Consider the following 57442-nt stretch of genomic DNA (forward strand, 5'->3'; position numbering starts at 1 on the left):
GTATTCGCTGGTGGAGATGTGGTAACAGGTCCTAAATTTGCTATTGATGCCATTGCTTTAGGCAAACAAGGTGCTATTTCAATTCATCGTTACGTTCATGGGGACAATTTGACAATAAGCCGTGAGAGGGAATACCATCCTCTTGATAAAGAAAATTTAAACCTTGATGGTTATGATCGTCTACCTAGACAAAGGGCACTTCATGTGGATGGAAACAAATCAAAACAAAGCTTTAAGGATTTGCGTTCTACATTTACAGAAGAACAAGTAAAGAAAGAAACAGAGCGCTGCCTTGGTTGTGGAGCTGTAGTTGTTGATGACTACCAATGTGTAGGCTGCGGAGTTTGTACTACAAAGTGTAAATTTGACGCAATTTCATTGGTAAGAAAATATGATAGTTCTGGTGTAGAATTGAAGGAAATGAAATCCAATATTATTAAATATGCCATCAAACGTAAGGGGAGAATTGCAGTGAAAAAGGTAAAAAAGTCCTTCAAATCGGTTTTCTCCAAAGAAAAAGGTAGAACAGAATAATTAACATATTATATGAAGAAAAAGATGAGGGAGAGCAGGTTCTCCCCTTCTTTATCCGATGACTATCCTTACTTTTTCAAGTTGGAGTAAAGAGCGGCTACGTTACTGGATAATCATAAGAAATCTGTTTACATTAATAAGGGAGGTGAGTTCTTTTGCATGAATTGGGAGTTTTAATTGAAGTCATTGAAACTGTTGAAAATTTCGCAAGAAAAAATGCATTATCAAAAATAGATACATTGGTTCTCCAAATTGGTGAGCTCTCATCCATGATTCCCAGATATATTGAAGTTTGCTATCCAGCTGCAGTACATGATACCTTATTGAAAGATGCAAAATTAAAAATTGAGATATTACCAGGCAATGCTATTTGCAAAAAGTGTAACAAAGTTTTTAATCTCATTGCCAATAATAATACATGTCCAAATTGCAAAAGCAGACACTGGGAGTTATTATGCGGGAAAGAGTTTGTGATTAAGGAAATCATTGCTTACTGAAATTATTTGTTTTACAATATAAGGTATATGAAAGAAAATAACAAGTCAAAGATGTTAGTATATTTTGCGATGGACAAGGAAACAGGTTCCGCTGATAGTTGTTCTATCAAAGGGTTCTGTTGACGCAGTATGACGCAAAATATACTAACATACTGACTTGTTATTTTTTTGAATATGCCTAAAGTCCAAGAACATGAGTTTTATTACTAGGAAATTCCGTTGAGAAATTTAAGTTTTTTAAAATATCATTATTAAAGCCAAGCCCAGTATATTTAATTTTAATTGAACAATTGTCATCCTTTTGTTCTGGTTGAATATAGATATCACAGCTAGTTATGTAATTTGAATTTTTGTGGTATACTTTACTAAGCCTAGAATATAGTGTAAATCAAAATATGAAAAATTTTGCACCACGATTAGAATAGAGGAGATAAAGAAATGGGAAACATATTGAAGTATTCAAAAAAACAGTTAGAGAAAACACTAAAAGATTTTATAAAGAAAGAAAATGTAGAGTCTAATGATATATCCGAATGGATAAGAATCATAAATGATTTTATATATGAATTTGAATTAAAATCTGAAGTGAATGAAGAGGATAAACTTTCTATAACAACTAACAAGGAAGAGCAGGCTGTAATTGAAAAAATGATGTTTGCGCTTGAAGGTTCAAAAGTTTCTTTGAATTATATTTTTGATGGTAATATTACTTATATAGAAGAAGTATAAAAATATATAAATAAGAAAAAATTCAAAGATATTATAAGTTCATATAAAAATAAGAGTAAGTATTTAGAGCAATGTGATAGCTGCTCTTTTTTCATGTTCCAAATTAAAAAAATAGGAATAAGATGTTATGAGCAAAAATTATCTATGTTGTTAGAAATTTAAATACAACGTTGCAAGTATTTTGCAATAGGGGGGGTATAGATGGTAGCGATGGGATAAAATTTTAAAGCTGTAAATATAGCATTGACAAACTTAAAATTAACTATACTAAAATAAAAGTATTAGTTTAAATTCAGTTTAAAATAAAATGCTATAATAAATTTACGAGGTGTTTGTTATGAGTAAAATATTAATAGCAGATGATGATAAAAATATAAATATGTTAATACAATCCCTACTTAAAAATGAGAATTATGAAGTAGTAACTGCCTTTGATGGTGAAGAAGCTTTAAATAAATTAAATAGCGAAAAAGTGGACATGGTTATTACAGATGTTATGATGCCTAATATAGATGGATGGGAACTTTGCAGGGAAATTAGATCATTTAGCAATATGCCTATTTTAATGTTAACTGTTTTAGGGGAAACAAGTCAGAAGGTAAAAGGGTTTGGAATTGGTGCTGATGACTATTTGACTAAACCTTTTGAGCCAATGGAACTTGTAGTTAGGGTAAGGGCACTTTTAAAGAGGTATCATATAAATGAATCTCAATTAATAAGTATTGGTAATTTGATTATTGATAAAAATCGTTTTATTGTTCAAATAGGTACAGAAAATATTACGCTTCCATTAAAGGAGTTTGAACTGCTATTTACCTTTGCAAGTACTCCTGGTAAGACATTTTCTAGAGATTCGTTAATAGAAAATATTTGGGGATATGATTTTGATGGGAATGAAAGAACCTTAGATGTGCATGTTGGAAGACTTCGGGATAAATTTACTGAAAATACTTCTGGAATAAAAATAACAACTATAAGAGGATTGGGTTATAGATTGGAGGAAGTAAATGGTGAAGATTGATAATGGTAGATTATCACATCATGTTAAAAATGTAATTGGGATGGTCATATCAATTGTTGTTGCATTTTTTGTAGTATATAAGGTTTTTAATATTAATGTTAATTTTTACATTATGGTATTAAATACAATAAGCTGTTTTTTAGGAATTTTAATATATTTAGCAGGTGCTTTTATTATTTATAAACATGATGGACATTCAAAGGATAATTTTAAAATTGTGTTTAATGCAATAGATAAAATATCTAATGGAGATTTTGGTGCTTTTATAGAAAGTGATAAGTATAAACATGATCCTCACAATGATTTAATGAAGGAATTAGCTGTAAAAGTAAATAATATGGCAGATAAGTTAGGCAATATGGAAATGATGCGTCAGGATTTTGTTTCCAATGTATCTCATGAGATACAATCTCCACTTACTTCTATACAGGGTTTTGCTGTATTATTACAAAATGAAAATTTATCACCTGAAGAAAAAAAATCTTATTTAGGAATTATTGAAATGGAGACTAAAAGATTATCCAAGCTAAGTGATAATTTACTAAAGTTATCTGCACTAGACTGTGGAACTAAGGAACTGCAAATTAAGACCTATGACTTAAGTAAACAGCTAAGAAATATTATTTTATCCTTAGAGCCCCAATGGTCAGAGAAGAATATTGAGTTTGAAATAGAATGTCCTCATATTAATATAAATGCTGATGAAGAACTTATGAGTGAGGTTTGGATTAATTTATTAAGTAATGGAATTAAGTTTACACCTTATGAAAGCAAAATGTATGTATCAATTAAAAGTGATGTTGCAAGTATTGAGGTAATAATTAAGGATAGTGGCATTGGTATAAGAGAAGAAGAGCAAAAATCTATATTTGAGCGTTTTTATATGGTGGATAAATCGAGAAAAAGGGAACTAGGTGGAAATGGATTGGGACTTGCTATTACTAAAAAAATAGTTGATCTTCATAAAGGAAATATTAGGGTTGAAAGTGAGATAAATAAAGGAGCATCATTTATTGTATCACTTCCTAAAGAAAATTAAGTTGGAACTATAGATATCCAACTTAATTTTGTTATAAAATCAAATTTTAGCATTTGTATAAAAAAATGTAAGATTTCATTATGATTTTGTATATCTAAAAACTGCGTTATAGCTTGCATATAATGCAGTTTTTATTTTGCAGTTTTTATGAAAATTTACCAGTGTAATTTAAATTCAGTTTAAATTAGGGTTGTAGAATAATTTTGTAGAAAGGAATTCAATAATTACTACAAAACAGGAGGAATATTCATGAAAACAAATAGTAAGAGTATAAAACTTATGAGTGAGGAAAAGGTATCTAAAGCATTATTGATGCTTAGTATACCAATTATTATAGGAATGCTTGTAAATGCTTCATATAATGTAATAGATGCATATTTTATTGGGGCATTAGGAATAAGTCAAATAGGTGCTATATCTATTACGTTTCCTCTTACCCAGGGGATTAATGGATTAGGTATAGGAATTGGGGCCGGTGCTGGATCATATATTTCACGTCTTTTAGGAAAGAAGGATATTGAAAAGGCTAATAGAACCGCATCTACAGCAGTGTTTAGCAGTATAATAACAGGAATAATTGTTACTGTTTTTACAATTATATTTTTGGATAAAGTGTTATTGGCATTAGGTGCTACAAAAACTATTATGCCCTTTGCAAAAGAATATGGAATGACTTGTATATCTTTTTGCATACTACCTCTTTTTAATGTAACCATGAATAATATAATGGTAGCTCAAGGAGAGGGCAAGATATCCATGGCAGCAATGATAATTGGAGCAATTGTAAATACAATATTGGCCCCAGTGTTAATTTTTAAATTAAATTTAGGAATAAAAGGAGCTGCAATGGCTACAGTAATTGCACAGGCAATAACTTCAAGTTTTTATATTTGGTATATAACTTCAAAATCCTATTTAAAAATATCTATCCACAATATAAGTTTTAAAAAGGATATATGTGTAGAAATATTAAAGGTTGGAATTCCAACAGTATTATTTAATTCATTATCAAGTGTTTCAATAGGATTAATAAATTTAAAAGCTAGTACTTACGGAACTTGTGAGGTGGCGGCCATGGGAATTGTAACTCGTGTATTTGCAATTGCAACCTATATAGTGTTTGGCTATTCAAAAGGACTTCAGCCAATTGCAGGATATAATTATGGTGCAAAAAACTTTAACCGATTAAAAGAAATAATGAAGGTATCTATAATTCAAACAACAGTATTTTGCATTATTGCGGCAATTTTAATGTCTGTAGGTTCTAATGAAATAATGTCAATATTCAGCAGTGATAATTCAGTAAAAGCTACAGGAAGTATGGTACTTAGGGTTAATAGTATTGCATTTATAACCTTTGGCATTCAAATGGTATATGCAACATTTTTCTTAGCTTTTGGTAAGGGCAGAGAAGGTGGAATCCTTAGTATTTGCAGACAGGGAATTATGTTTATACCTGTAATATTGATTTTACCAAATATAATTGGATTTAATGGAGTTATATATTCACAAGCTATTGCAGATTTATTAACTACTATATTAACAGTAATTTTAGCAGTAGGGTTGGTTAAAAAAATAGAAGTTAATCAGCATGAAGAAAATGTAAAACATGATGTTAGATTAAGTATTGAATAAAGAAAAAAATTATATATGTTTATTTTTTATAAAAATTTGATATAATATAAATAAGAAGAGCTTAGTGCGCTAACACTAAGCAGTCCTTAGAACGTTTTAAGTTTTAGGGCTATTGGATTGATTTATTTAAATAAAAATATAATCAGATGAAAAAGCACAACTATTCTTGGTCGGATGGAGTGCTTTTTTCATTTGTCTTAAAACTTAATTTAAAACATTTAATACCTATGTTAAGTTCAAATTCTAAAAGTTTAGATTTTGAATTTAAAGCTTTTGTTATAATTATTAATAAAACTAATAATATAATTAATAAAGCAAGTATCATATCCAATACTACCCCCTTAAGTAATGATGAAAATCACCAATAACCCAAGGTGGGAAAACGTACAACCACCGCAGCCATCCTCTACGGAATACAATAATTATACTTTAGAATTATACCATAATTATGTAGAATATATACACAAGGATAAAATGGTAAAACCTCATTTAGAAGTTAGCTGAGCTCATAAATATCTACGAAGGACGTAAACAAATTGTTAATAGCCTTACAAACAAGCGTAGCGAATTTGCCATTGGCTCTTATAGTTTTTATATAGAATTCTAACATATTCTCTGTAAAATATATTATTATTTTCATGACATATGGTAATAGAACAAATTAACATGTATAATTATTGTATAAATATATTTAATATGGAATAAGGTGGAATTTAGAAATGAAAGTTGATAGTTTTAAAATATTGAAGCTTGTACCATTATGGAAGAAAAAATCAAATTATAGTATTCCTAAAAATTACGAAAAAAAGCTTGCAGAAAATGTTTTAATTTCTAATAATACAAGAGAAACAATTATATGTGTTGTTTTTACATTCTTAACTTTATTTCGGATTATATTACATGGAACAAAACATCATCATTCCCATAACCTTTCTTTAGCCTATAGAAATATTGCTTTAATAAATATACTTATAGTACTTACATGTCTTCTATATTTAATTATAATTAATTCAGTAAGTCTGAAAGAACAAATTAAAAAGATAAAGCTTTATAAATTTTTTCTTATAATTTTTATATTTACTATTCAACTTTTAAATACACTTACTTCAGTAAATGCTCAACTATATAACGGAGATATTACAGCCTTTATTGCAACAATGCTTATATTCTCCATCATTTCAATATTAGAACCCTATAAAAATATATTGATTTCTTTTACTAATTTTGTTTTGTTAATTATTGGATTACACCTTTTAAATATCCCTCATCCCAAATTGCATCATCAAACTTTTAATGCATTTTTAGTAATGATATTTGCCATCTTATTATCTATAATGAATTATTATAACTTTGCAAAAAGTTTTATTCAAAAAAGTGAAATCTTAAATAAAGCAGAAGAACTTGAAATTTATAAAAATCACTTAGAAGAGCTTATTGAAGAAAGAACAGCAGATTTAGTACAAGCTAATGCAAATCTTTTAGCAGAAACACATATTCGTCATAAGGCAGAACTTGAAGCTATACAATTAAATATAAAATATGAGGAAAAGGAACGTCTATTAAATAAAGCTGTGGAATATGAAAAACTACGTACAGAGTTTTTTGCAAATATTTCTCATGAACTAAGGACACCCTTAAATGTAATTTTTTGTGCTGAGCAAATGCTAGATATTATTTTTAAAGGCACTGGACTTGATAATGATGGCCAATTTAAAACTGATAAATATTTACATACTATAAAACAAAACTCCTATAGATTACTTAGATTGATTAATAACTTAATTGATATAACAAAAATGGATGCTGGATATTTTGAAGTTACTTTATCTAATAATGACATTGTAAAAATCACTGAAGATATTACACTTTCGATTGTTGAATATGCTGAAAATAAAAATATAAGGCTAATTTTTGATACTGAAATAGAAGAAAAAATTATTGCCTGTGATCCTGATAAAATTGAAAGAATAATGCTTAATTTACTTTCCAATGCAGTTAAGTTTACCCCTAAAAATGGATCTATACATGTAAACATTTACGATATGACTGATAAAGTAATAATTTCTGTTAAAGATACAGGTATTGGAATAGATAAGAGTATGCAAAAGCTTATTTTTGATAAATTTGTTCAAGTGGATAAATCTATTTCAAGAAGAACTGAAGGCAGCGGTATAGGATTATCCCTTGTAAAGTCACTTGTTGAAATGCACAATGGACAAATATCTGTTGTAAGCGGACTAGGTGAAGGTAGTGAATTTATAATAGAACTCCCAAATGTACAAACTAAAATTGATAATACAAAAATAGAAGAATCTAGTGTCTACAAGAAAAGCAAAAATATTGAAAAGATAAATTTAGAGTTTTCAGATATATATTTTTAACCTGCATTAAAGGGCCTGAGCAGCATAACCCAAATTAGAAATCCCAAACTGCATATAGATATTAATACCCGATACTAGAAGAATACTTTATTAGTATCGGGCATCTTATAAAGAAGATACTTATCTGTTCATTATATTAGGAATTAAGTGAGAGAAAACTTCTTAAGAATTTAAATTTGTAAGCTCTTAAGAGTTTTTTTATTTTGGCAATATCATTATTAAAATTTTGCATGACAAATTAGTTTTGATATTAGTTACCATGTTTCTTCCTTAATTTTAGTTATATTAAGAACTCTTTTAGTATGGGGCAGATAATAAATTGTCACCTTTTGATTTTTCTTTAGTAAAGTTTCACTATCATTCCTATAATGAAAAGTAAAAGTATTTTTATCTGTAACAACTGTAGTCATAGGAATTCTCCTTGTACCAGACTTGCTGTGAGTGACTTTTATCCAGTTGGATTTGTCTTTAACAATTTCGTTATCTACAATTGGATTTCTATTAATAGCCCTAGGCAAATCTAATATCTTATTTGGAAAAGATGAAACAACAGATACTAAGACCCATAAAAAAAATCCTCCAATAACTAGGGACGTTACACAAGACAATAATTTCTTACAATTAAAGTTAGCTCTACACTTTTTTACTTCTGATACAAACCCCTTGCATATTAGTGATAAAGTAAAAATAAAAATAATTACACAAATAAAATCAATAAATAAATCAATAAAAAAACCAGTGTATAAAGAATAATCAGGACTTATGCTTTTTATAAATAAGAAATTAGCATATAAAATTATACTAAATAATATTATATAAGCAGCAATCTTTTTCATTTTTAAAGCCATTTCAATCACCTACAGTTAAATTTTCTTTCTTTTTTTATAGTTATTAAAATTCTTGTTTTCATCAATAAATTTTTGAGCCTTGTCCATTTTTGCTTTTAAAAATTGTGAATTAGCCTTTTTATATGTATATAAAGCCTTTTCATATTCTTCGGTGCATATATAATTGTCACCTAATGCCTCTAATACTTTCTCTCTATCAGATTTATTATTTTCGGGTAAATAATCTAAAGCCTTATTAAAATCTTCAATGGCTTTACTATAATTGCACAATTTATAATAACATAGTCCTCTGTAATAAAATGGTTCACAGCCTTCAGGAACAAAGCCTGCTACTGCTGTAGATAAACTTTTTATTCCAGCTTCATAAAGTTTTTCATTATACCAGCCTTTTCCTATAGTTAAATAATATTTATAATCTTTAGGTATATAGGTATATACCATGTTTTTTAGCTTTTCATATTTCTCTTTCTCTTTTTCTGTATTCTTTATTCCATACTGTGAATTTTTTTTAGAAGTTGACATACTTTTATACTGATTTATGGCTGAATCATAGTCTCCCAAAGCTTTATAGTTTTCTGCAATTTCAATTCTAAATGCATCTGCATATCCTTTATCAAGGCCCTTTGATAAAGCTAATTCTCTAACCTTCATCAAATCATCTATTGCCTTTTTATATTGCCCAAGTTCTCTATAACAAGCTGCTCTACTAGCATATATTGCCCAAGGATAAGGTGTGTTTTTATTCATTAATTCAATTGCTTTAGAATAATAACTCATTGCTGTATCATACTCATTATTTTTACAATATATAGAAGCTATTGTAGAATACTCATCATACATATTTTCTTTATTTGCTTCCATACTTAATTTACTTTCCTTAATTTTAGTTGCATTTTGCACTCCCACTGAGTAGTTAGTAGATACACATCCCAGCATAGTATTCGTATTAGGAAGATACTGTACCTTAACTACATAACCTAAATTTTTATTACAACCAGTGGAATAGTACTTATTATAGGGTATATTTAAGGACAAAGTTTCTGTTTCAAAAATAGGTTTACTAATATTTTTATTCAAAGATTGAAAATGACTTTTTTGTTTTTCTGTAATTACAGTGGTAAAAATACATATCTCTGTTTTTGATAAAGGTTTATTCTGAATAACATATTTTAAATCATTAAACCCTTGAACATAATTCTTCAATGTATCCTTAAACAAATTACTTAGAAAACATATAGGCATAATCATTAAGATTAAAAATACAAGCCCCTTAATAAATTTTTTAATTCTACTGCCTTTACCACATATAATTGTTTCTTTTAAAATAACCTCAACTGCCCATAATACACTGATTATTATTATCAAATTGTAGGTCTTTTTTATCATGGTATTATAAAAATCATCATATAAACCTTGATTATTAGCATGTTTCAGTATAATAAAAGTCACAGCTAATATAATTAGTATAATTAAAATTGAAATAGTTATTTTTTGTATTACATTTTTAGTAGTCTTATCTCTTACCAATACTATGCCTCCTATTAATGTTAATCTTATTTTTGAACTTTATTATATTATAGCAAATTTACTGCATCCACAAATATCCACGGGGGACGTAAACAGAATGTCAACGATTTGTTTTGCTAATACCTTCAAGTTTCTATATTTGGTATGTAACTTAAAAATCCTATTTAAAAATATCTATTCGTAATATAAGTTTTCAAAAAGATATATGCGTAGAAATATTAAAGGTTGGAATTCCAACAGTGCTATTTAATTCATTATCAAGTGTTTCAATAGGACTAATAAAATTGATATTAAATTGTCTAAGGCTATTTTTATGAGTAAAAGTACAGTATTATAAGTGAGAATGATAAATTAATATATTTTTAGTTGACTTTCGTCTAAGGCGAAGGTTTAGAATGATAGTATAATAAGAATATGAGGAGATTAGATATGAGAGAAGAGTATACTATTAGTCAAATAGCTGAAATGTTTAATATTACTACTAATAAGATTAGATTTTATGAGAAAAAAGGATTATTAGTGCCTATAAGACAAAATGATAATAAATATAGAAAATTCAATGAAGAAGATATTGTTAGGTTACAATCTATATTACTTTATAGATCAATTGGGCTGAGTATTGATGTTATAAAAAATATATTAAAAAATAATGAAAAAGAAAATTATTTAACTCATTTTAATAATCAATGGAAATTAGTTAATGATGAAATTCATAGACTTAATGTAATAAGAAAATCTTTAGAGGTAGTAATAGATAAAATTTATGAAGAAACAGAGGATTATAAAATAAAAGATGATTTATTAGAAATAATAAAAGAGAGTAATAAATTGAATAATATTAAGAATGAATGGAAAGATAAGTGGAATTTTAATGGTTGGGCAAAATCATATGATGATGATGTTAAGAAAGATAATGGAGAATTAAAAATATATAAAAATTATGAATTAATATTGCAAAGTGTATATGAATTAGTAGAAAAGTTAGATAGAAAGAATTCTAAGATACTTGAAATAGGTGTAGGAACAGGAAATTTAGCAAGTAAATTTTTAAATAACAATTATGAAATAATAGGAATAGACCAATCTAGAGAAATGCTGTCAGTTGCAAAAGAAAAATATCCTAAGTTAAAGGTTAGATTAGGCGAATTTTTAAAGATACCTTACGATAATAAGTCTTTTGATATTATTATTTCAACATATGCATTTCATCATTTAAATGAAAATGAAAAATGTATTGCAATACAAGAAATGATAAGAGTATTAAAAGATAATGGAGCAGTAATTATTGGAGATTTAATGTTTGAAAGTAAAGATTCAGAAGAAAAAATATTAAAGGATTTATCACAGGAACAGATAGATGAAATAAAAGATGAATACTATTCGTATATTAACTTATTAAGAGATGAATTTAGTAAATATAATAAAAAATTAGAGTATACTAGAATAGATAAGTTTAACTATATTATAAAAATACAGTAAATATATTTAATAAAGAAAAAATTATATATGTTTATTTTTATAAAAAATTTGATATAATATAAATAAGAAAAGCTTAGTGCTGGTAACACTAAGCAGTCCCTAGAATATTTGTTTTAGGGCTATTGGATTTAATTTATTTCGTATAAATTATTAGAAAAAGCACAACTATTCTTGTTGGGATGGAGTGCTTTTTTCTTTGCTTTTAATTTCTATATCAAGACCAAGAAACTTAATCTTAATCTTTAAATTATATACAAAAAGATTATGTTGTAAAACCAATCTAATAATATAAATTATTGAAACACATTTTATGAGTGTATCTAGCATATCCAATACCACCCCCTAACTATGATGAAATATTCACCAATAGTCCAAGGGGATAAAATATTCAAAACCCCCGCAGCCATCCACTACGGAATTCTAATTTCTACTTTAGAATTATACCATAATTATCTAGAACATATACACAAGAATAAAATGGAAAAACTTCATTTAGAAATTCGCTATGCGCATAAATATCTCTGAAAAATGTAAACAAATTGTTAATGATTTGTTTTGCTAAAGAAAAGAGGAAGGTCTAAACTCATTTAGCCACAGATTTACTGCTTCCGAATTAATTCGCTGTTTGTTTAGTAATACGTAGCTTTCCATTCTTGGCGGCTTGCTTTCAAGAAGCTTTACTTCTACTAGTGAACCTTCTTTCAGAAACCTTCTAGCGGCGGACTCCATAATGAAGCTAAAGCCAATCCCTGCCTTTAAAAATGTAATGATGTTATTACTAATATTGATATCCAGCGGATATACATAGTTTTTCGGAAAAACTGAGTAGAACCACTCTTGAAATGGTTCAGTAAGAATTGCGGAGGATAATAAAGGTAAATTTCTAAGCTCATGGTCTGTGATACCGCATGAAGTGTAACTATTCTGTGATCCTGTAACCAATATGATTTTGTCACTATAGAAAGGTTCACATATAAATTGGGAAGATTTAATATCCAAATATGTAAATGCAATATCTAATTGATTTTCATGAAGCATTTGTATCAGTTCTTCACTATGTTCTATAGTAACTCTTATTGCAATTCTTTTATTTTGTTGCATATATTTAAGAATCATGTCTTGAACATGACAATCGTAAATAGAGTGAACAGCACCTATATTAAGTGTATCTTTGAATAATTCCAGGGCTTTAAGTCGAGAAATAGCAGACTCATGTATGCTTAATAATTGTTTAGCGTATGGAAGAAAAATTTCTCCCGCATTTGTAAGTACTACATTTTTATTTGTACGAATAAATAAGGTTTCACCTATATTATCTTCCAAATGTTTTATTCTGCTGGTGATGGTAGATTGAACCACATGGAGATGTTCTGCTGTTTTAGTAAAGTTTTTCAACTTAGCTAAGCAAATGAAAGTTTTTAAAAGTTCATAGTCCATGCTGCAAATCACCCCTTTCTATAATCAATATTTTCGATAGATATAATTAGATATATTCGTTATACAAATAGAAAAACCTCTTTTATAATTTAATTGTAACAACTTGATGTAAAAATATTCTATAGGAAGGAGTATATATGCATGTATATGATGAATGAAGAAATTGAATCCTTCTTATAGCAACATCAGGTGGATTTAAGAACAAATCTTATATATTTCAGAAATAGAAAGTAATAAAATTAGGAGGAAATAGAAAATGAATAAATTATTTATGAAGCCCACATTGACTCTTGAAATTGCTAAAGTGATTTCTTCAGCTGCAGAAGCAGAAGCTGATAGAAACGGTTGGGCTGTAGCTATTGCAGTGACAGATGATAGAGGTGAATTAATACATTTTATAAGAAAGGATAATACTACAAATGCAGCGATAGGTATAGCCCAAAAGAAAGCTTTCCATGCAGCAAATTATAGACGAAATACAATGTTTCATCAGAAATTATTGTCAGAAGGAAATGAGAATATTGCTGTATTGAGTCTGCCAAACTGCATGCCTGTTGAAGGTGGCATACAATTGATTTACGAAGGCAACGTTGTAGGAGCAATAGGAGTAAGTGGTTTAGCATCATATAATGATGGACGAGTTGCACAAAAAGGTTGTGAAGCCTTTGAAAAATTAATGTCAGAGTAATTTTGTAAGTGATGCAGTAATTTTAGTCAATATTATCTTGTGGTAGTCAATTAAGACAAGCAATATAATATTGACTAATTTGAAATAATTAAGAAAAGATTATTTAAGAGCGAAAGGAAGAAAGTATATGAATAATGTTGTTTTGTTGGTTGTAGATGTGCAAAATACACTTATTAAGAAACATCCTTATAATGAACAGAAAGTAATTGAAAATATTAAGAAACTTATTTTAACTGCAAGAGGTACTAATAAGGAAGTTATATATGTACGTCATGATGATGGAAAGGGTACCGAATTTGAGAAAGGTACAGATGGCTGGCAGATTTATGATGAGGTAGCACCTAACAATAGTGAATATATCGTTGAAAAGGAGTATAATAGTGCTTTTCATAAAACTGGACTTAGAGAGTATTTAGAAAGTAAAGAGATAGATACTATTATACTTGTAGGACTTCAAATAGAATATTGTATGGACGCTACTTTAAAAAGTGCATTTGATTATGAATATAAAATAATTATTCCAGAAGAAACAAATACAACTTTCGATAACGAGCTTCTATCTGGTGAGAAACTTTATGAATTTTACAATTATAAGATTTGGAATAAACGTTTTGCAAGTGTCTTATCAATGGAAGATGTAATAAAAATTTTGCTAGACAATTAATGAATATAATATGGATTATCTCAAAGAAGATAAACCTGTATTTGTTTAAGTTTTGGAAAAAGTCTGTGCTATTAGCAAATTCGCTGCGCTTATAAATATCCCTGTGGGATGTAAACGCATTTAACAATTTGTTTTGCTATTAGAACTGTAGATATGTACCATTTAAACCCTTGACGAAAGTGTCAAGGGTTTTGTGACCTAGTGTACTACTTAAGAACCCGCCCTTTCAAAGCATTCATAAAGACTGTACCTGCTGCACTGTTAACAGATATATTACTATATACAGGTAAATCAGCCAGCTGCTTGATTATATAATTGTATACATTCTTCTTATTTGGTATCCATTCTACAGTACCTTTACCACAGCATCCATTTATAATACTAGTTGACTTCGGATAAAGTATAGGTTCGTTTAAAGCTGCGCCTGGACCATCTACCTTAGGAATGTAACGCCAGCCAAAGACATTATTAGGTATAGGACCTGCAGCTTTTGCTTTTTCTAACTTTCCTTTTTCCCAGAACTTGATATCAGACATTTCTAGACGTAGAAAGGTTTCTCCAAATATGCTAGCATTGGTAAAATACTTGTTATTATAAGAATGAAGATCTTGTATATCAGCAAAAATTTTAGGCTGACCGCTTTGTTCTCTCCCTCCAATTATTGGAATAGTATTATTCTCCCAGATAACTAATGGAAAAACGCCCTCTAATTGATTCCCATAACTATATTTTATTATTATAAATTACAAATCTTATTTTTTTTCACCAAATATATCACATAATAAATTCATACTAAAGTTTATAAAATCATCCTCATTAAGCGAAAAATGCTCTGTGAATGTTTTACCTGATATAGAAAACATATGAAAGAATCCTGTTATCATAAATTCAGCAGAATGAGTTAATAGCATTGTATCAAAATCTGTTCGTATACTTCCGTCTGCCTTTCCTTCATCAATTACTTTTGCAATTTCTTGAGCCAATTCCTCGCTAACTTTATTAAACTCAATACGTTTAGCTGAATTTTCTTTAGTAGGCTTAATATATCCAATATAATTCATTAAGTTCAATGTACTAGGGGTTTCTTTATAAAATTGGCAATAAGTATTTATTAAGTATTTAAGCTTTTCATATCCGTTATTTCCATTTGGAGCTACGTTTTTAAGCCTACATAAAAGTCTCTCAAATCCTCTAATTATGACTGTAAACAATAAATCTTCTTTATCAGTAAAATATTGATATATAGTCTTCCTAGTAAATTGAGCTTCCTTAGCTATTGCTTCCATTGAGGCTCCGTTATATCCCATTACAGTAAAGACTTTTTCAGCAGCATTTATGATATCTTCTTCTCTTGCAAGTTTTTCTTTTTCTTTTCTAGAAATTATGCACATAAAAAATTTCCTCCTATTGACAAGTAAGTACACAAAATGTATATTAAGGTTACATGATGTAACTTTGAATTACAACTTGTGTACTTAGAGTATATTATATTGTCTATAATTTGTAAAGAAATTGAAATATTAATGGAGGATGAGGAAGGTATGAAAAAAGATATTAAAATTGTTGCAGTGATAAGCAGTCCTAATTTTAACGGGAATACTGCATCATTAGTGAGAGCGGCACTTAATGGCGCAAAGAAGGAAGGAGCATCTGTAACAGAAATATTTCTTGCAAATTACAAGCTTGAATTTTGCAAAGGATGCTTAATGTGTAATGCAAAAGGGAAATGTCCCATTTCTGATGATTTTGAAGAAATTAGAAAACTTATTTATGAAGCAGATGGAATTATATTAGGCTCTCCAACCTACGCTTTAGAGTATAATGCAGCAATGAAATGTTTCTTTGAACGTTTAGGGACTTACACTTTATATGCTTCTTTACTTGGAGAAAAGTATGTTGTTGGAATATCTACATCATATAATAAAAATGGAGCAAAAAAAGTAGCGAAGAAACTTACTGACATATTTAAGTTTGGGATATTTGAGAGAAGTTATATTTCGGGAACTTTAGGTGTTCATACTATGGTTAATGGAGTGGAAAAGAAGGTTTGTGAAAGCACTGATGATTTAAAGAAAGCTGATGAGCTTGGAAGAAAAATTACAAAAGACATAAAATTTAATAATAGATATCCTTTCCAAAATGTAATTATGAGAGTGGTGATTTTATTATATTTAAAACCTATTTTTAAAAAATTTATTTTAAAAAATAAAGAAGAAAAAGAACGTGCATCATATTATAGTCTTCACCAAAGAGGGTTAATTTAATGGTTTGGAAGAGTAGAATGAAATTATTTACTAAAGGGCTTTGGGGTGTAGCAGCACTAATGGTTGTTTTTGTATTTTATAAGAGAATGAATGCTTGTGATTATGTTAAGGCTCAAGTTAATTTGGGTGTAACTAGTAGTGCTTTTGAAGATGGGGGGACGATTCCCAAGAAATATACTGGCAGGGGAGAAGATAATTCTCCACCTATTAAACTTGAAACAATTGATAAAAAGGCAGAAACAATTGCTATTATTATGGATGATTTAGATAATCCATTAGGAATGTTTAACCATTGGGTAATCTGGAATATACCTGCTAGCTTTAGTGATATTCCAGAAGGTATATCTAAAGAAAAGATTGTAAAATCATTAGGAAATGCAGTTCAAGGTCAGAGTTACTATGGCAACAAACATTATTATAGAGGACCCAAACCTCCATTTGGTACACACAAATATGTATTTAAAGTATATGTTTTAGACAGTACTCTTAACTTGAGCGAAAATTCTGATAAAGTGGCATTACAGAAGACAATGGAAGGCCATATTTTGCAGTATGGAACATTAACTGGTTATTTTTGAGGAAAGATTTTAGTAAGTAAAGATAGTAGTATTTAATGTTTATAAAAATTAAAAGTAAACATCAAAAGTATTTCTCATGTACATAACATATTCTATAATGCAAAAATTTAAAAATAAAATTGCCTACTTTAATTGATACAAACATAGCAAAAATATATGTTTATTTTTCATAAAAATTTGATATAATATAAATAAGAAAAGCTTAGTGCTGGTAACACTAAGCAATCCCTAGAATATTTATTTTGTTTTAGGGCTATTGGATTAAATTAATCAAAGGTTAATTAAGAAAAAGTGCTAATCTTAGTTGGATGGGGCACTTTTTTCTTTGCTTTTAATTTCTATATCAAGACCAAGAAACTTAATCTTAATCTTTAAATTATATACAAAAAGATTATGTTGTAAAACCAATCTAATAATATAAACTATTGAAACACATTTTATAGAAAATTCGCTGTAATCATAAATATCCCCGGGGGATGTAAACAGATTATTAACAATTTGTTTTGATAAAAGTATTGCATGATGAACAGTACCACAAGTAGTAGCAAAATATATAAATAGATATATAGACCTAATTCTATCATATGGATACATTTAAGGAAGGTAATCTCTATTTGTATATTTAAACACATAAACTTAAAGTAATATGTTTATTATGAAAATAAAAATTAGCATATAATAATACTGACTATGTATAAATTGTGTAATTCCAGGATACTTAATTTACACATAAGTAGCTAAGTAATGTAATAATATAAAAATAGAGGTTGGAAGTTTGAATCTTCATCCAACCCTGTTAAGTAAACATATTATTTTTAAGTTTATACCAAAGTCTTGATAACTCTATTTTTCTATGGAATAAAAACATTTTTTGTGATATTATTTTTGAGAAATACATTTTTTAGGACAAGTTAATTGGCAAGCTCCACAGTCAACACAAGCTGATTCGCTGATTATTCTTTTTCTATCTTTGTCTTCTGTGATACATCCAACAATGCATACCCGCTCGCAAGTTCCACAACCTACACAATCTGATTTATTTATTTTTCTAGGCATATTTCTCTCCTTACATCTAGAAAATTATAATGTTTGTTTGCAAGAGGTAACTGTAACTTCTAATGTTCTTGTAAGAAATGGACACTTTTCTTTCATCATCTTAAAGTTATCCCCCTCTTTTAGAAATTTAGCAGTTCCTTCAAGTAAAAATCCAGTTCCCATAAATTTGTAGCCCATTACTTCATTACTACCAAGAGTCAATTTAACTTTAGGGTTAGCATTAATATTTTCTTCCGTTTTAATCATAGCAGCTGCGGGAATTAATATTTTATTTCCTTCTACAACAATTAAATAGCTGTTCCATGTATTAACGACATGTACTTCATTATTTGAACAAGTTCCTATAGATACTACTCCTTCATGATTTAGTACTTCAAAAAATTTTTCTGTAAACATTTTATATTCCTTCTTTCTTCTTAATGCGGACATATATTATCATCGACCAAAGTTATCGTCGACAATTATTGTCTTTAATAATAATATGATTTTTTTGTTTGTTTGTCAATAGATATTATTTGCAAAAGAATGTATATTTAATACTGTATGATTATCTTGAATGAGAATAAATAATAAGATATTATTAATAAAAGACTATATATCAAAGGAGTATGAAAAATGAAATTTTCAGTAGGAGTAGAATATGCAATACATTGCTTATTATATATGGTAAACACAGAAGAAGGTAAATCTATAGGAATTAGGGATTTAGCCACATTTCAAGGTATCTCGGAAACTTATTTATCAAAAGTATATGCAAAATTAAGTAAGTCAGGAATTATAAAATCTATACCGGGTGTAAAAGGTGGTTATACACTAGCTAGTAGTGCAGAAGAGATAACTTTTTGGGATATTGTTGAAGCAGTAGAAGGAAGTGCGCCATTTTTTCAATGTGCAGAAATTAGACAAAATAATATATTATTAGACAAAGATAATTTACCAGACACATATACCAAATGTCCTTGTTTAATAAAAGTTGTAATGCTAGAAGCAGAAGATGAAATGAGAAAATATTTAAATAATAAGACATTAGCATGGTTATATGATGAGGTATATAATAAAAAAGTTCCGAAGGAAATGAAAAATGCAACAATTGAATGGTTCAATAATAGCAAAAAGTAATTTAAGTAGTAAAATTAAGAATGTTAATGGAGTTAGTATGACTAACGCTTAGAAATTCTATGGTGAACCCCGTGCCATAAGGGGTTTTTAGTATTTATTAAATTGTAGCGATGGCATGTGTAGGTTTAAATGAAGTGACAGAGTATATGAATGAGAATGAGGTATTAAAACAATTTAAAAGTGCAAATAAGTATGTAATTATTTATCCATTGCATAACTTTAATATTACGTCAAAGCTGAAAGATTATATTGATGTTCAATTTTCTTGGTATTGAGGATTATGAAATAATTCGAGTTCAAGGAACTGCCTTAGTGGACAGAGATAAAATATATGTTAAATGTTAAATAAATGTATTATAATTTATATATCTACATCCAACTTTTATTGAATTACAAGTGTCAAAAATAGAGAAAAATATAGGAGGATGCTTAATGGAGAACAATAGAAACATTTTAAATGACCAAAATCCACATTGGGAGAGAACTTTTTCAGATAACGAAGATATGTTTGGACAATCACCAAGTGAAGCTGCTATAAAAGCAGTTAAAATATTTAAGGATCAAGGAAAAATAAAAATTCTTGAATTAGGTGGTGGTCAAGGAAGAGACACTATCTATTTTGCTCAAAATGGTTTCCAAGTATATGTTTTAGATTACACAAATAACGGAATTGAGGCTATCAATAAGAGAGCACATCAACTGGGTTTATCTAATTCCATTACTGCAATTCAGCATGATATAAGAAATCCGTTGCCTTTCGATGATGAATTTTTTGAAGGGTGTTATTCTCATATGTTGTACTGTATGGCTTTAAGTACTCAAGAACTTGAGTTTCTTTCCCAGGAGGTAAGAAGAGTTTTGAAAACAGATGGAATTAATATTTACACTGCTCGAAATACAAACGATTCTCATTTTGGTACTGGTATTCATAGAGGAGAAAATATGTATGAAGTCGGTGGATTTATCGTTCATTTTTTTACTAAAGAGATGATAGCTAAATTGGCAAAGGGATATACTATATTAGAAATAAGTGAATTTGAAGAAGGGCAATTACCACGAAAGCTTTATCAAGTAACGCTACAAAAACAGAATTGTTGCTAAATATATTCCATAAAATATTAAATGAATCTAACCAACACAATTTTCTTAAGTTATGAATTAATGGAACTCTTGTTAGGAGTTCCATTGTTATGTACTATATTATAAGTGCTATTCATTAACATAGATTAAATTAATAATAAGGTAAATGGTAACTTATATTTTTAACTAAAAATATAAGCGAATATTACAATTACAATTATAATAAGAAATAAGCAGCCACAACCACTATTATAATTTATATTATTAGTACTATTATTTGAGGTGTTAAAATTACTAAAATTGCTGTCTAAGTTTGGATTAATATCTGAAGATTTATTGCCTGTAAATTTAGATATATCTAGTAATGAAGCAGCTTCTAAATTTTTACTTACAAGCAAAGCAAATTCCTCATCTTTAGGTTCTATACTATCATTAACTTTAATCCAGTTCTTGTTTATATTTGGATTTATCATGTCAGGAATTTTGTTTAATGCTATTTTACAGCGAGGGTTAGAAAAATCAGGGCAGCAATTTAAATTATAGGAGTTTTCATTAACAGTTTTTCTAATATCCTCTTTGTCTATATGCCATATGCATTTAGCATCATAGTATCCATATTTCCACCAAGGAGTGCCACCTATGTTTATGTTTAGTCTATGACATTCAAAAGGATTAGCTGTTTTTAGATTATAACCTGAACAAAAGCTATCTTTTGGAGAGCTTTTGCATTTATTACAATAACATTCAGTTAAAGTATCTAAAGATTTTTGGAATAAAAACTTATTATTTATTTCTATGCGACATGAATTCCAATCTTTAATTATGTTATACAAATTCATAAAAATTAAAAAACTTCTAGAATCCTTTGTATAAGAAGAATGATGTATTAATGTATCTTCCATTTTCTCTTCATAGTTTAATCCTAATCTGGATAGAGCTACAGCTTGACTATAATTTTTAGAAGTAGATTTTTTAAATGACACACCTATGTACCAGTTTGGTAGTTCTATATTTTCGCAATCATGTATTTTTGAAGAAGTTACTGCTTCAACTTGTTTTTCAAGTTTCTTCAAGTATTTGTTGGGACTTTTAGCTACAACACAAAGCTTGACTGTTCGTCCTGCTTTCATTTTTACCACTTTATTAGTTTCAATAAGTTCATTAAGTGCAGTATTTACTAAACTTTTGCTTTCACCTTGAAAATTATTGTAAAAATCTTTCATAATAATTCCTGAATTTTCAATTATAAAATTATAAATATTAGTCTTTAGTTTTTCAATTGATTGATTATTAGCCATTTCATCACCTTTATGTGTATTATTATTTCTTCCATGGATACCTATCGTAATACTCCTGATAAGTAAGATTCATTGATCATTAAGAAAAGTAACCCAAAGTTCTTTAATTATAACATTTCTATCAATTTTATATTAGAGTTTATTTACTTAAAACAATAGGATATAATTAGGAAATACTCTTATTTGACAGATAGATGTACAATGAAAGTTATTAGAAATTCGCTGTACTTATAAATTATTTCAGGGGGTATAAACCAATTCTAAAGAAAAGAGGAAGGTTTAAACTCATTTAACCACCGATTTACTGCTTCCGAATTAATTCGCTGTTTGTTTAGTAATATGTAGCTTTCCATTGTTGGTGGCTTGCTTTCAAGAAGCTTTATTTCTACTAGTGAACCTTCTTCTAGAAATCTTCTAGCGGCGGATCCCATCATGAAGCTAAAGCCAATCCCTTTTTAACAATTTGTTTTGTTATTAGAACTGTAGATATACACCATTTAAACCCTTGACAAAAATGTCAAGGGTTTTGTGATCTAGTATGCTATCTAAGAACCCGTCCTTTCAAAGCATTCATAAAGACTGTACCTGCTACACTGTTAACAGATATATTACCATGTACAGGTAAATCAGCCAGCTGCTTGATTATATAATTGTATACATTCTTCTTATTTGGTATCCATTCTACAGAACCTTTAGCACAGCATCCATTTATAATACTAGTTGACTGGGGATAAAGTATAGGTTCGTTTAAAGCTGCGCCTGGACCATCTACCTTAGGAATATAACGCCAGCCAAAGACATTATTAGGTATAGGACCTGCAGCTTTTGCTTTTTCTAACTTTCCTTTTTCCCAGAATTTGATATCAGACATTTCTAGACGTAGAAAGGTTTCTCCAAATATGCTGGCATTGGTAAAATACTTGTTATTATAAGAATGAAGATCTTGTATATCAGCAAAAATTTTAGGCTGGCCACTTTGTTCTCTTCCTCCAATTATTGGAATAGTATTATTCTCCCAGATAACTAATGGAAAAACGCCTTCTAATTGATCATGTTTTCCATTGAAGCGAGCGGGCACCTGAACTTGTATTAAATTATAGCCTCCGCCAACAAACCAGTTGCAGGCTCTAAGCTGACATAAGCTAATAGTGAGTTCAGGCTTTAAAAGTTCAAAGCCTTTAGGTAAAAATTTGTTTAATGTTTTATCATCGGTGTTCATAGTGAAGTTCAGCGATAAAATATCGGCAGTAGCGGTTAATTTAGCATCAAATACAGTTCCTCCAAAGAATGGTGGCATACTATAGGTTTTATCTTCTTCAAATTTAAACATCTTTACCTCCAACTACAATTTTTGAGCTTATCACCAAATTTGATGAAAGTGAGCAGTAAAAATCTTTTCTGGATCGTCAGTTCCTTCTACATTAGGTATTTTAATGCCTTTCAATTTTTCAAAGCCCTTAGGTACATATAAAGTAAACTTCAAAGGAACTGCTCCCTTAGATAAAGCTTCAAAATATTTTTTTATAGAGTCAGCAGCACTTACGTTTTGGTCCACTGGTTCTGGAATTTTATCACCATATTGTATAGTATCAGAATTTAGTGCGGTAGAATTAGTATTTTTAGTGTATATGCCTGAATTTAAAGTTTTGTCAGCGTATTGAAAAGCACTGCCATATAGGGAACTAAGACTTATATTGTTAATAAACTGAGAGCCATATATAGTGTCGTTAGTGTTCATATAGGTAACTGTCTGCCAACTAGGCCACATTCCACGACCATACATCATTCCTTTAATAAAAATATCTGGGTAAACAGTGTCTAATTGTGATAGTTTATAAGCTGTTGCTGCGTAACCTATAAGAAAAGCTTCTTTTGAAAAATCATGTCCCTGAGAATTCCAGTTTTTATTAGAGTTCCTAATTACCATGGAGGTAGAAAGAAAGCTTTTCTTAATTGGTCCATATTCATCAATTGATATAATATCATTAGTATAAGAAAGTATGCCGAATATTGCTGTTTCAAAGCCTCTACCTTTCTCATCATAATCTATTATACCGTCCTTATTTTCATCAAAGTAATCCATAAACTCTTTATAAAGGGATGTTCCTGTGAGAGTATCACAGTTTTTGGCATAACTTAAAATTGTAAGCTGCAAATCATGCAGTATAGTTTTAGGATTGTAATACAAGGTTTTTGTTATAAGTTCCAGGAAGTTTCCATTATCTATTCTGCCAAGATGACCATTTAGTGATGCTAAAGGGCAATCTGTAGTACTGTCATAACCCAATATATAATATTCTCTCTGACCTATACCTCTTTCTTCGGCATAACGGTATAAGTTATATCTAAATAGAGGTGAATCAAACCATGTTGCCGTGGATATATTTCTTCCATGATTTATTGCAACAGGAACATGATGAACAAACTCTGTAGGCCACCTGTATTTTACTTTAAGCTTCGATGCTTGAAGCATTGGAAGTGTCTTAAAGCAGTATCTAGCGCAGAAGAGATCTAGAGCCACACAGTCTAGTGAAGCAAAAACATAGCCTTCTTTAACAGTTACCGAGCGCTCATCTGGATCGTGACTTATATTAATCATGTTTATAGTATCAGTTACATGAAGCAAGAATACATTTTCATTCTGAACTGCTTTTATAACATCAGATTGAGTTCCTGAAAAGCCTGCAGTTTTTGTAGCAGTATAGTTTCCATTTTCATCTATGATAGGTAGATGGGTATTAGGATCCATTTCAAAAACCCAAGGAGAATGTGGCAGTTTTCCTTTTAGATTTGGGTAAACTGTATGAGGAAAATCATATTTCTGTGAGGGATAAAGTCCTATACCTAAATTTTTTATAGCATTAGTAATCAAGTCTTGAGCATGCATTTTAAGCTTTGGAATATTTATTAGGATGCAGCCAGGGTAATCTTCTAAGTCGTCTTTATCATTTGGATCGCCGCCTATTATTACTTTGCTTAGTGTAATTTCCTTGAAGGTTGCTCCATCAGGAACTGGTATGGTTCTTCCTTTATTTATAACGTCCTGAATTTTATTGAGGTCATATACCATTAGTCTGTCAGATGCCTTGCCTGGAGGTATGAATTGTCCTCTAATGCTATCCTCATAGCCCTTCATAGGATCGTCTTTGTGGGAAGCTTTATGTCGCTCTGATAAGTATTTTCTAACAAAGTAGAAGCCCCAGCCGCCGTAGAAATCACCACTTCGCCCTTCAAAAACGGCTTCTGTTGTAATATTTTTACCTGAGGATTTACTGTATATAGCTGATAGTAAAAAGGTTCCGGTGGAGGCTTCAGCTAATGCCATTTCATAATAGCTTATTTTTAGTTTATCGTGGAACCATCTCATTAAAGCAGCTATTAAAGCCCATTCAGTAAGAATAGGAGTTCCTATCGCTCTACTGTGTGTTTTTTCATCTATATTGGCTGGAAATACAAGGTTTGGTTTAAATAACAATTTCTTTCCAAGGCTTAGCTCTGATTTCACCGTATCTTCAAAGGAAGTTTCCTTATTAAGTCCTGATAAGGCATAATCCAAATTATAATAGATATAGTCTATTTTACTTGTTATGTTGTTCCAGGCTGTATTATCTTTTTCATTGATGAATTTCTGTAGCAAATTGGGTATTTCACCATAAGCCTTTGATGGATCTATTCTAACTCCAGAGATTGCTGAGCCATTACAATCTACATTCTTTGTTCCAATTGGTGAATTTACAATGGATAATTTAGAATATTCTTTAGGCATTTTTATTAACCTTTCCAATTGATTCCATAACTATATTTTATTATTATAAATTAATAGATATTCATGCTATTTACATAAGATAGGACAACAAATTGTTAGCAATTTGTTTTGCTACATCAATGAAATGATAAGCAGAATAGGAACTTTGATGAAAAGAAAGTTTCTGCATAAAGATAATATTAAGACAGCAGAGAGATCTTTGCTGTCTTAATGCTTTTTTTAGAAAAGAGTATCCACAAATACCACCTAAAGTTGAATACAGTTTATCGGAGCGTGGAAAATCTTTGATTCCTGTTCTTGATATGATGTGTGAATGGGGTACTGCAAATCGGCTATAAAAAGTTAAATTTACTGTAACTTCAAAAAAACTTGAACATATTACTATTGGAAAGAAAAATGGGCTAATTATTTCTCATAAAAGACTTATGTCCTCATTTTTGTCTAATTTTGTTATATTTTATATAAAAATATACGAAAAGTGTTGAAAAAGTTTTTAAAAGATGTTAAAATAAGGTTGGTTTTAAGTATGATTAATATATTTATTAAATATAATTTTTAACTGGCATATTTAAAATATAAAAAAGTGGAAACCGTGAAAAATTCTCTTTATTTGGGCACTTTGAGAATTTGGAGTTAATAGTGCAACCGACCAATAATTAGTTTGTAAACTAACTATTGGTCTTTATTTTTTTGAAAATATAGATATCCAACTTGAAAATCTTAATTTTGTTATAAAATCAAAATTAAATTTTAGCACTTATCCAAAAAACGTAAAATTTAATTATGATATTGTATATTTATAATATGATTTTTTTAAAACTAAGGAGGAGTATAATGAAAATTTTTAACAACTTAAAAATGTTATATAAGCTAATGATAGCTTTTATAATAATGGTGATATTTATTGGAATTGTTGGTTTTGTAGGAATATCAAATATGAGAGAGATCAATTCAAATGTTTCAAATTTGTATAATATTGATTTAAAAGGTGTAAAGGATGTGAATATGCTTAAAACAAATCTTGCAAATATTAGGGCAGATATTTTGAAAATTTTAGATCCTAAAAATAGCAGTAAAGTCTCTAGTTTAGTGGATGATATTAACAAATTAGAAGATGTAGATAAAAATTTAGTTGAAGATTATAAAACTACAATTGTTACTACCACTGATAAGGAGCAGTTTGCTGAATTTGAAAAACTATTAGGTGATTATAGAAATTATCGTGGACAACTTGTAGATAAGGTCAAAGCTTCAGATTATGATGGGGCTAATACTATTTTTACTAAACTTTCAGAAGTTAGAGAAGATATGTTTAATGTGTTAGATAAAGAAATAAGTTTAGATACAAAACTTGCTGCGGATGATTATAATAGCAGTAATGCAATTTTTAAAAGTTGTACAATATTTTCTATTAGCACAATAATAATAGCTATTATAGTTGCAATTATTTTAGGCCTTTTTATATCTATTGTAATATCCAAGCGTTTAAGTAATATTTTGGCGTTTTCTCAGGCTATAGGCAAAGGAGATCTTACAGCAACAATTAATATTGATTCAAAGGATGAAATAGGAAATGTTGCTAAAGCTTTAAATCAGTCTAGAGAAAATGTAAAAAATGTAATAAAAGAAATAATGAATAATGCTAGTGATATGAGTGCAACAAGTGAGGAATTATCAGCAACTGCTGAAGAAGTTTCAGCCAAAATGGAAGTAGTAAATCAATCGGTGGAGCAAATATCTAAGGGTGTTCAAGATTTAAGTGCAACTACTGAGGAAGTGAATGCATCAACTGAAGAAATAAATGCTAGCACAAATGAACTTGCAAATAAATCAAATGATTCCAAGGTATCTGTAAATGAAATAAAAAAACGTGCATTTGACATAAAAGTTAAAGCATCAAAAAATATAGAAGAAAATACAAAAATATATAGTGAGAATCGTTCAAATATTTTAAATGCAATTGAAGAAGCTAAAGTTGTAGAAGAGGTTAAGATCATGGCTGACTCTATTGGTAATATAGCACAGAAGACAAATTTATTAGCGTTAAATGCTGCAATAGAGGCAGCAAGAGCTGGGGAACAAGGAAAAGGATTTGCAGTAGTTGCAGATGAAGTAAGAAAGCTTGCAGAGCAATCTGAGCAGGCAGTTGTAAATATCCAAAGTATGGTTGAACAGGTACAAGCAGCAGTAACTAAACTTTCGCAAAGTGGACATGATGTACTTAAATTTATGGACAATAATGTAAAACCAAATTATGAATTCCTTCAAAGTACAGGTATTCAATACGAAAAGGATTCGGAATTTATGAATACTACTGCAGAAGAAATTTCAACTTCTTCTAAACAAATGAATGAAGTTATTGAGCAAATAAGTGCTGCTATACAAAATGTATCTGCAACTGCAGAAGAATCAGCGACAAGCTCAGAAGAAATATCAAATAGTGTTAATGAAGTAACTTGTGCTATTAATGACGTTGCAAAATCTGCACAAAGTCAAGCTGAACTTGCACAAAAATTAACTGACATGGTACAGAAGTTCAAACTATAAACCTCAATAGTTTTGATAATATTAAGACAGCAAAGCTCACTTTGCTGTCTTAATGCTTTTTATATCTGATTGAATACTGGGTTAGTTTTTAGGTGCAATCAATTTTGAAATTAGGATTGTGGATTTTTTAGCAGAAATAGATTTGAAATAATAAGTGACAATAAAGTATAATGTTTGTTATGAGTATAATATATGAAATATATAAAGGAGTTTTTTAACATATGAATTTTTATTTCGCACCTATGGAAGGTTTGACTGGGTACATTTATAGAAATGCCCATAAGGCCTTTTTCAATAACGTAGATAAATACTTTTCACCTTTTATTGTTGCAAATCAAAGTGATAGGTTTAAAACGAAGGAATTGAGGGATGTTCTACCTGAAAACAATGAAGGTATAGTTTTGATCCCACAATTACTAACAAATAAAGCAGAAGATTTTATACACACTGCAAAGAAAATAAAGCAAATGGGGTATAATGAGATTAATTTAAATTTAGGATGTCCTTCAGGAACTGTAGTTTCAAAAAATAGGGGATCTGGATTTCTTTCAAAGCCAGAAGAACTTGACCAGTTTTTAGAAGAAATTTTTTCTGAGGCAGTAACAAAAATTTCAGTAAAAACAAGAATAGGGAAAGACAAGCCAGAAGAATTTTATAATTTGATAGAGATATTTAACAAATATCCTATGGAAGAACTTATTATTCATCCTAGAACTCAAAAAGATTATTATAAAAATACGCCAAACCTGAAGGTTTTTAAGGACGCCTTAAGCTTAAGTGAAAATCCAGTTTGTTATAATGGTGATATTTTTACAGTGGAGGATTACAAAGAGTTTACCGATGAAATTCCTAGTGTACAAACTGTAATGCTTGGCAGGGGACTATTAGCTAATCCAGGATTGATTAGTTATATTACAAATAATACTAAACTGGAAAAAAAGTTACTGAAAGATTTTCATGATAAAGTTTATGAGGATTATAAAAAAATACTTTCTGGAGATAAGAATGTGCTGTTTAGAATGAAAGAATTGTGGTTTTATATGAGTCAGGTATTTTCTGATAATGCAAAATATGCAAAAAGAATTAGAAAGTCAGAAAGATTATATGATTACGATGCGGCAGTTTTAAGCTTATTTGTAGAACAGGATATTATAATCAAATCAAGTGATTCTTAGATTCAGGTGGAGTTTGCATGTAGGGAATACCTCTTTTTCATCTGAGTCTTAGAAGAACTTATCCAGGTGCATAAAGTAGCTGTCCCCAACTTGAAGAATGATGGGGTATTAGCAATGGCAGCAATGGGATAAAAGTCTGTAAATTAAATGTCCCTTAGGAAATTTTAGATTTTCCCAAGGGACATAAATTTTTTCTATACTATATTTAAGCTCTTTTTATCTGTAGCCATATTCTTCAGTTTGAAAATGAAGTGTGATTTTTACAGTTTGAGTTTTCTCATCATAATATTTCATAAATGTAATGGTACTCTTGTCATCAACCTTTAGGTCATCTATAAAATCATTTTTTTTCTCTTTTGCTAAAGCCATACATTGATTCATTTTCTTTTCAACTTCTTCATATGGTATATTATTAGAGAATTTTTTTAATATGTTTTTTGTAGTATCATCTAATTTAACATTTTCTTGAGATATACTTTCATTTAGTTCATTACGTGAATCTATTTTTTTATATTTCTTTTCATCATTAAAATATAGTGAGAAACTATATTCATTTAAATTATCTTTATAATTTTTTGGATAAAAGTTATATTCTAGTTGAGCTTTTTTTCCTTGTTTATTAAAGTTTTTCTCGTCATCTCCTGTTTGCTTATATTTATCTCCTAGCATTTTCTTTATATCTTCACCTTTAGTAATAAAATCTTTAGTTGCTTTTTCTTTATAAGCATAGTCAGGATCATTAGGAAATGTATCTTTTAACATTTTATCTACATCAATGCCATTTATTTTACCTGGCAGTTTACTATTTTCTGATGTACTATCTTTACTTTTATCCTCTTGTGTTTGTTTAGTTTGGTCCTGATTAGCTACTTTTGCTTGTTTTTTACAGCCAGAAAGTGTTGCTAGTATAAAAACAGTCATAATTATTGAAAGAAATTTTTTCATTATAATCATTCTCCTTTTTATTTTATTCAGCCCAAGTTCCAAACTTTGAACCAAAAGATTTTAAATTGGACATAGGCTTTTTATTAAATATATCTGATATTTTTTTAGATGATATATTATTAAAATCAGTTTTATTTAATTTATCTGTTATATCATAAATGTGTTCAATTGAAACTGCAAAATTCAATTCTCCTTCTGCCTCTATTCCTGAAGTAGTCAATCCTACAACCTCACCTTTGGAATTAAATAAAGGTCCACCAGAATTACCATGAGTTATTGGAATTGATATTTGTATTTGTTTTGCTTTTCCATCATTCCAAAAGTTTGATATTATTCCTGTAGATACAGTATTAAACAATCCCTTAGGACTACCTATTGCAGTAGCTTTTTCGCCTTTTTTAAGTTTTGATACATCTCCAAGTTGAACAGGTTGTCCTACTTTTTGCTTTAACTTAATAATAGCTATATCTACTGTTTTATTAGCGGCAATAATGCCTTCTACTTCATAAATTTTCGCATCATTTGTTCTAATTAATGCATTGCAGCCACCATTTATTACATGATAATTTGTTGCAATTATACCAGGAGCTATAAAAAAGCCACTGCCTATAGCATATTTGTTATCACCATTTGGTACTAATAAAGCAACTGTTTTTGGATCATTTTCTTGTATTATTTCCTCAAGTGTTTTTTCAGTGCTAGACCCAGCATTACCATAGATTTTACTTGAATCCTTAGGGGTAAAATCAGTTACTGTATCCTTTGCCTTAGTATTGTCATTATATCCATTTTGCTTTTCTTCAATTTGTTGCTGCTGCTTTTTTATATTGTCTTTTGTATCAAGGTAAAAACTCTTTACCTGATAAGTATCTTTATATGGTATAAGTTCCATTGCATATAAGAATTTAAGGTCTTTGTTTTGAGTAGTATTTGGTAAGGTTAGATTAATATTCATATTAACTTTAGCAAGTAATGAAGTTATTTTTCCGTCTTGAGTATTAACTTTTGCTATATCAAAATCATAATCTTTTACGTTACCTTTATACTTACCAACCATATATTCAAATGATATTATGTCTGCCGGCATAGCATCTTTTACATATAATTCTTGTAATGTACTTGTAGGTGCATTATTAAAGCCCCACTCATAATATTTTTTAAAATAATTATCCAGAAACTCTTTTACCTTTTTCTTTTCTGTATCATAATTAGAGCTTTTACTTTCATCGTCTATTTTAGATGACATTAAGGCAATTTTATTATCTGTTGAAGAACTAGATGCATTTGGACTATTATTACTTATTTTACCTGAACATCCTGATAAAATTGATATTATCAATAAACATATCAAAATATTTATTGCTTTTTTTTTAACATAGTAATCTCCTTTTTCTATTATTTTAAAATACGTACAGAAATAGTTTTTAAAGGTAACTATATCCATTGTAAATTGTACTAATAATGATTATACAGAAAGATATTATGTTTTTCAAGTAAAAAAATTAATATTATTATAGTTAAGATTTAAGTTTTGATTTGATAACATTGCCTGTGTGATGGCTAATGAAAAGATAACAATGGATGATTTGTTAGATTTGAAAAATGGGGCATTGTGCCCTGGTTACAAGGTCTATAATTTTTCAAATTTCAGTTTTGAAATATAGAGTAATGAAGAGTGCACTCATGGTTTTAATATGATAAACAATGTTTGCACTCTTTAATTTGAGAATAGAATGAATCATATTTATAAAATATGATTTTGCAGCATAGTCTAAAGCATAACACCAATTTTAATGGCATCATGATTTAGTAATTCAATCAAAAAATTTATTATAAATATCTTATAGCTTGTTAATAAGTAGAGTTGTTATTTGAATTACAGTTTTTTATAGCACTAACTCTTTTAGTTAAGTTTGGATGACTTGAATGTCTTTCAGATAACCAAACCCAAAAACCAGTTTGTTCAAAAGCTTGTCTTTCAAATTGTTCTACATTTACTCTTTTATATAGTTTTTTGCCAGCTGCTAAGAATAATAGTCCATTTACGGCTCCATCAGGTTGCAGGTGGGCCGCAAAGCTATCTGCGGTATACTCACAAGCACGTGAGTAAGCCTTTCTTAATAAAGGAAAAATTAATGAAGGCCAAATTATCCAACGCCATTTTAAGTGACCTCTTTTTATATGAGCTAATTCATGAGCAACAACAAAATTAACAGCATTTTGTCCATCTTCATAGGCTAATTCAAGCACATCTGAATAAATAACAGCAAAGTTTCTTCCTAAAAATTTTGTTACAAAAGAATTAATAATTCCGCCTGACTGCATTATATAAATTTCAGGAAGAGGCATGGACATTTTTTTGCAAAAATCAATAGCTGTATTATATAACTCAGGAAATTGTGTTTGAGAAACTTTTATGGAATTACCCTTAAGTGATCCAATAAAAATACCTCTTGTAAATAAAACTATTAGTAGTCCTATTATTAAATAAACTACAAAAACAGAAGTTGGTGAATATTCTAGTGTACTATCTTCTTCACCTGCAATAAGAGCCATTATGATAAATAAGTATATAAGTGCACTAAATATGCAACATAGTGTGAAGTATAGTCTTTCCTTTTTATTAATTAAAGAATTCATTAAAAACCTCCTAAGAATATTAGAATATATTTTGCTTAAAAACTTAATCAATTTATAAATTTTAAAGATTTAACAGCTGTTTAAAATTGTATATGGATGATATTTTTAATAAATTTACAAAGTTCTTATATAAGCAATATAATACGGTACATTATAACAAATATGTAATTGGATTTCAATATTTATATTATGAAAAGTTTAATCACATTAATAAAAATATTAAACTTAAATGCAACATTGCAAGTGTTTTACAATATGGGGTATAATTAAGGCTATTAGATTGGAACGCAAGAGGAGAATTAAATGAAAGATATAAATTACACAAATTTAATAGAAGATCTAAAAACTTCTGATGATAGTAAGAGAGCTAAAGTAATAGATAAACTTTCCAGGAACTATAATAATGCAATGCCAATGTTGTGGTCAGAGGCTTTAAATCAGGATAATCCAAGAGCAGTACTTTCTGTTATAAGAGATATTATAAAAAAAGAAAAACCTAGAGGCATATTTAAAAGAGCTGTAGGACATTCTAAACAAAAACTTGCTAATTTTCTTAAACATTCAGATCCTAAAGTTAGAAAGAATGTATGTGGTATTATCGGTGAAATAGGTGATCCTAAATATTTAGAGGATTTATATAGTGCATACAGTTCAGAAGAACAGCTATTTGTAAAATCCTCATATATATTAGCAATAGGAAATTGTGGTGGAGCTTCGGATGCAGAAAAGCTTAAGTCAATATTTGAAGAATTAATAATTAAAGAAAAAGCTTCAAAAGACAAAAGCTTGGCTGCAAAGGATGAGAAGCATATAAATGAGGAAAAGCGTGCAATTACAAGGGCTATAGCTAAGCTGTCTCCTCCAAAGCCTCATAAATTTACAGGCTTTAAAAATCCTGTACCTATGATATTAACAACTATGAATGATCATTTTCAAATTACTTTAATGGATCTTAAAGAAAAATCAATTAAAGGCACAACTGTGACCGAAGGCATATATATCGAAGAAAAGGATTTAAAAAAAGTCTATGAGTGTAGAACTTTTTATGAACTTCTTTTTCCTTTAGAATCTTGTAGTAATTTGGAACTTAATTATAAGGTAGTAGCGGATAAAATTATAAAAACAAATATTATAAGCTTTTTAAATCAGTGTCATGCAGGAGATGGCAGTACTCCATTTTGGTACAGAGTTGAATTTAAAACTACAGATCATAGCAGGGAAAGGTCGGAGTTTGTAAAGAACTTATCTAGAGAACTAGATGAAATTTCAGGTGGAAATTTAAAAAATAGTCCTTCCTCTTATGAAATTGAGATTAGAATAATTGAGAAAAACAATTTATGTAGTGCGTTCATTAAGCTATATACATTAAAAGATAATAGATTTGATTATAGAGAAAAAGCTCTAGCTGCGTCTATAAATCCTGTAACTGCAGCTATTGTAATGAAAAATATAGAAAAATGGTTAAAACCTAATGCTAAGGTTATAGACCCGTTTTGTGGTGCGGGCACTATGTTAATTGAAAGAGCTAAATTAAAAGATTTTAAAAGTTTAACAGGGGTTGATATATTTAACACAGGTATTGCATATGCAGAAGTAAATTCTTATTTAGCTAATGTGAATATAGAATTAAAATGTGAAGATATATTAGAATTCTACTCAAGAGATCGTTTTGATGAGATGATATCAAATATGCCTTTTGAAAGTAAGTCAGGAGTTAGTAGCTTTAATACCAGATTATATGGTGAATTTATAAATAGGATTCCGAGTATTGTAAGACCAGGAGGAATGGTATTTCTTTATACAGTAGAAAAAAATTTACTTAAGGAAAGTTTAATAGATAATAAGTATCTTAAGATTATTGATATCATAAAGATTGAAAGTGGTGGATTGATTCCTCATGTGTTTGTAATAAGAGTGCTATAATTAAATTATAACTGTCTGATCCTTAATCATTGGATGCTTAGCAATATAATCATCTATAAAGTTGGCGTTAAGATGTTCCAATAGTAGTAGGATAAATTATGCATTAACTATTAAATCCTCGTCTAATTAATTAGACAAGGATTTTTTTGTGTAACGAATACCTCTGGTTATACTAAACATCATAAATTAAAAATTCTTAAGTCTATGATGTTGCGTTTTACAGGTGGTACTGATTTATAGCAAATTCCTATTTTTCAGTTTCGGGAAAAGTAACCCAAAGTTCTTTAATTGTGATATTTTTATTAACTTTATATTAGAGCTTATTTGCTTAAAGCAATAGGATATAGTTAAAGCTGTTAAGAATAAATATTTGCAATATAAAGAATGTAAGGTTAACTTGACGTTAAAGGAAACTATTGTTATAGTTGTAATGTAAGGTTAACATTACAGGGGTGGTTATTAATGAAAAATAGAATAAAAGAATTTCGTGAATTTTTTAAGTTAACTCAGGAACAATTAGGGGAACTTGTAGGAGTATCAAGACAGGCAATTAATAACATTGAATCAGAAAAGTATGAACCATCTATATGGCTGGCTTATGATATTTGTAAAGTATTTAAGCGTCCTATAGAGGAAGTTTTTTTATTTGAAGAAAGTGAAAGAAAATCAAGAGCAGATAAAAGTAGAGGTGTAATTTAAATGGCATTAAGACAAATTAGAACCAATGATGATGAAATATTAAGAAAAAAGAGTAGGGTAGTTGAAGTAGTAGATGATAAAATAAGACAGATATTAAATGATATGGCAGATACTATGTATAATTCAAAAAATGGTGCAGGTCTAGCAGGGCCACAGGTTGGTATATTAAAGAGATTAGTTGTAATAGATATGGGCCAAGGACTTATAAAATTAGTTAATCCACAGATAATTGAACAGGAAGGAAGTCAGGATGTTGTAGAAGGTTGCTTAAGTATTCCAAATACTTGGGGAAAGTTAAAAAGACCAGCAAAGGTAACAGTAAAAGCGCTAAATGAAAATGGTGAGGAAATTATATTAACAGGCACAGGAGATTTAGCAAAATGTTTCTGTCACGAGATAGATCATTTAGAAGGAATTCTTTTTACTGATTTAGTGACTGAATACATAGGTTAATACTGTCCGTGACAGAATTTAAGGAAAAATACAAGTGCTTAGTGAAAGTGTAAATAATAGTAAAGATAAAGTGTATCTATTGAGAATTTAAAATAGGTACATTTTATTTTTATTGCAGTAAAGTTTGATATTTATAAATATGTTATAATTTACTAAGAGATGTGTAATTATATTTGTTAGTTAATTAGCGTGCTGATTTTAATATAATATGGGGGAATAATGATTCAATCAGCTGTGTATATTTCTTTAGTAGTGAAAAATTATAATGGAGAAAATCAATATGAGTGTTTATGAGATTACCGATACAAAATGTTTAGAAAAATTATTTGAAGGCTGGCAGGAGACATTAATTTGGTCATGTATGCAGGGCTGTATGGGAAGAGCATATGCAGATAATATTACTAATCCTAAATCAGCTCAAATAGTGATAGGTGACTTTTGTTTCTTTGCAGGTGAGGCTAATAAAGAGCTTGTGTGTAATAAGCCGGATGATTGTAAATCAAATTTTATAATTATGATTTCACAAAATAATGAGTGGAATAAGCTTATTGAGCAAATATATAAAGAAAGTGCAACAAAGGTATATCGTTATGCCATTAAGAAAGAACGGAATGTATTTGATATTGTGAAATTAAAAAAAGTGGTAGAAGATATAAAGAAACCATTTAATATTCAGATGATAGATAAAGATATTTTTAATCAGGTTATTAGCAATCCGTGGTCACAGGATTTATGCTCACAATTTAATGATTATGAGGATTACAGAAAACGAGGTATTGGAGCTGTGGTACTAGAAGATGGAATTGTTGTTTCAGGGGCATCTTCCTATACTGTGTACAACGGAGGGATAGAGATAGAAATTGATACCAGAAAGGATTATCGAAGAAAAGGTCTGGCATTAGCTTGTGGAGCTAAATTGATTCTGGAGTGTTTGGACAAAGGTTTATATCCAAGTTGGGATGCACAAAACAAGGGATCGAGGGATTTAGCTGAAAAACTTGGATATCATTTTGATAAAGAGTATGTGGCATATGAAATTGTGGACTATTAAGTTATACAAGAATTTTACGTAGTTTGTTTGTGGTGTTAAATTACAAATTTGAATTTAGAATTAAATGATATAAATAGTAATTTGGAGGTAAATTCTATGGATAACTTGCTTTTTATTAGATATGAATTTTTCACAGCGTTTGTTACTTTTATTGTGACTTTCTTGATATTCAATGATATGAATAAACATAAGGGTATATTAACATCAAGAATTCATTATGGAATGGCTATTGCTTTTGCAATTTATATAATTTCTGTATTTCATTTTACAGGAACAGGAACTTTATATGATATACTTTATTATCGCTTTGAAATAACGCAAAAGCTAAACTTTATACCATTTTCTAATGAAATTGATATAGTGGTATATTTACAAAACATATTACTTTTTATTCCTTTTGGTATTCTACTTCCTTCTTTATGGAAAAAGTACGATAAAGTGCTCTATATTCTTGTATCAGGATTTTCATTTTCAATGTTTATAGAAGTCACCCAATTATTAAACAATAGAAGTACTGATATTGATGATTTAATATTGAATACTATAGGTGGACTCATTGGATATGGTATATATAAAATGTTTGTTTATGTAATAAAAAGTGAACCTGAATTATGCCATTGTTGTAAATGGGAACCCATCATATATATATTTGTAATGTTTATGGGACGTTTTCTTTTATTTAATGAATTTGGATTTGCAAAATTACTTTAGGCACATTCAATAAAATAACTAGTCAGTATGTTAGCCTATTTTGCATCATACTGCGTCAGCAGAACCCTTTGATAGAACAACTATCAGCGGAACCTGCTTCCTTGTCTGATACAAAATAGACTAACATCTTTGACTAGTTATTTTATTGAATGTGCCTTATGGATTTTAAATGATTAAAGAAATTCCGATTGTATTAGAAACTTGTCTTTTGTCGTAATTATAATATATCCCTTATCCAACAGTATGATATAATACAAATACATGTAATGTAAGGACACATTAAATTATTGTGGCGAAAGGTACTTGGAGAAATCTGAGTGCTTTTTTATTTACAAAATATTTAAAATTGTACACTTTTATTCCCTCCATTTTAATATTGCAGTATTTTAAATTTTTAATTATATTCCATTTATAGGAGGGGGTTAAAATTTGCAATATAGAACAAATGGAAAAGATTATTGAAGAACTTAGAGAAAAATTAAATGAATTAATTAATGAGAAAAAGAATTTATTAGATTCAGAAGTAGTGACTGCTAGTAAAATGCTAGATTCAGCACTAAATACATATTGTGAAGTGCTGAAACAAAATAAAGAATAAGAAGGAAGAGGAGAGGTGTGAAAGTAGAAAAAATAGTACAAACTAACTAACCAGATACACATAAAAATCTAAAAGAAAATAATAGAAAGAAACATGGGAGGGGTAAGAACACTTCTCATTTTTCATGTAATGGAACTTATGAAAAATCATAGTTATTACGAAAATAAGGGAGCTATAAGACAATAAGAGTAAAGTATGTGTATGGGAAAACAGGAGTTTAAAGGAAATAAAAGTTAAACACTATAAAATTTACAAAAAAATGATTATTAGTTCATTCATGAAGTATTTTGTAACACGATTATCATTGATAAATAAATTGATGGAACTAATTTAAGTGATTCATGTACTGTGAATGTAACGCCCAAAGGCACAACACCAGCAAATCCTACACAACCAACAGATAATACAGGTAATGCAATATTAACTGTAACTATGACTAATGGAAATGTAAAATCATATATAGTACCTATGACTAAGGTAAATGATTTTATAAGTTGGTATGATAATAGAGTAAGTGGAAGTACAGGGAAAGCTTATTGTACATTATTGGAGAGTTAATCTCAGTAACAACTTCTTTTATTTGAAGGTCTAAAGCATCAATCTCAGCTTGAACTGATTGAACTAACCTAATGGTTTGTTGTAATTCAAAAGATAAAGATCTTGTACTAGTTCCAATGGAATAGCTAGCGACTTCTTTTAAAGCGACAGCTTTATCTTTCCCGTATTTGCCTCTTGAAGCTTTACTTAAAATATGAGTAAGCTTAGTTAGATGGCAATTAGCCACGTCCTTCGGACTAGGTAACTCCGATAGGAGGCAATAAGAGGAACTTTGATGAATTGACCAAACGTGTTTAGGTAATTCAGGGAAAATAATATCTATTAGTCTTGTTATTGATATTTTTAATTTTCCTCTATAACTGATTAAACGATATCTATGTCTAGTTAGTGACTTTAGCTCTTGAATCTGATATGATACTGGTGAATAGGATTTTGTATCATCAGAAAAAAGCATTTTAGCAATAACTAATGCATCCGTTTTATCGGTCTTGGTTTTCCTAAGGGTTTGAGCCTTACGGAAAAGATTTGTAGCTAAAGGGTTGAGAATTGAGAGGCTGAAACCTTTAGCATACAAAAAGTTTTGGAGATTAGTGCTATAATGACCTGTTGATTCAAGTCCTATTTTTACGTTAGAAATATCCTTGCTAGGCAGAATAGAAAGAATTGAAGAATAAAGTAATTCAAAGCCTTCACGAGAATTGGATATACGTAAAGAATCATTAATAATAACACCATCTGAATCAACGATACAGCAATCATGTTTCTCCTTAGCTACATCGATTCCAATATAAATCATAAGAACACTCCTTATAGTTTAGTCCGCTATGTTCCACCCACTTTATACTAAATGTATCCTTGCTCTATATAAAACGTCATGCGTTATCTAACTAATTAACAAATAAGCATAAAGCTGTGGTTATATCCTCAATTAAAATAGTCTAGCTATAGGTGAAAAAACTAATCCACAGCGTCTTATGTTATTATAGTAAATTATTTTTAAGAAAGGAAATGTATAATGAATTTACTATGAGTTCATTATACAAGGTGATTTTATGAAATACTATTCTATTGGAGATTTTGCAAAACTTATAGGTAAAAATTCTCAAACATTAAGAGAATGGGATAAAAAAGATATATTAAAACCCCATCATGTTGCTCCAACAGGATATAGATATTATTCTCAAGAACAACTTAATCATTTTTTAGGGATTAAAGGTATTGAAACCAAAACTAAAAAAGTAATCGGATATTGTAGAGTTAGTTCCCATAAACAAAAAGATGACCTTGAAAGACAAATAGAAAATGTTAAAACATATATGATTGTCAAAGGTTATCAATTTGATATTATTACTGACATAGGAAGTGGAATTAACTACAATAAAAAAGGATTAAATCAATTAATAGATATGATAACTAATTCAGAAGTTGAAAAGATAGTTGTTCTATATAAAGATAGATTATTGGGATTTGGATTTGAATTAATTGAAAATCTATGCAATAAGTATGGAACTACTATTGAAATTATAGACAATACTGAAAAGACAGAAGAACAAGAATTAGTTGAGGATTTAATTCAGATTGTTACAGTTTTTAGTTGCAGACTTCAAGGTAAGAGAGCTAATAAAGCTAAAAAGATGATTAAGGAGTTGTTGGAGAATGATACTGGGGAAGAAGGTTAGAATATTCCCAACTAAAGAGCAGGAACAAAAATTATGGCAATCAGTTGGAACTGCAAGGTTTATATATAATTGGACTTTAGCAAGACAAGAAGAAAACTATAAAAATGGTGGAAAGTTTATATCCGATGGTAATTTGAGAAAAGAATTGACTATATTAAAGAAAACAGAAGAGTTTAAATGGCTTAACAAAGTATCTAATAATGTGGCAAAACAAGCTGTTAAAGATGCCTGTGACGCTTACAAGAAGTTCTTTAAAGGATTAGCAGATAAACCACGTTTTAAGAGTAGAAGAAAAAGCAAACCATCATTTTACAATGATAACTTAAAGTTGAAAGTTAAAGATAATGCAGTATTGATTGAAAAAGTAGGCTGGGTAACTGTAAAGAAAAATTCAATACCTCTGAACTGGAAATATACAAATCCGAGAGTAAGTTTTGACGGAAAGTATTGGTTTTTAGCAGTAGGTATAGAGAAAGAACAAGCTATAGAAGGATTGACAAATGAGAGCATAGGGATTGACGTTGGAGTGAAGGATTTAGCTATATGCTCAAATGGAATGATTTTTAAAAATATCAACAAAACAAGAGTTATAAAACAGCTTGAAAAAAAGCTACGCAGATTACAGCGTAGGGTATCTAGCAAATACCTAAAAAATAAGAAAGGAGATAAGTTCGTCAAAACAAGTAATATTATAAAACTTGAAAAAGAAATAGGGTTACTTCATAGAAAACTAAAGAATATAAGGAATAATTATATTCATCAAACAACAGCTACAATCGTGAAAACCAAGCCTTGTAGAATTGTTATGGAAACTCTTAATATTAAAGGCATGATGAAAAACAAACACTTATCAAAAGCTATAGCAAAACAGTGTTTATATGAATTTAAAAGGCAAATTCAATATAAATGCACCTTCTATGGAATTGAGTTTGTTGAAGCAGATAAATGGTTTCCTTCATCAAAATTATGTTCATGTTGTGGCAATATCAAGAAAGATTTAAAGCTTTCAGATAGGGTTTACAAATGTGAATGTGGCAATGTTATAGATAGAGATTTTCAAGCAAGTATCAATCTTTCACGATATAAATTAGTAGGATAATCACTTAAAAGATACTACTAATGTGTAGGTTGCGTTGTAACCGAATTTACGCCCTCGGAGTGTTATATCAAACCAAAGTAGCTTTTAGCAAAATGGGACACGTTGAACAGGGAATTAAACAAAACTATAGAGTTTTATAAGGTTTTGGCAACGGTTAAAGGTAAATTAAATTTTATTAGTGAAAATATATCATAGAGTATATAATTTCTAAATATAGGCAAAATCTTAATATGGGTTATATATATTTGATTGAAATATATAACTGTGAATGATAAAAAGTAAATGAGTCTTATCAGAGAAAGTTTTATTTTAACATTTTACAGACACTGTCTGTAAAATTGGGGGAAAATAGGAGTAAGATTTATTAACAATTCTAGAATCTCAAAAGTTTTATTTTTATTATTAATATAGTCTTATGCGGTATAATGTAGTTAAAGATATTTATATACACTAGAATTTTGTAGAGAATGGTAAATTGGGTTTATTTAAGTATCTTTAAGAAAAAATATTTATTGAAATTTATATATAAAATTCTAATTTATAAAAGGTGATTATATGATTAAAGAAATAGATAGAAAGAAAAAAATACTTGATAATAATAGGCCATTTAATGAAGCTGCTGTTAAAAATTTAAAGCAATACTTTGATGTAGAACTTACATATAATTCAAATGCTATTGAAGGAAATACACTTACAATTACAGAAACAAAAGTTATTCTTGAAGATGGTATTACTATTGGAAAAGGAAAAACCCTCAAGGAACATCTTGAAGTTATCAATCATAAAGAGGCTATTGATTATATTGAAGATATAGTAAATAGAAATATAGATATTAATCAGAATGTTATAAAAGATTTTAATTATATTATTCTAAAAAGCATAAATAACGAAAATGCAGGAAGATATAGAAGCGTTAATGTTCTTACAAGCGGCAGCAATCACAAACCACCAGAACATTTCTTAGTTCCACAAGAAATGGAGGATTTAATTAAGTGGTATGATGAAAATAAAAATAAGCTACATCCAGTAATACTTGCAGCTGAATTTCATCATAAGTTTACGTTTATACATCCTTTTACAGATGGCAATGGAAGATGTGGAAGGCTGCTTATGAATTTAATTCTTATGAGAAATGGATATCCAATCACTGTTATAAGAATGGAAGATAGAAATGAATATATGAGCGCTCTCGAAAAGGCTAGTGTTGAAAATGATCTTGAAGATTTTATTAATATTATAGCTGAAGCTGTAAATAGAAGCTTAGATAAATATTTATATATACTGGGATAGAAGAATTTATTCTAAAGTAAGTGAAATTGTAGATAAAAATTATACTAATTAACAACACTTAAATGAAAGTTGTATTTTCGTGTTGATGGATTACTATAATAAGTTGTAAACGGCCTGTACTCTTGAAAAAAGAATACAGGCTATTTTAATAAAATGAATATTTAAACACAAGTGAATAGAAAGGATAGATAAGCAAATGTCAAGAAACAATTATAATGCTGTGTACGAGGACTATGATTTGGAAAGTGATGAATATTTTTATTATATAGCTGGATATACTTCTAATGGAGTACCATTTGGAATTACATGGGGAGAAGCTATAAGGGATGGCTTGGTTGAAAAAACTGAATTAATCGAAGAGTCATTTGACGATTTACCATTTTAAAACATATAGTTTTTAATAAAAATAGAGGATCAAGGAGTAAAAAATGGAGTATTATGAACTTTATAATGAATATATAAAGTTGCTAGAGGAAAATAAAGTTTTAAAAATAGAAATAGAGGATTTAAGAAAACGTTTTGGAATAGAGACTTCTGAAGAATGTATGGATAATGAGGAGATAACATTAAATGAGAGTGACGATGTTGCAGAGATTCTTCAAAGTGAGTGTATACAAATAAATAATAACAGTTCGCCAGAAGATAAAATAAAGTTGTTTATGTCATTATTCAAAGGAAGAGAAGATGTATATGCTAAGCGTTGGCAAAATAAAAAAGGTAAATCTGGTTATTCTCCTGTATGTATGCATGAATGGATGAAAGGAATTTGTTATAAACCTAAAATAAAGTGCTCGGATTGCAAAAATAGAAGATATGGAGTATTAGATATTAGTGCAATTAATAAGCATTTAAGAGGTATAGAAGTTTTAGGAATTTATCCAATACTTAAAGATGATACATGTCATTTTCTTGCTATTGATTTTGATGATGATGGATGGGAAAAAGATATAAATATTTTAAGAGAAGTATGTGAAGAAAAGAAAATACCTTTTGCAATTGAAAGGTCAAGGTCTGGTGCTGGAGCACACATATGGTTCTTTTTCAAAGAAAGCATAAGTGCTGTATCTGCTAGGAAATTTGGAACGGGGCTTCTTACCTATGCAATGACAAAAAGACATGAAATCAAATTTGAATCTTATGATAGATTATTTCCGAATCAGGACACTATGCCAAAAGGAGGGTTTGGAAATCTTATAGTTTTGCCAATGCAGCGAAATGCTAGAAGAAACAAAAATAGTGTTTTTATAGATAAAAAACTAGAACCTTATAAAGATCAATGGGATTTTTTAAGTTCTGTTGGTAAGCTCACAAGAGATGAGATTAAGTTTTATATTTCTGAATTTTGCTCTGGTGATGAATTAGGAGATTTAAAGGAAGATGTAGAGGAAGAAAATAAACCATGGAAAAGAATTAGAAAAAGCTATAAATTAGGTAATGCAGATTTTCCAACTGATGTTCATATCATAAAAGCTAATATGATTTTTATAAACAAAAAGGGATTTTCAAGTAAAACTCTAAACTCTATTAAAAGAATGGCAGCATTTAAAAATCCAGAATTTTACAAAGCTCAGGCTATGAGACTACCAACCTTTGATAAACCAAGAGTTATTTCTTTATCAGAGGAAACATCAGAATATTTATGTATTCCAAGAGGTACAGAACTTGAACTTTATAATCTATTTAATAAAAATAAAGTTAACTTTAAGTGTGATGATGAAAGATATAGTGGTAAAACAATTTCAGTTACGTTTAATGGAGAACTTAGAGAAGAACAGGCAGCAGCTGCAGCTGTTATGTTAGAACATGATAATGGAGTATTATCTGCAACCACTGGTTTTGGTAAAACTGTTATTGGAGCTAAGTTAATAGCTGAAAAAAGGGTAAATACCCTAATAATTGTACATACACAGCAATTATTAGATCAATGGAAAGAAAGATTAGGTCAATTTTTAGTAATAAATGAAGTTTTAGAGACTGAAAATATTATTAAAAGAGGACGAAAAAAGAAATCTAGTATCATAGGACAGATAGGAGCAGGTAAAAATAGTTTGAATGGTATTATTGATATTGCTATTATGCAATCATTAGTAAGAAAAGGTGAAGTTAAAGAATTGGTTAAAGATTATGGAATGGTCTTAGTGGATGAGTGCCATCATGTTTCAGCATTTAATTTTGAACAAATCTTAAAAAATGTAGCAGCTAAATATGTTTATGGATTAACGGCGACTCCAATAAGAAAGGATGGTCATCATCCTATAATATTTATGCAATGTGGTCCAATTAGATATAAAGTAGATGCACGTAAGCAAGCTGAAAAACGACCTTTTGAACATTATGTTATCCCAAGATTCACTTCTTTTAGAAAGCCTATTTGTCAGGATGAAAAAGAATGGTCAATAGCAGAGATATATTCCGAAATAAGTACAAGTCAAATTAGAAACGAATTAATTGTCAATGATGTCATAAGCTGTGTAAAAGAAGGACGAAATCCAATAGTTTTAACAGAAAGGACTTCGCATGTTGAAACTCTTGCTGATGCTTTAAGAGAAAAAGTTCCTAACGTTATTATACTTACTGGGAGAATGTCATCAAAAGATAAAAAAGCTGAAATAGAGAAACTTTTAAGTATACCCAAAGAAAGTAATGTGGTGATAGTAGCTACAGGTAAATTTGTTGGAGAAGGTTTTGATGAACCAAGACTAGATACACTTTTTCTTACAATGCCTATATCATGGAAAGGAACACTACAACAATATGCTGGAAGGCTTCATAGAATATATGAAAATAAAAATGAAGTTCAAATTTATGATTATGTTGATATTCATGTTAATGTATTAGAAAGAATGTATGAGAAAAGATTAAAGGGGTATGCTTCAATAGGATATTCTGCTAAAAGTGAAAGTAAACCCTTTGAAACAATAAATTCAATCTATAACAATAATAATTTTTTAACTGTATTTAGTAATGATATTTTCTCTGCAAAACATGAGATTATTATAGTTAGTCCTTTCATAAGCAAAAGAAGGCTTTTGCAAATGTTAAAACTTTTGATGATGGCAATAAAAAACGGTAGTAAGGTTAAGGTTGTCACTCGTCCAGAGACAGACTTTAAAGAAAGTGACAAAGAAGCATTAAAAGAAATGCATGAAATTATAAGAGGATTAGAAGTAAATATAATTTTTAAAACGAATATACATCAGAAATTTGCAATAATTGATAAAAAGATTGTGTGGTATGGAAGTATTAATTTATTAAGTTTTGGGCGAGCTGAGGAAAGTATCATGAGGTTAGAAAGCATAAATATTGCAAATGAGTTATTAGGGACTTTTGAATAAAATAAAAGATAAATAAGTATTATAGTCATTTAGTTAAGGGCACAGACTTAGGAAATAATATTGAAGAAAAGGCAAATCTTTTTTTGCAGCACTGCTACTAGTTCCAACTAATTCTCTAAAAAGCAGATAGAACTTTTAAAAATTCATAGAAGCAAATTAGATATTTTAGATATTATAAAGCTTATGGATGTCTTTGTTGTACCATATAAAACAGTTGTTTTACGTTTAGTTGAAATAGAATTTATAGATGCTAAAAAGGCTGATGAACTGCTTAAAATTCCAGATAGAGATGAAAATGAAGGAATTTTATATGAAATAAATAAGCATGAAATAGCTATAAGGTGGCAAAAGAGAACAAATAATATTAGGTATGATAGCTTAAAGGCGCTTAGTTTTTAAGGTTTAACCTAATCATTAACTAAGTTAGAAAACTTAGTTAAATTTGTAATTCTATTATTTATAAGGTAGTAGATAATATAAGAGGAGGTTTTATTATGGAATTAAATATGTATAGAAGAGATGTGTATAATAAGTTACTGAATAAAACATGTATATGTATTCTGTTTACGATATTGGGAATGTTGACTGGTATATTCTTTATTCCTCCAGCATTAGCATTTGCTTCAATGTTATTTATAGTAGTTGCATTTATAGCTATATTGTTTATGAGAAAAGCAAAGTTACTATGACATTTTGACCATAGCAGGGATAGTGATCTTTTCTATTTATATCGTTGTGGACATGAACATGGCTTTAGAAAAGATATATAGCGATGAAGATATTCCAATGGAAGTAATGGGTTTATATTTAGATTTTATAAATTTATTATTAAATATATTAGAATTGGTAAGAGAAGTAATTAAGGATGGTGATTAGTCTGGAAGGTAAATAAAATAATTTACTTAGCAAGATATAATGGATTTTTGATAATAAAGAGTTTATGCTAGATAAGAGTGGTATGAAACATATTCCTAAAAGGCATCATTTTGAATATTAGAAGGGTTATGTAAAATCTACTCAAATATTTTTAGATAAGAACATGTCTATTGATGATATAACTAATACAGTTAGTGAAGTGTTGAAACAAAATAGAGAAAAATTAATTAAAAAAGGCTCTTTGGATTATTTATCCAAAGAGCCTTTAACCCTTGATATCAAATGGTGCCGAAGGCGGGACTTGAACCCGCACGAGTGTGACCTCGACGGATTTTGAGTCCGTTGCGTCTGCCAATTCCACCACAACCATTGGTATAACTAGTTTTAAGCTAGATTTTAAAATCTCGGTACAACGGATTGCTTCATTATTTCAATTTTATAATTAAAGTTGTTTAATGTCAATAAAAATACTATTCTTCAATAAATTCAACTATATCACTAACAATAATTCTGTCATCAAGCTTATGAAAAAAATTATATAGATTTTGCAAGTCTTCTTTATTAATCCTCTGAATAGAATTATCTACATACATTTTCAATGTTGATGGTCTTATGTTACATTCAATTGCAACCTTTCGCTGACTTAGCATATATTTATCAATTAATTCTTTAATTTTGAATTTAATTATATGCATTTCTAAAACCTCCAATATTCTATAGAATAATAATATCACTATAGGAGTAATAATTCAATACTCCTATTGACACATAACTTTAAGAGTGATATTTTATAACTATACAAGATATTTATACTTATAAAAATAAAGCCACCTATTGGCGTAGGTGACTATAAGTTAATTATTAAACCTTATAAAATCATGCAAAAAATTAAATAAAGTCTAATTAAACTCTAAGCTTATTATACTCAAAAAAAATAGTAGGTTCAAGGGCTTAGTTTCCTATTGTCAAAAATGGGTTTGATATTTAAGCACTCTAGTATCTTTAAATAAATAGAGTAGGTGAGATTGAGCCGATGCATAAAATCAATTCTGACAAGTGATATTACTGTTATTATGTTGCTTGCCAGTCAGTCGGGTGTGTATGGCCGTCTATGCTAAATTATACAGGTAGGTAAACTGGTACTAAAGTACAGGATTCTATGTAATTGTTAACAGTTAATTGTGGACAATGTGTTGATAAAATGTTGATAAGTATGTTAGGGCAGTTTTTAACATATTAAAGTGTGGAATACAATAACAGTGCTATAAGAAACTTCAGCCGAAAACAGAGCATAAATTACTATGATTCTTTCTTTTTCCCCTTTTCATAGGGGAAACTGCGTCAATTGCTTAACCTCCCCAAAGCATATTTACCTAAAACCAAAAGTCAAGTTTTTAATCAAAAATATTGTTTTAATAGTAAGTTCTTAGATAGTTAATTAAAAAGAAGCTAGTATTAAGCTAATATAACTATTAAATAAGATGATAACAAACCAGATAATGTAAGTGTTGTATAAAAGTAGATAGAAGAAGCAAACGTAAATCTAATAGGGAATTTAATGTGTGTATGTACATAAATTGTAAGAAGAGGTAAAATATTTTTTAGGGGGGATTTATATGACAAAGAATAAAAACACTACAGATAATGATACAAAAATAATGTTATATATTATAGCTGGATCATTACCTGTTATCGGAATGATAATTGGAGCTATATTTACATCTACAAGTAATGAAGAAAAGAATAATATAGGTAAAAAATTATTAAAAATATCATTCTTTTTTATATTTGTTTGGATTATTTTGGCTATGACTTTTATTAATACTAATAGAGATGAAAATAGTGAGATACTAATATGTTTAAGTATTATAGCTATTTTCTATTTAATCTATTTTGTTAATAAAAAAGTTTTTGAAGGTACTATTTTTAAAATGTATTGTAAAGAAAATAATTTACCAGCCCAAAAGAAAATAGTAAGATTTTTAGGGCTATATCCTAATACTAATGAATTGAATTTCTTTTATATTTGGTACAAAGATGAAACTATATATTTATTAGATAAAAATCCCAAGGGATATGATAAGATAAATATTCCTAAAGAAAGTATTTTAAATATAGTAGAAGATGATAAAGGTACTATAATTGATATAGATTGTGAAGATGAAGTTAAAAAAATGGTATTTGAAAAAAGTGTATGTGATTTATTAAAAAATAAATATAAGATAGATTAAAAATATTATATTGTGAGGGATATATTATGATTTGTCAAAACTGTGGTAAAGAGAATCCAGAAGAAAGTTTATTTTGTAACTCCTGTGGTGCTAAAATTTTAAATGAGCAAAAAGAGGTTAAAATTAATAAAAATATTATACAGAACGATAAAAAATTAAATGAAAATGTAGGAGAAAAGAAAACAAATTTTATTAATAGAGTAAAAAAAGCTATGTTTTTTAAAAGTAAAAAGAATAAAGTTATTTTGTTTGTTGCAATTATAATATTAATAGTAATATCAGTAGCAACAATAAAGTATTATACTAATATCGATAGACGAGATGCAAATGGAAATACTAAGTTAATTAATTCTGTAAAAAAATCCGATTTGCAGACTATACATAAATTAATTGATAGAGGTGCAGATGTAAATGTGAGAAATAATAGTAATGAAACACCTTTAATTCTTGCAGTAGATAAAGCTGTTTCATCTTGGAGTACTCAAGCCGACATAAGCATTATTAAATTATTACTAAGTAAGGGAGCTGATGTAAATATTAAAAGACAAGGTGTAACATGGGTTCAAGATATGAATGTATCAACATATGCACATGAGGGTAACACTGCCTTGTTTGTAGCCTGTGAAAAACCTGAAGTGTTAAAATTACTTTTGACTGAAGGTAAAAATATAAATGTAAATGTTAAAGGAGCTTATGGTAGAACTGCATTAATGTGGATGGCATTAAACAAAGATTCTTCAAATTTAGATTCATTAAAATTATTACTCGATAAAGGTGCGAATACAAATATAAAAGATGATAATGGAGATACAGCAATAATTATTTCAAGCAGTCAGCTAGGTGATAATCGTACTACAATTAATTTATTAGTTTCTTATGGTGCAGATGAAAAAATCGCAAGAGAGTATAATATAGAATTTGCTGCACGTAGTAAGTATTCTAATACAACAGTAAATACAAGTAATAAAAAAGAACCTAGAATTGGTATGACAGCAGATGAAGTAAGAAAATCCACTTGGGGAAATCCATCACATGTTAATAAAACAACAACTGCAAGTGGTACAAGTGAGCAATGGGTTTATTCTAATAATAAGTATATCTATTTGGAGAACGGAGTAGTTACATCTATACAAGAATAAACAGATCTGAAGTTGTTGGACTATAATACTAATTTTATAGCAGTAAGACTAGGAAATTAATTCTAGTCTTTCATTATGAGAAATATTAAAGAAATATTTTTCTTCTAACAATAAAGTTATGTCAATCCTATGAAAATGGCAAAATGTATTAAAGAATTAGAAAGAATTTATGGTATTAGACAAGGTAATAATCAAAACAGTGGTTCGGAAATTATTTCCGAAGCTAAAAAAACACAATCTGATTTAGCTAAACAAATAGGACTGGATGAAAGACAACTTAGAAATTATAAACAATTAAATGAACTTATATCAGAATTATAATCTTTAGTTGAAACTGGAGCGTTGAAAGCTACTGTAGGATATAAACAATAATAATATAAATTAACTAAAAAACATTATATCCGAAAATGAAAATAGAAAAGAATTTACTTATACTGAAAGAATGCAATGGGCTAGTCAATTAGAAGAAATTCAAAAAGTTAAGGCTAAAGAAAATCAAGGTACAAGATTAGATTTAACTTCTGACAAGATTTTGTCAAAAGTTGATTCTAATAAAAAAGTAGCTGAAGAATCTGGATTTGGTAATAAAGAAACATATCGTCAAGCTAAATACATATATGAAAATGGTTCTGAAGAATTAATAAAACAATTAGATGAGAAACAATAAAATATAGATGTTTGTATTAATAATTATTTGGATTATAATTAAAATATAAGCATTTCTTGTAAATAGGTATGTTATAGGAGAGGTGGATCTATTATGAAAATCAACAAAAATTTAAATCTAATAACTGACATATTTTATATCATAACAATGGTTTTATGGTCAACTACTGTAGATTTTAGACATTTAAAGGCAATACAAATAGCAATATTAGTTATAACAGTAGCATGGGTTATAATTAAAATAAAGACTTATCTAATAGTAAGAAAATTATAGCAAACGCAGAGGTAAATCAATTATAAAAATTACTTTGAATGAATAGGTAAAGTGTGCCTATTCTTTTTTATTTATATAAAGAAATATAGTTTAAAATAATAATAATATAAATTAACTAAAAAACAGCAACTCAAAAAGTTCAAGAAGGTTTATTACGGGAAGAAATTGAAAAAGAAAAATCTAAACAGATGATGTTATTTGGAGGATACCCTATAAACACAGTTCCACAGGGTTCGGAAAAAGGAACAACTAGAGATAGTATAGCTGATAAAATAAAACTAGGAGCTGGACGCACGTATACAAGAGCAAAAATTGCAGCATTAAAAAATGATATAAAATGAATAAAGATATTTGATTATAAGAAATAATAATATAAAAAGTGATGTGAATAATATTTATGAATCCTTTTAAAAGGGAAGATAGTAGAAATTATATTTCCGAAATCCCACTCTTTGGAGATTTTAAAAGGGTACGCAAATTTTCCTTATTATTTGGTTAAAAAACCTAGTTGATCAAACTAACCGCAATTCCTTTTAAAGTAAACTCAATATATAGTTGTATCAAATGAAGTTAAGAGTAATATTATATTATTTAAAAATAAAATAATATAAAAATGTTAATTAAAAGATGAAAATAATATAAAATCATTATAAAAAACGTTTATTTTTTGATATATTGACAAAATGAGAGAAGTGATGATAAAATAATTGTGGATTTTTAGCAGTTTTTATCACAATAAAGCAACTGTTAAAAATATTACTAAAGATGGAGGTATAAAGATGGGATGGGAAGTGGTTGATATTAGAAACAGAAGAAGAAGAGGTGAAGCTTTTGCAACAATAACAAATAATAGAATTTCTTTAAATACTGATGCTTGTAAGTTAATAAATATTAAAGAGTATAAATACATTCAAGTTGTAAAGAATGATGATTCAAAAACTTTAAAATCTATAGGATTAAAATTTATTGAAGAAAGTAATGAAACAAGTTTTTCTTTTTTAATAAGAAAATCTAAGAATGGTAATATTAATGGAGCTGACATAAATTCACGACCATTAATAGAAAAATTATTTGGACAAAGAGGTATAACTAGAACTAGCAAATATGGTGTGAATTTGGACAAGGGTGATAAAAGTATAATTGTTATAGATTTAAATAGGGAAATGTAGAATAGCGTTGGAGGATAAGAAATAATGATTGGAAACTTGGCTAAAAGAAAATGTAAAATATTCGATGCTACTCAAACTGTTGAAATTAACAAATATCAAATAAGATTAATTTATGAATTAATACGTATACATGGCATGTCTTGTGGGGCAGATTTAGCTTCGGAATATATTTATGATAAAGACATAGATATCGAAGAAATAACTAATGAATTACGAGAATATTTAAATAAAGGTTTTAAAGAAGATATTAAAAAGATAGTTAAAGAAATGCAGAAAGTTCTTGGGATTAGTAATAAGTTTTTTGTGTGTGATATTAATAAAAGTATCATCAATATATTTGACTTAACTTATGATGAATTCTTAAATAAACAAGGATTTATAACAGAGGATTTTGCAAAAGTAATACTTACTATATAATACTTTTAATCTCTAATAGAGGAATTACCTTTGATTTGTAGAATGTTTTACAAAAGAAGGGAGATTAGCATTATGGAACATAAACTTAGTAGCATAGATGATATAAATAAGTACTATAAGAATTTATATATAGAACCTTATTGGTTGGAAGAATCGTTGGGATTTAATATAATAAAAGAAATAACTTTGATATTTCATGATTTGCATAATTTATATCCTGACGTTGTGATTAAGGAAATTGGAGATTGTTATTCCTATGATAAAATTACTAATCAAGTTTGTATAAATAATCTAAATAAAGCTATCGAAGATGTTGATTTATTAGATGTTTATGGTAGTGATGAAAGTTCAAAAATAAAGACTAGAGAGTTTCTCATAGGAGAGTTATCTGAATATAGGAATAAAATAATAACGAAAGAATTTGATCAAAATGGAAATAAATATTATGATTTGGGGTATTGCGCTATATACTATGCTAAAGAACAGAAAATAATATTTAATCAGGCATCATTAGAGGATTATAGAGAAAATATTGTACATGAATTTGGTCATGCTGTAGCATATCAATATGATTTAAATAAAAATGAAAAAATTCAAGAAATATATGAAAATTTAAAGAATTATGAAGTAATTCTAAATGTATCTATTTATGCTAATAAGAATATATATGAATTTATAGCAGAAGTATTTACTCAACACTATTATTATAATAGAAGAAATGATATTATTCAGAAAGTTATGGACGTAATTCAAGAAAAAGCAAAAGCTTCTAAAGCTATGGGATATCATTTAATAGAGTTTTATAGAAAGTTAAAAAGGTAGCAGGATTAAATTTCCTCTGCCTTTTTCTCATAAATTAAGTTTTTCACGACTTGAAATTATTTAAGAATTAATAAAAGGGTTTTCGTTTGGATTGTAGAATATTTACAAAGGGGGTAGGTGATTTTTATGAAAAAAATTTTATTAGTATTTATGAGTTTTTGCGTAGTATTTTCTTTAGTAGCTTGCAATAATAAAACTTCAAATTCATCTAATTCAATTCAAAACAAGCAAGAATCCAAACAACAAGAAAAAAATGAAAATAAAGAATTAAAGGAATTTGCTTTAAAGGAAGATGAAATAATAAAAAAAGAAGAGGAAATGTTTAATAATTTAAATCAAATTATGAATAATAAAAGTAAAATAGATACTTATGAAAAAACAAATTATAATTATAGTGTTATGGGTGAAGAATTACATAAACTACATGAGGAATCTAAAACAAAAGATTTTTATAATTTAGCTAAGTTGCATATTGATAGTACAACAAGTTATTCTTATGCTATGAGTAAAGCTGTTATGTATATAGCACTCAAAGGAAGTAAGAATTGGAATGAGCTATCTGGTTCAGGTGAAAATGATCTAAAGGATGCTTTAGAAAAAGTTAAAAGTAGTAAAGATGTTTATAATACAAGTAAAAATAGAATGCTAAAAGAAGTTATATATGAAAAAAGCAAATAAAGCCTTATTTTTGCACTATTAAGAAAGGTATATAAAACAAAGTAGAGGATAGTCTATCACTCTACTTTTTCTTTTTTGTTCCATTCAATTTTATATCCAATTATTTCAGCTATTTGTTTACACTCTATATATTTAATAGTTCCCCGTGATAATTTATTAGATAAATTTTGAGTGGTGGTGTCAGTACCATATTTTTCATTCATAGCTTTTACTATATCAGTTAAAGTCCAACCTGATAGAGCTAAGTAACTTTTTATTTCATTTTTTATATCAATCAAATAATCACCTCCTGAATTAATTATACTATAGAGTTTAATTATATGCAAATATAAATAAAAATATTTAATACAGTTTATAATAAGTATTGACATTTTAAACTATAGAGTGTATTATTAAACTATAGTAAATAATTCAAGGGAGGTTAAAAACGTGGATAAGAATTATATTAAAGCGTTAAGCATAGCAGAAGAAGCATCAAGTAAAATAAATAATTTATATGAAAAAGTAGATGTTGAAGGCTTTGAAAATTATAGGGGTTATAAAGCTACAGAAAAAGTAATAGAAGATTTAGAAGACTTTACAAGAACTATAGAGCATTATTCAAAACTAACTAAAGAAGGTTATTTAGAATTAAATAGAAATGGTAGATATCAATTAAAAGGAATAGAGTTAACCTGTGGTTATCCAGTAGAGATTTACAACAGAGAATATAATGAGTGGAACGATGGAAGAATAGAGCATTCTAGTGACTATAATGGATACTATTTCTATAACTATGATGAAGAACATATTTCATTAAATGATGGTATGAAAGCAAGAGTAAGAATATAAAAATTTAGATAATTAAAAAAACAGGAGGATGGAAAAATGGGTTTACAAAAATTATACAATTTCGGATTAAATGGTGGTGCATATGGCTTGGCTACAGAAAAAGAAATAGGAGAAATGTGTGCAGATGCAGCAACTACAATTTATAGTTTAAGTTTAGCTAGTAAAGAGGACATAGAGGAGTACATGTGCTTAATGGGAGATGTAGAGCTAGGAGTATATCAAACTACAGATGGGGTTATAGAAGTTTGTGGTGAAGATGAAGGATGGGAGATTGTATTAATAAGCAATTTAAAATTAGTTTCGTAAACAATAATACAAGAACTGTTAGAACTTATCTATAAAGATTTTATATGAAGGGAGAATAAAAAAATGAGAAATTTTGAAATATTTGTTGACAATGGAAATTTTGTGTGTAATAATGATACTCATAGATATAAATTAGAAAATAATAATTTGAATATGGGGTTCTTACCAGGTTTGGTAGGATTAAAAAAGATTAATACATAAAAATAATAAGAATCAAAAAATACAATAATTCTATAATAAATAAAATGCTTTGACAGGGATAGTGTTTCTATCACAACGTTAAAGGTTTATTTGTACATGGATTTATTGTAAGGTGCTTATTATTTGAAGATTAATCTTTTTATTTTACAAAAAAACAAATAGGATCAGGAAAACAAAAACGAAAGGGAGAATGAGAAAATGAGTAAGGAAGAATTAATAAAACAAATAGCAGAATTAAGAGCAACAATGTGTTATGAAGCTGGATGCAAAACAAATGGAGAGAATATGGCTTTTTTAGAAGATGATATGAGAGGACTTAATCGTAGAAAAAGATTAAAACAATTTTTTAAAAAATTTGAAGATGATAAACAAGGGTTTAACAAGGTGAAAAGATTAAATAAGATTAGTAAAGAAAGCTTGAAAAAACTACAAGAATTAAAAAAAGAAACTGAGAAGTTAGATATGATGAAATTTTCATATTTAATGAATATTAATTATAACACTTTTTTTCTAGGTAAGATAAATGAATTGTATGGTAGTAGACTACCAACTTGTAATGAGGTATATGAAGCAATTCAAGACTGTAAAGAAAAATGCAGAAAAATTGGTGTTGATATAAGAGGCACGGAGTATATTGTATAAACAAAATAGCAATTTGGCAAAAAACACAAATAAGGCTATAACTTAAAGCTACAACCACTTAATTTAACTATATAAACTTAAATTACAAAATATGGACAAGCACAACATAATATCCAGTTTGTAAAAATATATACAGTGTGATAAAATTCCAAGTGAAACTTCGACTCTAAAACTAAACATAGGGTGACAATTGCAGTTGTTCCCTACTACTCAACTTATGTATTATTAAAATATTATAACTAAATTTAAAAATCTTATACACCACAAAAGGGATGATGAAGATATTATTTACCTAGCTTATGGTCAAATTATACCTAATTTAATTGGATTGCGTCAAATTTAAAAACAAAGCATTTGAATTAATTGCAATGAAATAATATTGTAAAAGCTTTAAGTTACTATTGTTCTTGCAATATTACATTAAATTTTATTTTACGAATATTTGTTTGTATTTGCGAGAGCTAAATTAACAGAACGAAAGGGGAATTTATAATATGAAAAAGAGATTTACAGATGTACAAGTTTATACTTACTGCAAGGAAAGATGGGCTTTTTATGAAAAGCTTGATGGTGGATATTATCCATCAAAGCACGATTCTGTTGTTTTGGAAGAGGCAGCTAAAAAGTTTAATATAACGTCATATAAGGCAGAACAAATATACAGTAGAGTATCAGCAGCAAAAACTAACAAGGAATGTAAAAACCTTAATAAAGAACAAATGGATCAATTACTTGAATGTATTGTAAGAAATAATAAAGAAACACCTTGGGGACAAGGATTGGCTTAAAATAAAGAGCTGTTTAAGAATATATTTATGGGAGAATACATTCTCCCTTCAGCTAAAAA

Annotated in this window: 65 protein-coding genes, 1 pseudogene and 1 riboswitch (1 of these 67 cut by a window edge); of the genes and pseudogenes, 47 read left to right on the forward strand and 19 right to left on the reverse strand. The window is 28.5% G+C overall.

The window, feature by feature from the left end; genetic code table 11:
• The 6 genes from HBE96_RS16940 to HBE96_RS16965 all read left to right on the forward strand — a co-directional run.
• Positions 1-534: the 3' end of an FAD-dependent oxidoreductase gene (locus HBE96_RS16940; protein WP_169298903.1), read on the forward strand. It extends 2166 nt beyond the left edge of the window; the window shows 534 of its 2700 coding nt (coding positions 2167-2700); its start codon lies off the left edge, out of view; its stop codon occupies positions 532-534.
• A 155-nt stretch (positions 535-689) separates the two neighbouring features.
• Positions 690-1031, forward strand: a complete 342-nt coding sequence (locus HBE96_RS16945; RefSeq protein ID WP_169298904.1) for a hydrogenase maturation nickel metallochaperone HypA/HybF — start codon at positions 690-692, stop codon at positions 1029-1031.
• Between the two features lie 438 nt (positions 1032-1469).
• Positions 1470-1760, forward strand: coding sequence for a hypothetical protein (locus HBE96_RS16950; protein ID WP_169298905.1), 291 nt, complete (start codon positions 1470-1472; stop codon positions 1758-1760).
• A 337-nt stretch (positions 1761-2097) separates the two neighbouring features.
• Positions 2098-2781 carry a response regulator transcription factor gene (locus tag HBE96_RS16955; RefSeq protein WP_169298906.1) on the forward strand — a complete coding sequence of 228 codons (684 nt, stop codon included), beginning with the start codon at positions 2098-2100 and terminating at the stop codon, positions 2779-2781.
• Entirely contained in the window at positions 2768-3820 is a 1053-nt protein-coding gene (locus tag HBE96_RS16960; protein WP_169298907.1) for a sensor histidine kinase, read from the forward strand. The genes HBE96_RS16955 and HBE96_RS16960 overlap by 14 nt, the downstream gene beginning before the upstream one ends.
• Before the next feature lie 249 nt (positions 3821-4069).
• Positions 4070-5455 (forward strand): MATE family efflux transporter, encoded by a 1386-nt coding sequence (locus HBE96_RS16965; RefSeq protein WP_169298908.1) that lies wholly within the window; start codon positions 4070-4072, stop codon positions 5453-5455.
• Positions 5456-5615: 160 nt separating this feature from the next.
• Here the strand turns inward: HBE96_RS16965 and HBE96_RS16970 are convergent, their stop codons facing one another.
• Positions 5616-5786: a hypothetical protein gene (locus HBE96_RS16970; RefSeq protein ID WP_169298759.1), complete on the reverse strand. Its 171-nt coding sequence runs from the start codon at positions 5784-5786 to the stop codon at positions 5616-5618.
• Between the two features lie 388 nt (positions 5787-6174).
• On the opposite strand from HBE96_RS16970, the gene HBE96_RS16975 reads away from it, so the two are divergent.
• On the forward strand, positions 6175-7836 hold the full coding sequence (locus tag HBE96_RS16975) for a sensor histidine kinase (protein WP_169298909.1): 1662 nt from the start codon (positions 6175-6177) through the stop codon (positions 7834-7836).
• Between the two features lie 254 nt (positions 7837-8090).
• Here the strand turns inward: HBE96_RS16975 and HBE96_RS16980 are convergent, their stop codons facing one another.
• Positions 8091-8684: a hypothetical protein gene (locus HBE96_RS16980; protein ID WP_169298910.1), complete on the reverse strand. Its 594-nt coding sequence runs from the start codon at positions 8682-8684 to the stop codon at positions 8091-8093.
• Positions 8685-8699: 15 nt separating this feature from the next.
• Positions 8700-10211, reverse strand: a complete 1512-nt coding sequence (locus HBE96_RS16985; protein WP_169298911.1) for a tetratricopeptide repeat protein — start codon at positions 10209-10211, stop codon at positions 8700-8702.
• 429 nt (positions 10212-10640) lie between these two features.
• Between HBE96_RS16985 and HBE96_RS16990 the strand changes: the two genes are divergently transcribed.
• The gene (locus HBE96_RS16990) at positions 10641-11690 is read left to right on the forward strand and encodes a MerR family transcriptional regulator (protein ID WP_169298912.1); all 1050 of its coding nucleotides are present in this window, start codon (positions 10641-10643) and stop codon (positions 11688-11690) included.
• Positions 11691-11855: 165 nt separating this feature from the next.
• On the opposite strand, the gene HBE96_RS16995 is transcribed toward HBE96_RS16990, so the two are convergent.
• Positions 11856-12017 carry a hypothetical protein gene (locus HBE96_RS16995; RefSeq protein WP_169298760.1) on the reverse strand — a complete coding sequence of 54 codons (162 nt, stop codon included), beginning with the start codon at positions 12015-12017 and terminating at the stop codon, positions 11856-11858.
• 231 nt (positions 12018-12248) lie between these two features.
• Positions 12249-13127 (reverse strand): LysR family transcriptional regulator, encoded by an 879-nt coding sequence (locus tag HBE96_RS17000; RefSeq protein WP_169298913.1) that lies wholly within the window; start codon positions 13125-13127, stop codon positions 12249-12251.
• Positions 13128-13383: 256 nt separating this feature from the next.
• On the opposite strand from HBE96_RS17000, the gene HBE96_RS17005 reads away from it, so the two are divergent.
• The gene (locus HBE96_RS17005) at positions 13384-13815 is read left to right on the forward strand and encodes a GlcG/HbpS family heme-binding protein (RefSeq protein ID WP_169298914.1); all 432 of its coding nucleotides are present in this window, start codon (positions 13384-13386) and stop codon (positions 13813-13815) included.
• A gap of 127 nt (positions 13816-13942) precedes the next feature.
• Complete coding sequence (locus HBE96_RS17010; protein ID WP_169298915.1) at positions 13943-14479, forward strand: cysteine hydrolase family protein; 537 nt, start codon at positions 13943-13945, stop codon at positions 14477-14479.
• Between the two features lie 206 nt (positions 14480-14685).
• Here the strand turns inward: HBE96_RS17010 and HBE96_RS17015 are convergent, their stop codons facing one another.
• Positions 14686-15219 (reverse strand): acetoacetate decarboxylase family protein, encoded by a 534-nt coding sequence (locus HBE96_RS17015; protein ID WP_169299035.1) that lies wholly within the window; start codon positions 15217-15219, stop codon positions 14686-14688.
• 12 nt (positions 15220-15231) lie between these two features.
• Positions 15232-15870, reverse strand: coding sequence for a TetR/AcrR family transcriptional regulator (locus tag HBE96_RS17020; protein ID WP_169298916.1), 639 nt, complete (start codon positions 15868-15870; stop codon positions 15232-15234).
• Positions 15871-16020: 150 nt separating this feature from the next.
• Between HBE96_RS17020 and HBE96_RS17025 the strand changes: the two genes are divergently transcribed.
• The gene (locus HBE96_RS17025; protein WP_169298917.1) at positions 16021-16743 is read left to right on the forward strand and encodes a flavodoxin family protein; all 723 of its coding nucleotides are present in this window, start codon (positions 16021-16023) and stop codon (positions 16741-16743) included.
• Entirely contained in the window at positions 16743-17321 is a 579-nt protein-coding gene (locus HBE96_RS17030; RefSeq protein WP_243186978.1) for a YbhB/YbcL family Raf kinase inhibitor-like protein, read from the forward strand. Before HBE96_RS17025 ends, HBE96_RS17030 begins: the two co-directional genes overlap by 1 nt.
• A gap of 300 nt (positions 17322-17621) precedes the next feature.
• Here the strand turns inward: HBE96_RS17030 and HBE96_RS26445 are convergent, their stop codons facing one another.
• The 3 genes from HBE96_RS26445 to HBE96_RS17045 form a co-directional block, all read right to left on the reverse strand.
• Positions 17622-17915 (reverse strand): hypothetical protein, encoded by a 294-nt coding sequence (locus tag HBE96_RS26445; RefSeq protein WP_169298761.1) that lies wholly within the window; start codon positions 17913-17915, stop codon positions 17622-17624.
• A 285-nt stretch (positions 17916-18200) separates the two neighbouring features.
• Positions 18201-18377, reverse strand: coding sequence for a 4Fe-4S binding protein (locus tag HBE96_RS17040; protein WP_169298918.1), 177 nt, complete (start codon positions 18375-18377; stop codon positions 18201-18203).
• Positions 18378-18401: 24 nt separating this feature from the next.
• Positions 18402-18773, reverse strand: a complete 372-nt coding sequence (locus HBE96_RS17045) for a pyridoxamine 5'-phosphate oxidase family protein (protein WP_169298919.1) — start codon at positions 18771-18773, stop codon at positions 18402-18404.
• 219 nt (positions 18774-18992) lie between these two features.
• Here HBE96_RS17045 and HBE96_RS17050 point away from each other — a divergent pair, with 219 nt between their 5' ends.
• The 3 genes from HBE96_RS17050 to HBE96_RS17060 all read left to right on the forward strand — a co-directional run bounded on the left by HBE96_RS17050 (position 18993) and on the right by HBE96_RS17060 (position 20597).
• Entirely contained in the window at positions 18993-19496 is a 504-nt protein-coding gene (locus tag HBE96_RS17050) for an RrF2 family transcriptional regulator (protein WP_169298920.1), read from the forward strand.
• Positions 19497-19642: 146 nt separating this feature from the next.
• Complete coding sequence (locus tag HBE96_RS26995) at positions 19643-19771, forward strand: NAD(P)H-dependent oxidoreductase (RefSeq protein WP_425350762.1); 129 nt, start codon at positions 19643-19645, stop codon at positions 19769-19771.
• A 157-nt stretch (positions 19772-19928) separates the two neighbouring features.
• Positions 19929-20597, forward strand: a complete 669-nt coding sequence (locus HBE96_RS17060; protein WP_169298921.1) for a class I SAM-dependent methyltransferase — start codon at positions 19929-19931, stop codon at positions 20595-20597.
• Between the two features lie 161 nt (positions 20598-20758).
• Here HBE96_RS17060 and HBE96_RS17065 read toward each other — a convergent pair whose 3' ends face one another.
• From HBE96_RS17065 to HBE96_RS17080, 3 genes are all read right to left on the reverse strand, one after another.
• Positions 20759-21874, reverse strand: coding sequence for a hypothetical protein (locus tag HBE96_RS17065; protein ID WP_169298922.1), 1116 nt, complete (start codon positions 21872-21874; stop codon positions 20759-20761).
• A gap of 541 nt (positions 21875-22415) precedes the next feature.
• The gene (locus HBE96_RS17075; RefSeq protein ID WP_169298923.1) at positions 22416-23216 is read right to left on the reverse strand and encodes an acetoacetate decarboxylase family protein; all 801 of its coding nucleotides are present in this window, start codon (positions 23214-23216) and stop codon (positions 22416-22418) included.
• 18 nt (positions 23217-23234) lie between these two features.
• Complete coding sequence (locus tag HBE96_RS17080; RefSeq protein WP_169298924.1) at positions 23235-25640, reverse strand: DUF362 domain-containing protein; 2406 nt, start codon at positions 25638-25640, stop codon at positions 23235-23237.
• 170 nt (positions 25641-25810) lie between these two features.
• Here HBE96_RS17080 and HBE96_RS17085 point away from each other — a divergent pair.
• From HBE96_RS17085 to HBE96_RS17095, 3 genes and pseudogenes are all read left to right on the forward strand, one after another.
• Positions 25811-25978, forward strand: a pseudogene (locus HBE96_RS17085) (winged helix-turn-helix transcriptional regulator); the annotation flags it as partial.
• A 238-nt stretch (positions 25979-26216) separates the two neighbouring features.
• Positions 26217-26300, forward strand: a riboswitch (cyclic di-GMP riboswitch).
• A gap of 174 nt (positions 26301-26474) precedes the next feature.
• Positions 26475-28187, forward strand: coding sequence for a methyl-accepting chemotaxis protein (locus HBE96_RS17090; RefSeq protein ID WP_169298925.1), 1713 nt, complete (start codon positions 26475-26477; stop codon positions 28185-28187).
• A gap of 221 nt (positions 28188-28408) precedes the next feature.
• Positions 28409-29362, forward strand: coding sequence for a tRNA dihydrouridine synthase (locus HBE96_RS17095; protein ID WP_169298926.1), 954 nt, complete (start codon positions 28409-28411; stop codon positions 29360-29362).
• A gap of 216 nt (positions 29363-29578) precedes the next feature.
• Here the strand turns inward: HBE96_RS17095 and HBE96_RS17100 are convergent, their stop codons facing one another.
• The 3 genes from HBE96_RS17100 to HBE96_RS17110 form a co-directional block, all read right to left on the reverse strand.
• The gene (locus HBE96_RS17100; protein ID WP_169298927.1) at positions 29579-30307 is read right to left on the reverse strand and encodes a hypothetical protein; all 729 of its coding nucleotides are present in this window, start codon (positions 30305-30307) and stop codon (positions 29579-29581) included.
• Between the two features lie 22 nt (positions 30308-30329).
• Positions 30330-31751 carry a S1C family serine protease gene (locus tag HBE96_RS17105; protein WP_243186979.1) on the reverse strand — a complete coding sequence of 474 codons (1422 nt, stop codon included), beginning with the start codon at positions 31749-31751 and terminating at the stop codon, positions 30330-30332.
• 407 nt (positions 31752-32158) lie between these two features.
• Positions 32159-32947 carry a M48 family metallopeptidase gene (locus HBE96_RS17110; RefSeq protein ID WP_169298928.1) on the reverse strand — a complete coding sequence of 263 codons (789 nt, stop codon included), beginning with the start codon at positions 32945-32947 and terminating at the stop codon, positions 32159-32161.
• Between the two features lie 303 nt (positions 32948-33250).
• On the opposite strand from HBE96_RS17110, the gene HBE96_RS17115 reads away from it, so the two are divergent.
• From HBE96_RS17115 to HBE96_RS17140, 6 genes are all read left to right on the forward strand, one after another.
• Positions 33251-34870 (forward strand): methyltransferase, encoded by a 1620-nt coding sequence (locus HBE96_RS17115; protein WP_169298929.1) that lies wholly within the window; start codon positions 33251-33253, stop codon positions 34868-34870.
• A gap of 462 nt (positions 34871-35332) precedes the next feature.
• Positions 35333-35569: a helix-turn-helix transcriptional regulator gene (locus tag HBE96_RS17120; RefSeq protein WP_169298930.1), complete on the forward strand. Its 237-nt coding sequence runs from the start codon at positions 35333-35335 to the stop codon at positions 35567-35569.
• Positions 35570-36022: a peptide deformylase gene (gene def / locus HBE96_RS17125; RefSeq protein ID WP_169298931.1), complete on the forward strand. Its 453-nt coding sequence runs from the start codon at positions 35570-35572 to the stop codon at positions 36020-36022.
• A 280-nt stretch (positions 36023-36302) separates the two neighbouring features.
• Entirely contained in the window at positions 36303-37073 is a 771-nt protein-coding gene (locus HBE96_RS17130) for a GNAT family N-acetyltransferase (RefSeq protein ID WP_169298932.1), read from the forward strand.
• A gap of 96 nt (positions 37074-37169) precedes the next feature.
• Positions 37170-37784, forward strand: a complete 615-nt coding sequence (locus HBE96_RS17135; RefSeq protein ID WP_169298933.1) for a VanZ family protein — start codon at positions 37170-37172, stop codon at positions 37782-37784.
• 445 nt (positions 37785-38229) lie between these two features.
• Positions 38230-38382 carry an aspartyl-phosphate phosphatase Spo0E family protein gene (locus HBE96_RS17140; protein WP_206154974.1) on the forward strand — a complete coding sequence of 51 codons (153 nt, stop codon included), beginning with the start codon at positions 38230-38232 and terminating at the stop codon, positions 38380-38382.
• 487 nt (positions 38383-38869) lie between these two features.
• Here the strand turns inward: HBE96_RS17140 and HBE96_RS17145 are convergent, their stop codons facing one another.
• The gene (locus HBE96_RS17145) at positions 38870-39736 is read right to left on the reverse strand and encodes an IS110 family transposase (protein WP_243186980.1); all 867 of its coding nucleotides are present in this window, start codon (positions 39734-39736) and stop codon (positions 38870-38872) included.
• Positions 39737-39992: 256 nt separating this feature from the next.
• On the opposite strand from HBE96_RS17145, the gene HBE96_RS17150 reads away from it, so the two are divergent.
• The 8 genes from HBE96_RS17150 to HBE96_RS17185 all read left to right on the forward strand — a co-directional run bounded on the left by HBE96_RS17150 (position 39993) and on the right by HBE96_RS17185 (position 47219).
• Positions 39993-40619, forward strand: a complete 627-nt coding sequence (locus HBE96_RS17150) for an IS607 family transposase (protein WP_169298934.1) — start codon at positions 39993-39995, stop codon at positions 40617-40619.
• The gene (locus HBE96_RS17155; protein WP_169298935.1) at positions 40597-41718 is read left to right on the forward strand and encodes an RNA-guided endonuclease InsQ/TnpB family protein; all 1122 of its coding nucleotides are present in this window, start codon (positions 40597-40599) and stop codon (positions 41716-41718) included. The genes HBE96_RS17150 and HBE96_RS17155 overlap by 23 nt, the downstream gene beginning before the upstream one ends.
• A gap of 555 nt (positions 41719-42273) precedes the next feature.
• Positions 42274-43008, forward strand: a complete 735-nt coding sequence (locus HBE96_RS17160) for a Fic family protein (protein WP_169298936.1) — start codon at positions 42274-42276, stop codon at positions 43006-43008.
• 196 nt (positions 43009-43204) lie between these two features.
• Entirely contained in the window at positions 43205-43393 is a 189-nt protein-coding gene (locus tag HBE96_RS17165) for a hypothetical protein (RefSeq protein ID WP_169298937.1), read from the forward strand.
• A 43-nt stretch (positions 43394-43436) separates the two neighbouring features.
• On the forward strand, positions 43437-46343 hold the full coding sequence (locus HBE96_RS17170; RefSeq protein ID WP_169298938.1) for a TOTE conflict system archaeo-eukaryotic primase domain-containing protein: 2907 nt from the start codon (positions 43437-43439) through the stop codon (positions 46341-46343).
• A gap of 183 nt (positions 46344-46526) precedes the next feature.
• On the forward strand, positions 46527-46742 hold the full coding sequence (locus tag HBE96_RS17175) for a hypothetical protein (protein WP_169298939.1): 216 nt from the start codon (positions 46527-46529) through the stop codon (positions 46740-46742).
• 95 nt (positions 46743-46837) lie between these two features.
• A complete protein-coding gene (locus HBE96_RS17180; protein ID WP_169298940.1) occupies positions 46838-47032 on the forward strand; it encodes a hypothetical protein in 195 nt (64 codons plus the stop codon).
• Positions 47033-47036: 4 nt separating this feature from the next.
• Positions 47037-47219 (forward strand): Bax inhibitor-1 family protein, encoded by a 183-nt coding sequence (locus tag HBE96_RS17185; RefSeq protein WP_281064359.1) that lies wholly within the window; start codon positions 47037-47039, stop codon positions 47217-47219.
• Positions 47220-47689: 470 nt separating this feature from the next.
• Here HBE96_RS17185 and HBE96_RS17190 read toward each other — a convergent pair whose 3' ends face one another.
• Positions 47690-47914, reverse strand: coding sequence for an XRE family transcriptional regulator (locus tag HBE96_RS17190; RefSeq protein ID WP_169298942.1), 225 nt, complete (start codon positions 47912-47914; stop codon positions 47690-47692).
• 921 nt (positions 47915-48835) lie between these two features.
• On the opposite strand from HBE96_RS17190, the gene HBE96_RS17195 reads away from it, so the two are divergent.
• From HBE96_RS17195 to HBE96_RS17240, 10 genes are all read left to right on the forward strand, one after another.
• Complete coding sequence (locus HBE96_RS17195; protein ID WP_169298943.1) at positions 48836-49450, forward strand: hypothetical protein; 615 nt, start codon at positions 48836-48838, stop codon at positions 49448-49450.
• Positions 49451-49476: 26 nt separating this feature from the next.
• Complete coding sequence (locus HBE96_RS17200) at positions 49477-50589, forward strand: ankyrin repeat domain-containing protein (RefSeq protein WP_169298944.1); 1113 nt, start codon at positions 49477-49479, stop codon at positions 50587-50589.
• A gap of 135 nt (positions 50590-50724) precedes the next feature.
• A complete protein-coding gene (locus HBE96_RS17205) occupies positions 50725-50910 on the forward strand; it encodes a hypothetical protein (protein WP_206154975.1) in 186 nt (61 codons plus the stop codon).
• 121 nt (positions 50911-51031) lie between these two features.
• Entirely contained in the window at positions 51032-51256 is a 225-nt protein-coding gene (locus tag HBE96_RS17210; RefSeq protein WP_169298945.1) for a hypothetical protein, read from the forward strand.
• A 93-nt stretch (positions 51257-51349) separates the two neighbouring features.
• Positions 51350-51529 carry a hypothetical protein gene (locus HBE96_RS17215; protein ID WP_169298946.1) on the forward strand — a complete coding sequence of 60 codons (180 nt, stop codon included), beginning with the start codon at positions 51350-51352 and terminating at the stop codon, positions 51527-51529.
• A gap of 188 nt (positions 51530-51717) precedes the next feature.
• Positions 51718-51870 (forward strand): hypothetical protein, encoded by a 153-nt coding sequence (locus HBE96_RS17220; RefSeq protein WP_169298947.1) that lies wholly within the window; start codon positions 51718-51720, stop codon positions 51868-51870.
• A 438-nt stretch (positions 51871-52308) separates the two neighbouring features.
• A complete protein-coding gene (locus tag HBE96_RS17225) occupies positions 52309-52698 on the forward strand; it encodes a hypothetical protein (protein ID WP_169298948.1) in 390 nt (129 codons plus the stop codon).
• A 24-nt stretch (positions 52699-52722) separates the two neighbouring features.
• A complete protein-coding gene (locus tag HBE96_RS17230; protein ID WP_169298949.1) occupies positions 52723-53115 on the forward strand; it encodes a hypothetical protein in 393 nt (130 codons plus the stop codon).
• Between the two features lie 72 nt (positions 53116-53187).
• Positions 53188-53937 (forward strand): hypothetical protein, encoded by a 750-nt coding sequence (locus tag HBE96_RS17235; RefSeq protein ID WP_169298950.1) that lies wholly within the window; start codon positions 53188-53190, stop codon positions 53935-53937.
• Positions 53938-54063: 126 nt separating this feature from the next.
• On the forward strand, positions 54064-54615 hold the full coding sequence (locus HBE96_RS17240; RefSeq protein WP_169298951.1) for a hypothetical protein: 552 nt from the start codon (positions 54064-54066) through the stop codon (positions 54613-54615).
• Between the two features lie 56 nt (positions 54616-54671).
• Here the strand turns inward: HBE96_RS17240 and HBE96_RS17245 are convergent, their stop codons facing one another.
• Positions 54672-54893 carry a DUF6471 domain-containing protein gene (locus tag HBE96_RS17245; RefSeq protein ID WP_206154976.1) on the reverse strand — a complete coding sequence of 74 codons (222 nt, stop codon included), beginning with the start codon at positions 54891-54893 and terminating at the stop codon, positions 54672-54674.
• Between the two features lie 151 nt (positions 54894-55044).
• Between HBE96_RS17245 and HBE96_RS26890 the strand changes: the two genes are divergently transcribed.
• The 5 genes from HBE96_RS26890 (at position 55045) to HBE96_RS17270 (ending at position 57383) form a co-directional block, all read left to right on the forward strand.
• The gene (locus HBE96_RS26890) at positions 55045-55446 is read left to right on the forward strand and encodes a DUF5348 domain-containing protein (protein WP_169298952.1); all 402 of its coding nucleotides are present in this window, start codon (positions 55045-55047) and stop codon (positions 55444-55446) included.
• Positions 55447-55482: 36 nt separating this feature from the next.
• On the forward strand, positions 55483-55752 hold the full coding sequence (locus HBE96_RS17255) for a hypothetical protein (protein ID WP_169298953.1): 270 nt from the start codon (positions 55483-55485) through the stop codon (positions 55750-55752).
• 63 nt (positions 55753-55815) lie between these two features.
• Entirely contained in the window at positions 55816-55953 is a 138-nt protein-coding gene (locus tag HBE96_RS17260) for a hypothetical protein (protein WP_169298954.1), read from the forward strand.
• A gap of 198 nt (positions 55954-56151) precedes the next feature.
• A complete protein-coding gene (locus HBE96_RS17265; protein WP_169298955.1) occupies positions 56152-56595 on the forward strand; it encodes a hypothetical protein in 444 nt (147 codons plus the stop codon).
• Positions 56596-57089: 494 nt separating this feature from the next.
• A complete protein-coding gene (locus tag HBE96_RS17270) occupies positions 57090-57383 on the forward strand; it encodes a hypothetical protein (RefSeq protein WP_169298956.1) in 294 nt (97 codons plus the stop codon).
• The last annotated feature ends 59 nt before the right edge of the window (positions 57384-57442 follow it).

The sequence above is a fragment of the Clostridium muellerianum genome (assembly GCF_012926525.1).
GTDB classification, from domain to species: domain Bacteria; phylum Bacillota; class Clostridia; order Clostridiales; family Clostridiaceae; genus Clostridium_AM; species Clostridium_AM muellerianum.

What these genes read in the sequence shown, in the direction of transcription:
- HBE96_RS16990 (WP_169298912.1), top strand. Translation starts at nt 10,641, where the DNA reads ATGAGAGAAGAGTATACTATTAGTCAAATAGCTGAAATGTTTAATATT.
- HBE96_RS16960 (WP_169298907.1), top strand. Translation starts at nt 2,768, where the DNA reads ATGGTGAAGATTGATAATGGTAGATTATCACATCATGTTAAAAATGTA.
- HBE96_RS17200 (WP_169298944.1), top strand. Translation starts at nt 49,477, where the DNA reads ATGATTTGTCAAAACTGTGGTAAAGAGAATCCAGAAGAAAGTTTATTT.
- HBE96_RS17210 (WP_169298945.1), top strand. Translation starts at nt 51,032, where the DNA reads ATGCAATGGGCTAGTCAATTAGAAGAAATTCAAAAAGTTAAGGCTAAA.
- HBE96_RS17155 (WP_169298935.1), top strand. Translation starts at nt 40,597, where the DNA reads ATGATACTGGGGAAGAAGGTTAGAATATTCCCAACTAAAGAGCAGGAA.
- HBE96_RS17115 (WP_169298929.1), top strand. Translation starts at nt 33,251, where the DNA reads ATGAAAGATATAAATTACACAAATTTAATAGAAGATCTAAAAACTTCT.
- HBE96_RS17060 (WP_169298921.1), top strand. Translation starts at nt 19,929, where the DNA reads ATGGAGAACAATAGAAACATTTTAAATGACCAAAATCCACATTGGGAG.
- HBE96_RS17110 (WP_169298928.1), bottom strand. Translation starts at nt 32,947, where the DNA reads ATGAATTCTTTAATTAATAAAAAGGAAAGACTATACTTCACACTATGT.
- HBE96_RS17150 (WP_169298934.1), top strand. Translation starts at nt 39,993, where the DNA reads ATGAAATACTATTCTATTGGAGATTTTGCAAAACTTATAGGTAAAAAT.
- HBE96_RS17265 (WP_169298955.1), top strand. Translation starts at nt 56,152, where the DNA reads ATGAGTAAGGAAGAATTAATAAAACAAATAGCAGAATTAAGAGCAACA.
- HBE96_RS17145 (WP_243186980.1), bottom strand. Translation starts at nt 39,736, where the DNA reads ATGATTTATATTGGAATCGATGTAGCTAAGGAGAAACATGATTGCTGT.
- HBE96_RS17220 (WP_169298947.1), top strand. Translation starts at nt 51,718, where the DNA reads ATGATGTTATTTGGAGGATACCCTATAAACACAGTTCCACAGGGTTCG.
- HBE96_RS17140 (WP_206154974.1), top strand. Translation starts at nt 38,230, where the DNA reads ATGGAAAAGATTATTGAAGAACTTAGAGAAAAATTAAATGAATTAATT.
- HBE96_RS17000 (WP_169298913.1), bottom strand. Translation starts at nt 13,127, where the DNA reads ATGGACTATGAACTTTTAAAAACTTTCATTTGCTTAGCTAAGTTGAAA.
- HBE96_RS17010 (WP_169298915.1), top strand. Translation starts at nt 13,943, where the DNA reads ATGAATAATGTTGTTTTGTTGGTTGTAGATGTGCAAAATACACTTATT.
- HBE96_RS17255 (WP_169298953.1), top strand. Translation starts at nt 55,483, where the DNA reads ATGGGTTTACAAAAATTATACAATTTCGGATTAAATGGTGGTGCATAT.
- HBE96_RS17090 (WP_169298925.1), top strand. Translation starts at nt 26,475, where the DNA reads ATGAAAATTTTTAACAACTTAAAAATGTTATATAAGCTAATGATAGCT.
- HBE96_RS17260 (WP_169298954.1), top strand. Translation starts at nt 55,816, where the DNA reads ATGAGAAATTTTGAAATATTTGTTGACAATGGAAATTTTGTGTGTAAT.
- HBE96_RS17270 (WP_169298956.1), top strand. Translation starts at nt 57,090, where the DNA reads ATGAAAAAGAGATTTACAGATGTACAAGTTTATACTTACTGCAAGGAA.
- HBE96_RS17045 (WP_169298919.1), bottom strand. Translation starts at nt 18,773, where the DNA reads ATGTTTACAGAAAAATTTTTTGAAGTACTAAATCATGAAGGAGTAGTA.
- HBE96_RS17205 (WP_206154975.1), top strand. Translation starts at nt 50,725, where the DNA reads ATGGCAAAATGTATTAAAGAATTAGAAAGAATTTATGGTATTAGACAA.
- HBE96_RS16980 (WP_169298910.1), bottom strand. Translation starts at nt 8,684, where the DNA reads ATGGCTTTAAAAATGAAAAAGATTGCTGCTTATATAATATTATTTAGT.
- HBE96_RS17215 (WP_169298946.1), top strand. Translation starts at nt 51,350, where the DNA reads ATGAAAATCAACAAAAATTTAAATCTAATAACTGACATATTTTATATC.
- HBE96_RS17130 (WP_169298932.1), top strand. Translation starts at nt 36,303, where the DNA reads ATGAGTGTTTATGAGATTACCGATACAAAATGTTTAGAAAAATTATTT.
- HBE96_RS17175 (WP_169298939.1), top strand. Translation starts at nt 46,527, where the DNA reads ATGGATGTCTTTGTTGTACCATATAAAACAGTTGTTTTACGTTTAGTT.
- HBE96_RS17240 (WP_169298951.1), top strand. Translation starts at nt 54,064, where the DNA reads ATGAAAAAAATTTTATTAGTATTTATGAGTTTTTGCGTAGTATTTTCT.
- def (WP_169298931.1), top strand. Translation starts at nt 35,570, where the DNA reads ATGGCATTAAGACAAATTAGAACCAATGATGATGAAATATTAAGAAAA.
- HBE96_RS17030 (WP_243186978.1), top strand. Translation starts at nt 16,743, where the DNA reads ATGGTTTGGAAGAGTAGAATGAAATTATTTACTAAAGGGCTTTGGGGT.
- HBE96_RS17230 (WP_169298949.1), top strand. Translation starts at nt 52,723, where the DNA reads ATGATTGGAAACTTGGCTAAAAGAAAATGTAAAATATTCGATGCTACT.
- HBE96_RS17195 (WP_169298943.1), top strand. Translation starts at nt 48,836, where the DNA reads ATGACAAAGAATAAAAACACTACAGATAATGATACAAAAATAATGTTA.
- HBE96_RS16965 (WP_169298908.1), top strand. Translation starts at nt 4,070, where the DNA reads ATGAAAACAAATAGTAAGAGTATAAAACTTATGAGTGAGGAAAAGGTA.
- HBE96_RS26995 (WP_425350762.1), top strand. Translation starts at nt 19,643, where the DNA reads ATGAATGAGAATGAGGTATTAAAACAATTTAAAAGTGCAAATAAGTAT.
- HBE96_RS17120 (WP_169298930.1), top strand. Translation starts at nt 35,333, where the DNA reads ATGAAAAATAGAATAAAAGAATTTCGTGAATTTTTTAAGTTAACTCAG.
- HBE96_RS17190 (WP_169298942.1), bottom strand. Translation starts at nt 47,914, where the DNA reads ATGCATATAATTAAATTCAAAATTAAAGAATTAATTGATAAATATATG.
- HBE96_RS17020 (WP_169298916.1), bottom strand. Translation starts at nt 15,870, where the DNA reads ATGTGCATAATTTCTAGAAAAGAAAAAGAAAAACTTGCAAGAGAAGAA.
- HBE96_RS17170 (WP_169298938.1), top strand. Translation starts at nt 43,437, where the DNA reads ATGGAGTATTATGAACTTTATAATGAATATATAAAGTTGCTAGAGGAA.
- HBE96_RS17235 (WP_169298950.1), top strand. Translation starts at nt 53,188, where the DNA reads ATGGAACATAAACTTAGTAGCATAGATGATATAAATAAGTACTATAAG.
- HBE96_RS17160 (WP_169298936.1), top strand. Translation starts at nt 42,274, where the DNA reads ATGATTAAAGAAATAGATAGAAAGAAAAAAATACTTGATAATAATAGG.
- HBE96_RS17095 (WP_169298926.1), top strand. Translation starts at nt 28,409, where the DNA reads ATGAATTTTTATTTCGCACCTATGGAAGGTTTGACTGGGTACATTTAT.
- HBE96_RS17040 (WP_169298918.1), bottom strand. Translation starts at nt 18,377, where the DNA reads ATGCCTAGAAAAATAAATAAATCAGATTGTGTAGGTTGTGGAACTTGC.
- HBE96_RS17105 (WP_243186979.1), bottom strand. Translation starts at nt 31,751, where the DNA reads ATGGATATAGTTACCTTTAAAAACTATTTCTGTACGTATTTTAAAATA.
- HBE96_RS26445 (WP_169298761.1), bottom strand. Translation starts at nt 17,915, where the DNA reads ATGTATCCATATGATAGAATTAGGTCTATATATCTATTTATATATTTT.
- HBE96_RS16955 (WP_169298906.1), top strand. Translation starts at nt 2,098, where the DNA reads ATGAGTAAAATATTAATAGCAGATGATGATAAAAATATAAATATGTTA.
- HBE96_RS17005 (WP_169298914.1), top strand. Translation starts at nt 13,384, where the DNA reads ATGAATAAATTATTTATGAAGCCCACATTGACTCTTGAAATTGCTAAA.
- HBE96_RS17165 (WP_169298937.1), top strand. Translation starts at nt 43,205, where the DNA reads ATGTCAAGAAACAATTATAATGCTGTGTACGAGGACTATGATTTGGAA.
- HBE96_RS16975 (WP_169298909.1), top strand. Translation starts at nt 6,175, where the DNA reads ATGAAAGTTGATAGTTTTAAAATATTGAAGCTTGTACCATTATGGAAG.
- HBE96_RS17135 (WP_169298933.1), top strand. Translation starts at nt 37,170, where the DNA reads ATGGATAACTTGCTTTTTATTAGATATGAATTTTTCACAGCGTTTGTT.
- HBE96_RS17180 (WP_169298940.1), top strand. Translation starts at nt 46,838, where the DNA reads ATGGAATTAAATATGTATAGAAGAGATGTGTATAATAAGTTACTGAAT.
- HBE96_RS17100 (WP_169298927.1), bottom strand. Translation starts at nt 30,307, where the DNA reads ATGAAAAAATTTCTTTCAATAATTATGACTGTTTTTATACTAGCAACA.
- HBE96_RS16995 (WP_169298760.1), bottom strand. Translation starts at nt 12,017, where the DNA reads ATGCTAGATACACTCATAAAATGTGTTTCAATAATTTATATTATTAGA.
- HBE96_RS17025 (WP_169298917.1), top strand. Translation starts at nt 16,021, where the DNA reads ATGAAAAAAGATATTAAAATTGTTGCAGTGATAAGCAGTCCTAATTTT.
- HBE96_RS17050 (WP_169298920.1), top strand. Translation starts at nt 18,993, where the DNA reads ATGAAATTTTCAGTAGGAGTAGAATATGCAATACATTGCTTATTATAT.
- HBE96_RS17080 (WP_169298924.1), bottom strand. Translation starts at nt 25,640, where the DNA reads ATGCCTAAAGAATATTCTAAATTATCCATTGTAAATTCACCAATTGGA.
- HBE96_RS17225 (WP_169298948.1), top strand. Translation starts at nt 52,309, where the DNA reads ATGGGATGGGAAGTGGTTGATATTAGAAACAGAAGAAGAAGAGGTGAA.
- HBE96_RS16950 (WP_169298905.1), top strand. Translation starts at nt 1,470, where the DNA reads ATGGGAAACATATTGAAGTATTCAAAAAAACAGTTAGAGAAAACACTA.
- HBE96_RS17065 (WP_169298922.1), bottom strand. Translation starts at nt 21,874, where the DNA reads ATGGCTAATAATCAATCAATTGAAAAACTAAAGACTAATATTTATAAT.